The 57,671-nt window shown below is 61.6% G+C and carries 49 protein-coding genes and 4 pseudogenes; 19 read left to right on the forward strand and 34 right to left on the reverse strand.

The features are described 5' to 3' along the window. Positions 1–202 (forward strand): hypothetical protein (locus P9236_RS28390; protein ID WP_206520515.1); only part of this gene is annotated, 202 nt, incomplete at its 5' end. A 29-nt stretch (positions 203–231) separates the two neighbouring features. Here the strand turns inward: P9236_RS28390 and P9236_RS28395 are convergent. The 17 genes and pseudogenes from P9236_RS28395 to P9236_RS28475 all read right to left on the reverse strand — a co-directional run. Continuing rightward, positions 232–474 carry a DUF2274 domain-containing protein gene (locus tag P9236_RS28395; RefSeq protein ID WP_024502859.1) on the reverse strand — a complete coding sequence of 81 codons (243 nt, stop codon included), beginning with the start codon at positions 472–474 and terminating at the stop codon, positions 232–234. Positions 475–486: 12 nt separating this feature from the next. Continuing rightward, entirely contained in the window at positions 487–1,701 is a 1,215-nt protein-coding gene (locus P9236_RS28400) for a TrbI/VirB10 family protein (RefSeq protein WP_063169228.1), read from the reverse strand. Next, positions 1,698–2,723: a P-type conjugative transfer protein TrbG gene (gene trbG, locus P9236_RS28405; RefSeq protein WP_164548809.1), complete on the reverse strand. Its 1,026-nt coding sequence runs from the start codon at positions 2,721–2,723 to the stop codon at positions 1,698–1,700. Before trbG ends, P9236_RS28400 begins: the two co-directional genes overlap by 4 nt. A gap of 1 nt (position 2,724) precedes the next feature. Beyond that, a complete protein-coding gene (gene trbF / locus P9236_RS28410; RefSeq protein ID WP_063169230.1) occupies positions 2,725–3,456 on the reverse strand; it encodes a conjugal transfer protein TrbF in 732 nt (243 codons plus the stop codon). Continuing rightward, positions 3,457–4,779, reverse strand: coding sequence for a P-type conjugative transfer protein TrbL (trbL, locus tag P9236_RS28415; protein WP_063169231.1), 1,323 nt, complete (start codon positions 4,777–4,779; stop codon positions 3,457–3,459). It abuts the gene before it with no gap. Between the two features lie 33 nt (positions 4,780–4,812). After that, positions 4,813–5,538 (reverse strand): P-type conjugative transfer protein TrbJ, encoded by a 726-nt coding sequence (trbJ, locus tag P9236_RS28420; RefSeq protein ID WP_024502854.1) that lies wholly within the window; start codon positions 5,536–5,538, stop codon positions 4,813–4,815. Beyond that, positions 5,535–7,985, reverse strand: coding sequence for a conjugal transfer protein TrbE (gene trbE, locus P9236_RS28425; RefSeq protein WP_063169232.1), 2,451 nt, complete (start codon positions 7,983–7,985; stop codon positions 5,535–5,537). Before trbE ends, trbJ begins: the two co-directional genes overlap by 4 nt. Continuing rightward, positions 7,979–8,251, reverse strand: a complete 273-nt coding sequence (locus tag P9236_RS28430; protein WP_024502852.1) for a VirB3 family type IV secretion system protein — start codon at positions 8,249–8,251, stop codon at positions 7,979–7,981. Before P9236_RS28430 ends, trbE begins: the two co-directional genes overlap by 7 nt. Further along, the gene (locus tag P9236_RS28435) at positions 8,251–8,559 is read right to left on the reverse strand and encodes a TrbC/VirB2 family protein (protein WP_024502851.1); all 309 of its coding nucleotides are present in this window, start codon (positions 8,557–8,559) and stop codon (positions 8,251–8,253) included. Before P9236_RS28435 ends, P9236_RS28430 begins: the two co-directional genes overlap by 1 nt. A gap of 12 nt (positions 8,560–8,571) precedes the next feature. After that, a complete protein-coding gene (trbB, locus tag P9236_RS28440; RefSeq protein WP_024502850.1) occupies positions 8,572–9,540 on the reverse strand; it encodes a P-type conjugative transfer ATPase TrbB in 969 nt (322 codons plus the stop codon). After that, positions 9,537–9,950, reverse strand: a complete 414-nt coding sequence (locus P9236_RS28445) for a CopG family transcriptional regulator (protein WP_063170364.1) — start codon at positions 9,948–9,950, stop codon at positions 9,537–9,539. The genes trbB and P9236_RS28445 overlap by 4 nt, the downstream gene beginning before the upstream one ends. A gap of 116 nt (positions 9,951–10,066) precedes the next feature. Then, positions 10,067–12,091, reverse strand: a complete 2,025-nt coding sequence (locus tag P9236_RS28450) for a conjugal transfer protein TraG (protein WP_063169233.1) — start codon at positions 12,089–12,091, stop codon at positions 10,067–10,069. A gap of 219 nt (positions 12,092–12,310) precedes the next feature. After that, positions 12,311–15,775 (reverse strand): Ulp1 family isopeptidase, encoded by a 3,465-nt coding sequence (locus P9236_RS28455; protein ID WP_063169234.1) that lies wholly within the window; start codon positions 15,773–15,775, stop codon positions 12,311–12,313. Positions 15,776–16,608: 833 nt separating this feature from the next. After that, positions 16,609–18,915, reverse strand: coding sequence for a S9 family peptidase (locus tag P9236_RS28460; protein WP_063169235.1), 2,307 nt, complete (start codon positions 18,913–18,915; stop codon positions 16,609–16,611). Positions 18,916–19,582: 667 nt separating this feature from the next. Further along, positions 19,583–19,814: pseudogene (locus P9236_RS28465) on the reverse strand (IS5/IS1182 family transposase); the annotation flags it as partial. An 86-nt stretch (positions 19,815–19,900) separates the two neighbouring features. After that, positions 19,901–20,945 (reverse strand): annotated as a pseudogene (fni, locus tag P9236_RS28470) (type 2 isopentenyl-diphosphate Delta-isomerase). 88 nt (positions 20,946–21,033) lie between these two features. Then, positions 21,034–21,927 (reverse strand): annotated as a pseudogene (locus tag P9236_RS28475) (hypothetical protein); the annotation flags it as partial. A gap of 902 nt (positions 21,928–22,829) precedes the next feature. Here P9236_RS28475 and P9236_RS28480 point away from each other — a divergent pair. The 4 genes from P9236_RS28480 to P9236_RS28495 are packed head-to-tail and all read left to right on the forward strand — an operon-like array spanning position 22,830 to position 25,784. Next, the gene (locus P9236_RS28480) at positions 22,830–23,126 is read left to right on the forward strand and encodes a DUF2604 domain-containing protein (RefSeq protein WP_024505654.1); all 297 of its coding nucleotides are present in this window, start codon (positions 22,830–22,832) and stop codon (positions 23,124–23,126) included. After that, positions 23,119–23,736 (forward strand): putative metal-binding protein, encoded by a 618-nt coding sequence (locus P9236_RS28485; RefSeq protein WP_024505653.1) that lies wholly within the window; start codon positions 23,119–23,121, stop codon positions 23,734–23,736. Before P9236_RS28480 ends, P9236_RS28485 begins: the two co-directional genes overlap by 8 nt. Further along, a complete protein-coding gene (locus P9236_RS28490; protein ID WP_024505652.1) occupies positions 23,733–24,221 on the forward strand; it encodes a Mov34/MPN/PAD-1 family protein in 489 nt (162 codons plus the stop codon). Before P9236_RS28485 ends, P9236_RS28490 begins: the two co-directional genes overlap by 4 nt. A 3-nt stretch (positions 24,222–24,224) precedes the next feature. Continuing rightward, positions 24,225–25,784, forward strand: a complete 1,560-nt coding sequence (locus tag P9236_RS28495) for an E2 ligase fold family C protein (protein ID WP_024505651.1) — start codon at positions 24,225–24,227, stop codon at positions 25,782–25,784. A gap of 206 nt (positions 25,785–25,990) precedes the next feature. On the opposite strand, the gene P9236_RS28500 is transcribed toward P9236_RS28495, so the two are convergent. The 7 genes from P9236_RS28500 to P9236_RS28530 all read right to left on the reverse strand — a co-directional run bounded on the left by P9236_RS28500 (position 25,991) and on the right by P9236_RS28530 (position 33,958). After that, positions 25,991–28,459: a S8 family peptidase gene (locus P9236_RS28500; RefSeq protein ID WP_063169237.1), complete on the reverse strand. Its 2,469-nt coding sequence runs from the start codon at positions 28,457–28,459 to the stop codon at positions 25,991–25,993. Between the two features lie 17 nt (positions 28,460–28,476). Continuing rightward, positions 28,477–29,463, reverse strand: a complete 987-nt coding sequence (locus P9236_RS28505) for an ATP-binding protein (protein ID WP_024505649.1) — start codon at positions 29,461–29,463, stop codon at positions 28,477–28,479. Positions 29,464–29,818: 355 nt separating this feature from the next. Then, positions 29,819–31,789, reverse strand: a complete 1,971-nt coding sequence (rlxS, locus tag P9236_RS28510) for a relaxase/mobilization nuclease RlxS (protein WP_063169238.1) — start codon at positions 31,787–31,789, stop codon at positions 29,819–29,821. A gap of 178 nt (positions 31,790–31,967) precedes the next feature. Further along, positions 31,968–32,651, reverse strand: a complete 684-nt coding sequence (locus P9236_RS28515; protein ID WP_024505647.1) for a lytic transglycosylase domain-containing protein — start codon at positions 32,649–32,651, stop codon at positions 31,968–31,970. Next, complete coding sequence (locus P9236_RS28520) at positions 32,639–33,187, reverse strand: S26 family signal peptidase (protein WP_024505646.1); 549 nt, start codon at positions 33,185–33,187, stop codon at positions 32,639–32,641. The genes P9236_RS28515 and P9236_RS28520 overlap by 13 nt, the downstream gene beginning before the upstream one ends. After that, positions 33,184–33,453, reverse strand: coding sequence for a helix-turn-helix domain-containing protein (locus P9236_RS28525; protein ID WP_024505645.1), 270 nt, complete (start codon positions 33,451–33,453; stop codon positions 33,184–33,186). Before P9236_RS28525 ends, P9236_RS28520 begins: the two co-directional genes overlap by 4 nt. Before the next feature lie 181 nt (positions 33,454–33,634). Then, on the reverse strand, positions 33,635–33,958 hold the full coding sequence (locus tag P9236_RS28530) for a DUF736 domain-containing protein (protein WP_024505644.1): 324 nt from the start codon (positions 33,956–33,958) through the stop codon (positions 33,635–33,637). A gap of 1,010 nt (positions 33,959–34,968) precedes the next feature. Here P9236_RS28530 and P9236_RS28535 point away from each other — a divergent pair. The 3 genes and pseudogenes from P9236_RS28535 to groL all read left to right on the forward strand — a co-directional run bounded on the left by P9236_RS28535 (position 34,969) and on the right by groL (position 37,393). Next, positions 34,969–35,316: a hypothetical protein gene (locus tag P9236_RS28535; protein ID WP_063169239.1), complete on the forward strand. Its 348-nt coding sequence runs from the start codon at positions 34,969–34,971 to the stop codon at positions 35,314–35,316. Between the two features lie 62 nt (positions 35,317–35,378). After that, positions 35,379–35,672, forward strand: a pseudogene (groES, locus tag P9236_RS28540) (co-chaperone GroES); the annotation flags it as partial. A gap of 65 nt (positions 35,673–35,737) precedes the next feature. After that, entirely contained in the window at positions 35,738–37,393 is a 1,656-nt protein-coding gene (gene groL / locus P9236_RS28545) for a chaperonin GroEL (protein ID WP_063169240.1), read from the forward strand. Between the two features lie 157 nt (positions 37,394–37,550). Here groL and P9236_RS28550 read toward each other — a convergent pair whose 3' ends face one another. From P9236_RS28550 to P9236_RS28560, 3 genes are all read right to left on the reverse strand, one after another. Continuing rightward, on the reverse strand, positions 37,551–38,552 hold the full coding sequence (locus P9236_RS28550; RefSeq protein ID WP_063169241.1) for a zincin-like metallopeptidase domain-containing protein: 1,002 nt from the start codon (positions 38,550–38,552) through the stop codon (positions 37,551–37,553). Positions 38,553–39,284: 732 nt separating this feature from the next. Continuing rightward, positions 39,285–39,590, reverse strand: a complete 306-nt coding sequence (locus P9236_RS28555) for a thioredoxin domain-containing protein (protein ID WP_126057771.1) — start codon at positions 39,588–39,590, stop codon at positions 39,285–39,287. Between the two features lie 150 nt (positions 39,591–39,740). Next, positions 39,741–40,955 (reverse strand): cation:dicarboxylase symporter family transporter, encoded by a 1,215-nt coding sequence (locus P9236_RS28560; RefSeq protein ID WP_210326676.1) that lies wholly within the window; start codon positions 40,953–40,955, stop codon positions 39,741–39,743. Positions 40,956–41,661: 706 nt separating this feature from the next. Here P9236_RS28560 and P9236_RS28565 point away from each other — a divergent pair. Then, on the forward strand, positions 41,662–42,051 hold the full coding sequence (locus tag P9236_RS28565) for a hypothetical protein (protein ID WP_024505560.1): 390 nt from the start codon (positions 41,662–41,664) through the stop codon (positions 42,049–42,051). A 189-nt stretch (positions 42,052–42,240) separates the two neighbouring features. Here the strand turns inward: P9236_RS28565 and P9236_RS28570 are convergent, their stop codons facing one another. The 3 genes from P9236_RS28570 to P9236_RS28580 form a co-directional block, all read right to left on the reverse strand. Further along, positions 42,241–42,486: a hypothetical protein gene (locus P9236_RS28570; protein ID WP_063169243.1), complete on the reverse strand. Its 246-nt coding sequence runs from the start codon at positions 42,484–42,486 to the stop codon at positions 42,241–42,243. 174 nt (positions 42,487–42,660) lie between these two features. Next, on the reverse strand, positions 42,661–42,795 hold the full coding sequence (locus P9236_RS28575; RefSeq protein WP_256754986.1) for a hypothetical protein: 135 nt from the start codon (positions 42,793–42,795) through the stop codon (positions 42,661–42,663). Beyond that, the gene (locus tag P9236_RS28580; protein ID WP_224570941.1) at positions 42,788–43,258 is read right to left on the reverse strand and encodes a hypothetical protein; all 471 of its coding nucleotides are present in this window, start codon (positions 43,256–43,258) and stop codon (positions 42,788–42,790) included. Before P9236_RS28580 ends, P9236_RS28575 begins: the two co-directional genes overlap by 8 nt. A gap of 599 nt (positions 43,259–43,857) precedes the next feature. Here P9236_RS28580 and P9236_RS28585 point away from each other — a divergent pair. Beyond that, complete coding sequence (locus P9236_RS28585) at positions 43,858–44,106, forward strand: DUF6074 family protein (protein WP_063169245.1); 249 nt, start codon at positions 43,858–43,860, stop codon at positions 44,104–44,106. A gap of 365 nt (positions 44,107–44,471) precedes the next feature. Here the strand turns inward: P9236_RS28585 and P9236_RS28590 are convergent, their stop codons facing one another. From P9236_RS28590 to panB, 4 genes are all read right to left on the reverse strand, one after another. Further along, on the reverse strand, positions 44,472–45,104 hold the full coding sequence (locus P9236_RS28590; RefSeq protein ID WP_063169246.1) for an acyl-homoserine-lactone synthase: 633 nt from the start codon (positions 45,102–45,104) through the stop codon (positions 44,472–44,474). A gap of 92 nt (positions 45,105–45,196) precedes the next feature. Further along, entirely contained in the window at positions 45,197–45,916 is a 720-nt protein-coding gene (locus tag P9236_RS28595) for a LuxR family transcriptional regulator (protein WP_063169247.1), read from the reverse strand. Between the two features lie 98 nt (positions 45,917–46,014). Beyond that, a complete protein-coding gene (gene panC / locus P9236_RS28600; protein WP_063169248.1) occupies positions 46,015–46,923 on the reverse strand; it encodes a pantoate--beta-alanine ligase in 909 nt (302 codons plus the stop codon). Further along, complete coding sequence (gene panB / locus P9236_RS28605; protein WP_063169249.1) at positions 46,920–47,756, reverse strand: 3-methyl-2-oxobutanoate hydroxymethyltransferase; 837 nt, start codon at positions 47,754–47,756, stop codon at positions 46,920–46,922. Before panB ends, panC begins: the two co-directional genes overlap by 4 nt. Positions 47,757–47,927: 171 nt before the next feature. On the opposite strand from panB, the gene P9236_RS28610 reads away from it, so the two are divergent. From P9236_RS28610 to P9236_RS28650, 9 genes are all read left to right on the forward strand, one after another. After that, positions 47,928–48,890 carry a membrane protein gene (locus P9236_RS28610; RefSeq protein ID WP_024505567.1) on the forward strand — a complete coding sequence of 321 codons (963 nt, stop codon included), beginning with the start codon at positions 47,928–47,930 and terminating at the stop codon, positions 48,888–48,890. A gap of 62 nt (positions 48,891–48,952) precedes the next feature. After that, complete coding sequence (gene nadA, locus P9236_RS28615) at positions 48,953–49,927, forward strand: quinolinate synthase NadA (RefSeq protein WP_063169250.1); 975 nt, start codon at positions 48,953–48,955, stop codon at positions 49,925–49,927. Continuing rightward, positions 49,924–51,465 carry an L-aspartate oxidase gene (locus P9236_RS28620; protein WP_063169251.1) on the forward strand — a complete coding sequence of 514 codons (1,542 nt, stop codon included), beginning with the start codon at positions 49,924–49,926 and terminating at the stop codon, positions 51,463–51,465. Before nadA ends, P9236_RS28620 begins: the two co-directional genes overlap by 4 nt. A 1-nt stretch (position 51,466) precedes the next feature. Further along, positions 51,467–52,348 carry a carboxylating nicotinate-nucleotide diphosphorylase gene (gene nadC, locus P9236_RS28625; RefSeq protein WP_063169252.1) on the forward strand — a complete coding sequence of 294 codons (882 nt, stop codon included), beginning with the start codon at positions 51,467–51,469 and terminating at the stop codon, positions 52,346–52,348. 174 nt (positions 52,349–52,522) lie between these two features. After that, entirely contained in the window at positions 52,523–53,491 is a 969-nt protein-coding gene (gene bioB, locus P9236_RS28630) for a biotin synthase BioB (protein ID WP_224570943.1), read from the forward strand. After that, on the forward strand, positions 53,488–54,627 hold the full coding sequence (locus tag P9236_RS28635; RefSeq protein ID WP_024505572.1) for an 8-amino-7-oxononanoate synthase: 1,140 nt from the start codon (positions 53,488–53,490) through the stop codon (positions 54,625–54,627). The genes bioB and P9236_RS28635 overlap by 4 nt, the downstream gene beginning before the upstream one ends. Next, positions 54,624–55,259 (forward strand): dethiobiotin synthase, encoded by a 636-nt coding sequence (gene bioD, locus P9236_RS28640; RefSeq protein ID WP_063169254.1) that lies wholly within the window; start codon positions 54,624–54,626, stop codon positions 55,257–55,259. Before P9236_RS28635 ends, bioD begins: the two co-directional genes overlap by 4 nt. Further along, positions 55,259–56,524 carry an adenosylmethionine--8-amino-7-oxononanoate transaminase gene (locus tag P9236_RS28645; protein WP_063169255.1) on the forward strand — a complete coding sequence of 422 codons (1,266 nt, stop codon included), beginning with the start codon at positions 55,259–55,261 and terminating at the stop codon, positions 56,522–56,524. The genes bioD and P9236_RS28645 overlap by 1 nt, the downstream gene beginning before the upstream one ends. After that, positions 56,521–57,504 (forward strand): beta-ketoacyl-ACP synthase III, encoded by a 984-nt coding sequence (locus P9236_RS28650; RefSeq protein WP_063169256.1) that lies wholly within the window; start codon positions 56,521–56,523, stop codon positions 57,502–57,504. Before P9236_RS28645 ends, P9236_RS28650 begins: the two co-directional genes overlap by 4 nt. The last annotated feature ends 167 nt before the right edge of the window (positions 57,505–57,671 follow it).

Below are 57,671 nucleotides of genomic sequence, written 5' to 3' on the forward strand. Positions count from 1 at the left end.
AATCCTGCAATTCCAAAGCCGCTATCCGCCTCAATCAACAGGCCAGATCAATGGCTTGCGGATAGTTCACGGCCGACCAAATCGAAAATGCAAACTTAGGCTGTTGCGCGGTATCTCCTTCCACATCATCTCTTGCGCATACCTGCATTCCAAGGTGTTTGATCCTATGCTTCGCGAGGAGCAGGTAGGTCGCGACAGCTAGGCAATGTTCCAGCTGCCCTAGCGGAGGAGTCACGATTTTCCGGCAAGCTCCGTCGGCAGACGTTCCTTTCTGGCCTTGGCAAAGGCTCGGTCGCCTTCCAGAAACGCCGCCAGCATGAAAGGGATGAGTTCTGCCACGGTTTCAGACTGACCATAGGTCTGACGGTAAAGTGCAGCATACTCCTTGAGTGTTTGGCTCAGCTCCGCGCTGACGGTAATGGTGATCTTCGAAGCTGTTCGGTCCGGAAGTTTTCCAAGTTTCAGGTCAGCCATGATAACTCCTGCTCAACTGGCGTATGGCCGCAGCACGATGTCCTTGTGCACGATGACGCGCAGTGGCCAACCTGGGCGGACGACGATGGTGGGCTGGATATTGAGGTTTTTTTCGGTGATGCGCTGGCCGGCTCGACTGGCGTTCTGCTGGGCTGATTCCCGGATCGCCTTGACCAGATCGCTCTCGTTTTCGCCGAGGCTGAATTCTGTGCCGACACCGAGCAATGTGGCAAGCGCCACTCCCTTGATCATCTGCCAAGTGTGGAAATCGACTTCGTCTTCCAGCCCTGCGTAGCCGGCGGTGTCGCTCGCGGGCAGATTGTCGATTTCGGCCGACGAGCCGTCGGGCAGCAGAATGCGCTGCCAGACCAGCAGCGCTCGCTTTTGCCCGAACGCGACGACGCTGTCGTAGACGCCGATAAGACGTGAGCCCTGCGGAATCAGCAATATGTTGCCCGTGACCGTGTCGTGCACATTTTCGGTGACTTGCGCGACGACAAGGCCCGGCAAATCGGAATTGATGCCGGTGATCAGGCTGGCGGCAATCACGCTGCCAGCCATCAGTTGATATGGCGAGATCGGCGTCTGCAGCGCATGCGGATTGTAGATCCCGCCAGTGCTCCGCTGGCTGAGAAAATCAAGCTTTCGCTGCTGATTGTTCTGGTCGCCTTCCGCCGCCGCCACCGAGGCTGACGCGCGTCCTGCTTCGGATTGGGGAAGCGCCTCAAATGGATGCTGAGCAGTTTGCACGCTCTCTCCGACATCTGTCTTTTGAGCTCGATTTTCGACGCGGAAAAGCACCCGCGATTCACGCGCTTCGATCGCCTGCTGCGCTAGACGCTGCTCCTCGGCCGAGATGTCTTGGCCCGGCACGATGCCGAGCTGGCGCTGCCGCTCGAGGATGGGGCGGCCGAGGTCGCCCGGCAAAGGTAGCCCAAGGACGGGAGGCTTCGGCTTCATGCCGGAATAGTCATGGGGAAGCGTATCGAGCCCCTCGGCGGTTGGTTTGCGCTCAGTGTTGTAGAGATCTTCCGCCTGATCCCTGATGCGAAGGGCCGGCCCCTGGAGGGCGATCATGGTAACGCCGAAGACAGCGCCGGATCCGAGCGCTGCGATCGCGATGATCACACCGCGCCTGAACCGCACCACGCGGCGGGGAGAGGCCCGAAGCTGCAGTTCCTCGGGATCCAGTTTCGGCGGGATGCCAGAGCGGGAATTTTCGATCATGAGTCCTCACCTCGCCGGCTGCCGCGAAAGAGCGAGATCCGCCGTTGCGGTTGCCTGCCGTCAATCCTGCTGATGCGGATCACCTGCTGCCGCTTGGTGCCGAGGCGAAGTTCGGCCGCGGCGAAGAGCCGATCGACGATGTAATAGTTGCCGCGCACGCGATAGTTGACGAGCTCGCTGCTCCCATCTGCGCCGACGATGAAGAGTGGTGGCGCCTCGCCCTGATCTATGCGACGAGGGAACTCAATATAGACCTTGCTGCCGTCGTCGAAGGCTCGCGTCGGTCTCCAGGGCGGTGTGTCGCCACTGATTGAGTAGCGAAAGCGAAGGTTTTCGAGCGCGATATTCGACGCGACCGGTGTAACTGCCTCGGCTTGAGCATTGCGCTGGCGAAGCGCGATGATCTGGTCTTGGCTGTAGGTCCAGGAGATTGCCGCCATTGCGGTCTTCTCGGTGCTTTGAAGCTGCAAATGATAGGTCCGCCGGTCCGTCGTAATGACGACATTGGTGGCAAGACCCGGCGCGAAGGGTTTTACCAGAACATGGGTGCGCTGATTGTCACCGGTGCCGCTTGCGGTATCGCCAATGACCCAGCGCACGGTGTCGCCAGCCGACACGGCGGTTAGTTTCTCGCCCGGCTGCAGAGCGATGTCGGTCACGCGCTCCGGCGCGGCATAGAGTTGATAAAGCGCGCCATCGGTGAAGGGGTAGACTTGCACGGCATTAACATACCCGTACTTGGTGGGTTGCTGGGTCGCGGCTTTGTTGGCATCAGCGACGCGTTCTTCAGGGGGGCGCTTGTCCTCGGCCTTGCCGGGCTCGGGCTGCATTTGGCCAGGCAGCGGCAGTGGTTTTGGCACCTCGACAATTCTAATCGGCCTCTCCGGCGCCTTTTCGATCGCGGCCGGTTTGAAGTCGGCAGCGTCATAGGAAATCTCAGGCGGCGGCACCTTCTTCGATGCACAAGCGGAAACGACCGCTGCCGACACCGATAGGATCAGCACGGCACGAATCGGTGACATTTTACCTTTCATTGGTGGACTCCGTCGGAGAAAGGGGGGTTGGGACGGCGCTGTCGAGCTCGCGTGACCAGTCAATGGCATTGATGAAGACGCCGAGCGGATTCTTGCGCAGCTGATCCGTATTGCTTGGCGAGCGAATCACGATCGTGAGGATCGCAGTCCAGCGCATCGTGCTGGCAAGGCTTCCGCGCTCAAACACCTGCTCGGTCCATTTGACCTGGAATGAACTTTCGGAGGCTCTGACCACGCTGGTGACCTGTACCGAAACACTGCGCGTTCCGATCTGACCGAAGGGGTCGTTCGCCTTGGCGTATTCGTTGAGGAAGAGCGCTGCGCGATCGCTAGCAAAGTCGTACGCTGCCAACCAGTTCTGCCGTACCAAAACCGGATCGGTGGAAACGGAACGGACATTCTGGATGAAGCGGCCGAGATGCCAGGCGATCTGAGCATCCGAGGGCTCATAATTCCGGATCGCCGGCGCGACGGCGCGCGTCTCGCCGAAGCCATCGACCTCGACGACATAAGGCACGACACGGCTTTGCATCGACTGCCATACGAGTCCGCCGGAAAGCCCGGTCGCCAAGGCCAGGCAGCCAAGGGCCATGATCCGCCAGTTCCTGGCCTGCAGTCGAGATGAGCCGATGCGCTCGTCCCACAGCTGGGCGGCTTTTTGATACGGCGTGACCGGTTCGGGTGTTTTGCCGTAACGGTGCACGGGTCGCTTGAAGAGCATCTAGTCATCCTTGTCGTTGAGAGAGGGGGTGGCGCTGCCTCCCGGCCGGTCTCCGTCTCGGACAGCTTGCATGGCAGCGTGGCGATTTGCACGGGCGGTCTGTTCAGAACGTAGGCGCCTTGCCCACGTCGGCGCCGAAACAGTGGCCGAACCGGCAGAGCGTTCGGTCATTGGCGCTGTCGGCGTGCCGCCGGTCGCGGTCCACGCGGCATCGCGCCCGGCATCGGCGTTGCGCCCAACACTTGCAGTGGCGGATCGCGCTATGCGTATAGCGGCGCCGCCAGCTGCACTGGTTACACCATGCATTCCAGCAGCCACACCGGAGAGGCCAGCGTCGGGCGAGGTTGCGCGCCCGATCTGCCATGACGTGGAAGCAGCCGATCCCATTGTTGTGCCGGCTCGGATGGCGGCGACACCGCCGCTGGTTGCCATACGCGCGCCAGCAAATGCTGTGCCTCCAGCAACGAGTGATACACCCGCTGCCGCCGCGGTCGTGCCGAGGGCGGCGCCCGCCCCAAGCTGCGGTGCGCCTGAGACAAGACCCGACGCGATCCCCGGCCCAAAAATGCCAAGGCCAAGCAATGCCAGTGCGCCCAGTACCTGGGACATGGCACCGGCAAGATCCGGCTCCTTGCCTTGCAATGCGGAAGCGAACTCCCCGAAGAGCGTGGAGCCGATACCGACAATGACGGCGAGCACCATCACCTTGATGCCTGACGAGATAACATGGCCGAGCACGCGTTCGGCCAGGAACGCTGAACGGTTCCAAAGTGCGAATGGAACCAAAACAAAACCTGCCAGCGTGGTGAGCTTGAACTCAAGGATGGTGATGAAAAGCTGGATGGAAAGGATGAAGAAGGCGATGATGACCAGGAACCAGGCCATCAGCAGCACGAAGATGGTCAGTGCGTTGCCGAAGATTTCCGGGAAGCCCAGGAGCTGACTGGCTTGGTCAAGCATTGGCCAAGCACCTTCGAAACCGGTCGCGGCAATGCGGCCCGGGCGCAAGAGATTGTCTGCCGACAGATTGCCGGCCGACGCCTTAATCCCGAGACCGGCAAAAGAACGATAAACGATATCGGCGAGGTTCTTGAAATTGTTCAGAATGAAGGCGAAGACGCCAACATAGAGCACCTTGCGGACAAGCCGGCCGAGAACGCTGGTTTCGTCGCCGAGCGCCCACGCCAGGCCGGCAAGTGTGATGTCAATGCCGATCAGAATGGTAGTGAGGAAGGCGAGGTCGCCCGATAGCAGACCGAACCCGCTGTCGATGTAGCGGATGAAGGTCTCCATGAAGCGATCGATGACGCCAAGGTCGTTCATGCCGCTGCCTTTCTCGTCGTGATGAACTCGTGATTAATTGCCGGGATAAGCCGAGCCGGTACCCAAGAATCGCTTCGTCATCTCGCGGGCGGCTTCGTCTGACTGGGCCTTGCGGGCGGCATCCTCGGCCTCAGCTCGAAACTGCGTTGCGAGCAGCGTCTGGATCTGCATCTGCTGTTTTGTCGAAAGCGCCATCAGCTGGTTGGTGGCCTGGCTTGCCTGAAGCGCACCGGCCGCCCCTTGGCTGCGGTTGACGAGATCGGCGAGCAGATCGCCGTCGGCGCGGACGTTCTCGACGATTTGCGACTGGACACCCATGGTCTGGCGGAACGCCTGCATGGCGGTTTGCCAACGCTCCCGCGCAGCACTCGCCACATCGCTGACTTTGATCGTGGCGTCGTAGCTTTCCGGATATTGGCTGCGCCACTGGTCTTGAAGCTTGCCCAGATCAAAGCTGAGGCCACTCGCCTGGTCCATCAAGCCGTCGATGCGATGGAGCGAACCGGTGAGTTGGCCAACGGAAGAGAAATCCAGACGCTGAAGATTGCGCGCCATGTTCTGCAGCATGGTCGCCTGATTCTGCAGCGACTGGATCTGGTTGTTGATCTGCTCCAATGCGCGCGCGGCCGTCAGCACGTTCTGCGCATAATTGGACGGATCGAACACGATAAGGGCGTAGGCGGGCTGCACATAGTCGGCCATAGGCTTGGCGATCAGGGAAACGGTGATCAGGCCGGAGAGAAGGCGTCGCCGCATCATGAGAATTGCTCCTTGTCTGGTTGAGGGAATTGCTTGAGAAGTTCGCCGGCCCAATCGAGGCCGCGCGCGATCAGGAACTGCGAGGCAAAGCTGCCTTGCCCGTCTTCGGACATGATCCTGTCGATCAGAGTCTGCGTGGCCGGATCGGAAGCACCGCAAAGCGCAAGAGCGATGGGGCCAAGCTCGAGCTCGAACAGACGGTTGCCGCGGCGCGATTGCAGATAATACTGACGCTTCGGCGTGGCGCGGGCGATCAATTCGATCTGCCGCTCGCTTAAACCGAAGCGCTCGTAGGCTGTGCGCGCCTGGGGTTCCACGGCACGATCATTGGGAAGGAAAATGCGCTGCGGGCAGCTTTCGATGATTGCCGGCGCTATGCCAGAGCCCGCGATATCAGCCAGCGACTGCGTAGCGAAGACAACCGACACGTTCTTCTTTCGCAGCACCTTCAGCCATTCGCGGATGCGGGCGGCGAACAGCGGATTGTCGAGATAGACCCACGCCTCGTCGAGCATGATCAGCGTGGGCCGTCCGTCGAACCGTTCCTCAAGTCGCTGGAACAGATAGGTAAGCACCGGCAGCAAAGCGCTTTGGCTGTGCATTAACTCCTCGGTCTCGAAACACTGCACATCCGACAAGGCCAGCCCATCATGATCGGCATCGAGCAGGCGGCCGAAGGGACCGTCGAGCGTGTAGGGCATCAATGCGGTCTTCAGCGCATTGGATTGAAGCAGGACCGAAAGACCGGTCAGTGTGCGTTCCTGCGCCGGCGCGGTGGCAAGGCTGGCCAGCGCTGACCAAATAGCCTCCTTCACCTCCGGCGTGACGGTGACGTTCTCGTGGGCAACAAGGCTGGCGATCCATTCGGCCGCCCAGCTTCGGCTAGCCTGGTCGTTGATGCTGCGCAGTGGCTGAAAGGCAAGGGAACCGTCCGCTCCTAGCGCGTGGTGTTCTCCACCCATGGCAAGTGTTGCAGCACGGGCCGAATTGCCTTTGTCGAAGACATAAACCTGGGCGCCGGCGTAGCGCCTGAACTGCAGAGCAATCAGAGCAAGCAGAACCGACTTGCCGGCGCCGGTCGGACCAACAACCAGCATGTGGCCGACATCTTCGACGTGGGTGGAAAGCCGAAACGGTGTCGACCCACTGGTCTCGGCAACGAAAAGCGGTGGCGCTTCGGTTTGGGTGACTTTCGCGAGATGCTCGTTTGTCGCAGGACCGGCCCAAACCGACGACAGCGGCATGAGATGGGCAAGGTTCAATGTATGAACGAGCGGTTGGCGAACGTTAGCGTAGACATGGCCAGGCAATGAGCCGAGCCAAGCCTCGACCGCATTGACGCCTTCTCGGATCGTGGTGAAGCCGAGCCCATTGATGATGCGCTCGACCGCGCGAAGCTTCTCTGCAGCGGCTTGGCGATCCTCGCCCCACACCGTCACGGTGGTGGTGAGATAGCCGAAACTCACATGATCACCGCCCAATGCCTGAAGGGCTTCGTCGGCATCGAGCGCCTTGTTGTCGGCATCGCTATCGACAAGCGGGACCGGCTCGTTGGTAATGACCTCGCGTAGGATTGCCACGATCGATTTGCGCTTGGCAAACCACTGCCGGCGCAATCGCGTCAGCGTCTTCGTGGCTTCCGTTTTCTCGAGCGGAATGAAGCGCGTCATCCAGCGATAGGCGAAATCCTGATGATTGAGGGTATCGAGGATTCCGGGCCGGGTGAGGTTCGGAAAGCCGAGGATGGTCAGTGTGCGAAGATGCTGCTCACCCAGCATCGGCTCCAGGCCACCGGTAAGCGGCGCATCGACCAGGATTGCATCCAGATATATCGGCGTTTCCGGGGCCATGATAGGATGGCGACGAGGCGAAATCGTGCCGTGGAGGTAGGTCAACGTCTGAGCATCATCGAGGACGCGTACTTCGGACATGAAACCCGAGAAGAGATCGAGCACGCGGTTGGTCTCGTCACGGAACCTCGCCAGATCCTGGCGCCAGTCTCTTTCTCCTCGGGAATAATGAGAGTCGACGAGCGTGCTTTCTGCGCGCGCCTGGGCGTCCGGCGGTGGCATAAACACCAAGGTCAGATGATAGCGGCTCTCGTAGTGCGCTACCTTCCCCTCGAAAGCAGCGCGGCGTTCTTCGTCGACCAGCCACGACGCGGCGTCAGGAAAATGCGAGTTCGGATAGCCCAGCGCTTCTGTGCGCTCGGCCTCAAAGAACAATGCCCAGCCAGAGCCAAGGCGTCTGAGAGCATTGTTCGCCCGGGCGCAAATGCCGACGAGTTCAGCCTCCGTCGCACTTTCGAGATCCGGGCCGCGGAACCGCAACGTCCGCTGAAAGCTGCCGTCCTTGTTGAGCACGATGCCGGGCGCCACCAAGGCAGCCCAGGGTAGATGGTCGGCAAGCCGGTCGGCTTTGCTTCGATATTCCGAAAGGTTCAGCATGCAAGCCACCCCTTCAGACGTAGGTGGCGCACAAGCACGCTGGCGAAGTCCGGATCGCGTCTTGCGGCAAACACCGCTAACGAGTGGCCTGCGATCCAAAGCACCAGACCAGCAATCCATTGCTGCAAGCCGAAGCCAATGGCCGCGGCCACTGTACCGTTGAGGATCGCCACCGCGCGCGGAGCCCCGCCGAGCAGGATCGGCTCGGTCAGCGCCCGGTGGACCGGTACTGCGAAGCCCTCGATATGCTGCTCCCCGGCGGCCATCAGACGAGCGCCCCACCACCGAAGGAGAAGAAGGAGAGGAAGAAGCTCGATGCCGCGAAGGCGATCGACAGACCGAAGACGATCTGAATCAGGCGCCGAAAACCACCGGCGGTGTCGCCGAAGGCAAGCGTCAGGCCGGTGGTGATAATGATGATCACCGCAACGATCTTGGCGACCGGTCCCTGCACGGACTCCAGGATCTGCTGCAGCGGCTGCTCCCACGGCATGCCGGAGCCGGCGGCATAAACCGGGGCCGTGATAAGAAACGCGAGCGCTGTGGACGAAAGAAAGCGAAGCTTCTTGCGCATGAGGAAGGCCTTTCAAAGCTGCTGGAGTTGCGAAAGCGTGAGCGGGGCAACGGCGTAATCGCCGCTGCCGTCGAGACCGGTGACCTCGGCGATTGCGTCGATGTGGCGCGACGAGCCGCGTCCCGCTATGAAGACGATCAGATCTATCGCCTCAGCGATGAGCCGGCGGGGAACGGTGACCACCGCTTCCTGGGCGAGTTGCTCAATGCGATAGAGAGCCGAGCGCGCGGAATTGGCGTGTACGGTAGCGATGCCGCCTGGGTGCCCGGTGTTCCATGCCTTCAGCATGTCGAGCGCTTCCGCGCCCCTCACCTCGCCCACGATGATGCGGTCCGGCCTGAGCCTCAGCGTCGAGCGCACGAGATCGGCAAGGGTGACCGAGCCCCGCCTTGTTCTCAGGGCAACGCAGTCCCTGGCCGCGCACTGCAGTTCGCGTGTGTCCTCGATCAGGATCACCCGATCGTCGCATTCGGCGACTTCAGCCAGCAGAGCGTTGGCGAGTGTTGTCTTCCCCGAGGAAGTGCCGCCGGCGATCAGCATGTTGCGCCGCTCGCGGACGGCCTTTTTCAGCGCATCGGCCTGCAGCGGCAGCATGATGCGTTCGGCAACATAGTCGGCCAGGGTGTAGACTTTCGCGGCGGGCTTGCGGATGGCAAAACATGGCGCCAACACCACAGGTGGCAGCAGGCCTTCGAAGCGTTCGCCAGACGGCAATTCGGCACTGACGATCGGGTTGTCGGCGTGCGCCTCGGCGCGCACGTGCGAAGCAACCAGGCGGATGATACGTTCTGCCTCGGACGGGTGCATGTGAACGTCGGTATCGACCCGACCTTCGCCTAACCGGTCGAGTCGCAGCGCGCCGTCGGGATTGACCATCACCTCGATGACGGACGGATCGGCCAGGGCTTCGGTGATTGCCGGACCCATGGCGGTGCGCAGCATGACACGCCGCCGGTGGTCGGCCTCGGGATGAGAGCTCATCCTTCCCCTCCCCCACCATTGTCTTTGCTAAGCGACTTTTTGCCGGAAGCGATCTGGCGGCCGACCTTCTCAACGAATTTCTCGAAACGCTCTTGGGCAATAGCCTGCGTTGCCCGATCCGGGACCGGCGTGTGGGCGTGAAGGGTGATCGAAAAGCGGATGAAGAGCGCCAGGCTCTCCAGGATCACCTCGGAATCGCGCCTGACGTGGGCAAGATCGCGGGAGAGCCGGTCAAGCCTTACGCCGTAGCGCCGATCGAACTCGCTCTCGCCACGCCGCTCGATGAACGCCTCGATCGCCTTCCCCACGATCGCTGATTTGGTCGTTGACGGATCGCGACTGAGGTTGTCCAGTTTCTCGCTGAGCTCCGGCTCAAGCAGAAACTGATGGCGAATGCGGTGCGGCTTCATGCGGATCGTTCCGACGGCCCGGCGTTGCGCCGGCGACGGGAGAAGCATCGGCCAGACGCTCAAAATTGCTTATGGCCGTTATCTACGCTGAGGTGCGCTCTGCAACTCAGCGGACTTCAGAAGCCGGGAATGACATCGTCGCCCCTGCCCTCGTTGATACCGTAGACGCGGGCCGCAGTGGAAATCCGATCCATGACACGCTTGTCCGCGAGCGCTTCGCTGTCATCGTCTGCGGGCTTGTACAGATCGGCCTGATCGGGCTCTTGAGAGACAACAACGTCTTCTTCGGGCAGGCTTGGATGGCGTTGCTGCTGAACGCCTCCCTCGTCTTCAACTGGCGCGTCGGCGCTTTCCTCGTCCGCAGCAAGTCGGCTATCGACGCTGCACACTTGTCCAGTCCAGCCGTCCGGGCGTGATGCAGGGCAGTCCGCATAGGGTCCGTCGTGCAGCACCGGCGCAGGCAGCACCCGATCTGTGAAATTCTGATCCTGATAATAGCGCAGCTTCTTGGCGCGGATCGGCGGCAACCCAGAAACCAGGACCAATTCGTCTGACGGCGGCAATTGCATCACCTCGCCTGGCGTCAGGAGCGGGCGCGCGGTTTCCTGGCGGCTCACCATGACATGTGAAAGCCAGGGCGCAAGCCGATGGCCCGCATAGTTGCGCATCGACCTAAGTTCGGTTGCGGTGCCGAGGGCATCCGAGATGCGCTTGGCCGTGCGTTCGTCATTGGAGGAAAAGGCAATTCGCACGTGGCAATTGTCGAGAATAGCATTGTTCTCGCCATAGGCCTTTGAAACCTGGTTCAAAGATTGTGCGATCAGATAGGAGCGAATGCCATAACCTGCCATGAAGGCGAGCGCCGTTTCGAAGAAGTCGAGGCGACCGAGCGCCGGAAACTCGTCCAGCATCATGAGCAGCTGATGCTTACGGCTCTTCTTCGGGTCCCCCTCCAGACGCTCCGTCAACCGCCTGCCGATCTGGTTCAAGATCAGTCGCACAAAAGGCTTGGTGCGCGAGATATCCGAAGGCGGCACGACCAGATAGAGCGACAGCGGTCGCTCTCCATCCACTAGGTCAGCGATGCGCCAGTCGCAGGACGAAGTGGCCGCCGCGACCGTTGGATCACGATAAAGCCCGAGAAAGGACATGGCGGTCGAGAGGACGCCTGAGCGCTCGTTTTCCGACTTGTTCAGGAGTTCGCGAGCCGCCGAGGCCACTACGGGATGGACCTGAGGGTTATGCCCCGTCCCGAGATGGTTTGTCGTCATCATCCGCCGTAGCGTTGCGGCAAACGAGCGTTGCGGGTCCGACAGGAAGGTGGCGACGCGGGCCAGCGTCTTGTCCTCTTCAGCGTAGAGCACGTGCAAAATGGCGCCAACTAGGAGTGAATGGCTGGTCTTCTCCCAGTGGTTCCGTCGCTCCAGCGCGCCCTCGGGATCGACGAGGATGTCGGCGATGTTTTGAACGTCCCGGATCTCATCTGGGCCTTTGCGCACCTCCAGCAGCGGGTTGTAGCGTGCCGATCTCGGGTCGGTCGGATTGAACAGAAGGCAGTACGAGAATTTCGACCGCCAGCCGGAGGTCAACTGCCAATTTTCGCCTTTTATATCATGAATGATGGCAGACCCGGTCCAGGAAAGTAGCGTTGGAACAACCAGCCCCACGCCCTTGCCCGAACGCGTCGGCGCAAATGCCATGACGTGCTCCGGGCCGTCATGGCGCAGATAGCGATCGTTCAGCCTACCGAGGAAAACGCCCGCCGGCCGTAACAACCCTGCCGTCTCGACCTCATGAGTCGTGGCCCACCGTGAAGACCCATAGGTCGTAACCGACCCGCGCTGTCGCGCGCGCAAAAGCGAGCCAGCGATTGCGGCGGCACAACCCAGGAATCCGCTGGCGCCTGCAAGCGTACCGGCTTTGTCGAAGACCTCCGGCGCATAAGCATCGAAGTGGAACCACCATTCAAACAGCTTCCACGGCTTGTAGATTGGCCAGCCGGCGAAGAGAAACCATGGTGCGCCGAGAGGCGTCTGGTAGGTCAGCATTTGAGCGCACCATTGGGTTGCCGTCCATACGCCGATAATGACAATTGCGCACACAACGGCGATCTGCCCGATCAGTAGCTTCGTAGGTGTCATCGGCTTGGCCCGCTGAACAACGCGACCTAGCATCGCGCGGCGCAGCCGGGACAGGAATGTTCCTCACATACGATTTGGGAGCAATGAACGACTTCCTACGTATGCAGGTCGGTCAGCACGCGTGTTGCGCCTTCACGCGACACCATCCGCCACTCCATCCTTTCCATTCACCCTGAGGCCCGGCGCCGCCGACAGTTGCGTGACCGCTCCTCCGCAAAGTTATCTTCTGCGTTCAGGGAGCCACGGCGCCTGGGCTGGCTGATGAACACCGTCCGCTCGCGCATGTGGGGTCGAATTGATTTGTGCCCAAGTGGAGGCAGGCTCGTCTTCCAACAGTTGCCGCAGTTCCCCTGGCTCGAACGCCATCATCGGTGGGGAAGCGGGTTCATCCTCCAACAGTTGCCGCAGTTCCCCTGGCTCGAACGCCATCATCGGTGGGGAAGCGGGTTCATCCTCCAACAGCTGCCGCAGTTCCCCTGGCTCGAACGCCATCATTGGTGGGGAGGCAGGCTCGTCCTCCAACAGTTGCCGCAGTTCCCCTGGCTCGAACGCCATCATTGGTGGGGAGGCAGGTTCGTCCTCCAACAGTTGCCGCAGTTCCCCTGGCTCGAACGCCATCATTGGTGGGGAGGCAGGCTCGTCTTCCAACAGTTGCCGCAGTTCCCCTGGCTCGAATGCCATCATCGGTGGGGAGGCGGGTTCATCCTCCAGCAGCTGCCGCGGCTCTTCCTCGTGCGGCAAGCGCCTCCTTAGCCGGTCTTGCAGCGCCTGCCGATCGGCAACGAGGTTGTCGAGGGGCAGCGGCTCGTGGTCTGGCCGCTGCCCTTTCACCAATCGTTCAACCAGCGCCCACGTGCCCTCCAGGACAAATACGCCGCAATCATAATGGTTCGTCTGTCTGGCCATGGGGGCTGGCGCCAAGGTGGCATTCAGCAGTCCTGCGAGCTGTTTTGCAGGCACGTCGTTATATCCCTCTCGCTGGAGGGAGTCGTAGTGATAGGCGAACCGCCTTTCCGGGTCGCGGCGATCAACGAGCAGCAGCGACCAATGGGTGCCGGGGCTAGTAGCCGTGCCATTATTCACTGGCAAGAACAGGAAGTCGGCTGTGGCGTTGTTTTGATTATAGATGGACTGCAATATGCCTCGAGCGTCTTGCGGCGACGTGTGTCGCAGTAGATGGGATACGGAAGGATCCACCAGCCGAGTCCGGGCAGCGAGCGCCGGATTGATCCCCTGCAGTTGCCCCTCCAGCAAATTGTAATCTCTCTGGATATGGGCGTCGCTCAGCCATTCGGCGGCGCCGAGCACCCGCCCCGTTGCAACGTTGGACGGGGCTGTCGGATCGAGCGCCCCGATCTGAGCCCCAGAGGAACTGGTAGTCAGTGTGGTCACATCAACCAGTGGAAGGCCGCGGTAGGTGCCTGGCAGCCTAGCGGTTGCTGGCGAGGCGGGTTGGGGAGCTCTTGCCGGTGCCGCTGGCCCAGCTTCAGCAGCGGCCCCAACGCGCCTGGTGACTGCGTCTGCCGGATGAGCAGAAAGGACAGTTTCGCGCCCGAGCACAATGCGCGGCAGGATATCCCGGAGGTGAGCCAATGCAGAACTGATACTTAGCCTATTACCATAGGAGACAGCCTTGAAGCTCTCAACATCTTTATCCAGCGATTTGTCGTGAATCCGAGCCGCAATCCCAAGCTTGTTATTTTGACGCAGGTACTGACTAAAATGTCTAAGAAAATTTGTATAGCCGCCCACGGTATCTGGATTCCGTCCGGTCGCAGGCGCTGCCAGGTACTCCTTGGTCGAAGCGGCTCTGTAATTTCTAATGAGCTCGGCATCGTCAGGATAGGGGATCACGACAGGGCGAGCCATAATCGGGGCTCCGCCTGTCGACTTCTTGAGGTAACGCAGTGCGCCAGCCACGGTGGAGGAACCACCCGTACTCTCGTACTCCTTGAGATCCTGATCCAGCGACGAATGGTAAAGCCGAGCAGCAAACCCTGGCTTGTTGTTTTGAAGGAGCCACCGACTAAAGCCGAAAAGAGAATTTACATTGTAAGTGACCGTGTTCGCTTTGGCCTTACCCGCGTGGAATGCTGCCCTCAGCCCTTCGATAGCGGTCGCATCGTTGGAATAGACAGGACGCTTGTCGGCACCGTCGGGGACTACAATTGGACGATCCGGCTGCACTGTCGAGGGCATCGACCCACCACCTCCGGGATGCGGTGCTGGGGTGGATTCGTGCTCATCCCTCTGCCTGACGAGCTGCGCCTCACATTCCGGTGTAGCCACCTCATGAGGATCCTGCATCGGTTCGATCCCCTCCATCTCCTGCTGCAACCAAGCCAAAGCTTGGCGAGCGGCCTGCGCGGCTTCATCAACCGCGGAGGATGTCTCCACACCTCTGGCGGACGCCGGCAGAGCCTGCTCCGCCCGCCGTCGAAAGAGCTCTGGCGAGGCGGATTTCTCCGCCCACAATCTGGGCTGCGTAGCGAGTCCCCGTCCAGATTTATGTGGCACCGCCTCGCTTGGCAGCGGGCTGCTCCTGTCCCGTGCAGCTACCAGCTCCTCCGGGGCGCCCTGGTCGCCGTGGCGCCAGTTCAAGTGAGGGACGGCCTCTCCAAAGTCGGGCGCTTGGTGTTGGTGCGCGGTTGGGGCGAGAGACAATGGTAGATCGGTGCCCTCCTTATAACCTACCGGCAGGAGCTCCTCTGGCCAATCGAATCCCTGCTGTGGTGCGGTATGCTGAGCAGCGTCGCCACGGGGACGAGCCTCCATGCTGACCGCGTTTTCCAGATGATTCCCGAGTATAACGCGCGGCGGGTTCTTGCGGAGATAAACCAGCGCAGATTCGATCGGAGCTCCACCATTAGAGGAGGCGGCCTTGTAGCTCTCAACATCTTTATCCAGCGATTTATCGTAAATGCGACCCGCAATTCCGAGCTTGTCATTTTGACGTAGGTAATGACTGAAATGGTTAAGAGCAGTTGCGTAGCCGCTCGCGGATCTGAAATGTCTGGTGAGCGCGGCGTCGTCAGGATGGGGGTTCAGGACAGCGCGACCCACAATCGGGCCGGCTCCGCCCATCGACTTCATCAATTGACGCAGTGCGCCAGCCACGGTGGAGGAACCACCCCTACTCTCGTACTCCTCGAGATCCTGGCTCAGCGACGGATGGTAAAGCCGAGCAGCAAGCCCTGGCTTGTTGTTTTGAAAGAGCCAACGACTAAAGCCGAAAAGAGAATTTGTGCTGCGAGTGACCGTGTCCGGCCTGGCTTTACCCGCAAGGAGTGCTGACTTCAGCCCTTCGATGGCGGTGGCATCGTTGGAATAAACAGGACGCTTGTCGGCACCGTCGGGGACCACAATTGGACGATCCGGCTGCACTGTCGAGGGCATCGACCCGTCGAGATGCGGTGCTGGGGTGTATTCGTGCTCGTCCCCCTGCATCACAAGTTGCGCCTCCCGTTCCGATGTACCCACCTGATCGGTGGGGAGTTGCATCATCACGCGAGCGCCTGAGTTGCCAACCTCACCTGGTTGCCGCTCAGTGACAGCATGCTGCAGATTGCTTTGGATCCTCTGCCTCTTCGTTGGTCTCAACTCACCTTTACCATGCGAGCCATTGACGAGGACCTCCTCGCCTAGCGCACCCATCAACTCGTCCGCCGCCTGCAGTTCGCCCAAGTGCTGCTCAAAACCGGCTTGGCCGGCCTGTCCGCTTGCTCGTGCGGTACGGCGTGCTGCACCTGCAGCCAAGCTGCCACGATGAATGTCTAGTTTGTACGGGTGCACGCTATCCTCACTTCCACAGATCACATGAGCAACCTACTCAGGCAAGCTTTCGAGAGGCTGACGAGGTCCGCCGCCGCGGAAGGCGAAGGCTGGTTTTCTGCTCAGCGGTTGACGGCCTCGCGTGTTGCGGCCGCGCCGGGTATCACGCCAATCAATCTGAATAGTCGATGCGTCAAACGAACCAGGATGGGATTTTCGTAGCGGGGCTGCTCTACTCACTCTTGTCCTGAGGGCAGAATTCAACCATATCGCCGAGCAACTGGATGCCGATTGGATACCCGATCCGGAAAGCTTCAGCTCATATGTGACGCGAGGATGAGAATCGTGGCAGCTCCAGACCGACGGGCTGCCACCCACAGCGGCGATGACCGACGAGGGTCTTCTATTGCCAAGGCAATCGTCCGTTCGGGGACCTATGTGTTCCAATGCTCGTCGAGCGGATCGGTGGGCCGCACCGCCGTAGCGTTACGGCGAGCGGAAGCGGCGTTGGGTGCGGCTTTTCCCCTGAACGCTTCACACCAGGCTGATAGGGGATCTTGCAATCGCACACACGCGGTCTGCAGGCGTGCCTATCAAGCAGTTTGCTCAGACCAACGTCGCGGCGAGCCGATCCTCAATACGCAGCGCAAGTCCTAGACTCCACGATCGTCCTTCGGTGCAGATTTGCTCGCGCCTCGCCCTGATTACAGCTGATAAGGCGAGCTAACAATTGCAAGAGCCACAAGCTATTCCAGCTCGATCGGTTTGGTGTTCCAGTCGGGCGGGGTCTGACCGAGAATGTTGCGAACGAAGAAGTCTAGGAGTTTGCGCTCGGTGTAGGTGCCTAGAGTATGGTGATTGGCACCAGGAACGTAGACCATGTCAAAATCTTTTCCTGCCTTGATGAGTCGATCGGCAAGCTGGAACGAGCAAAACGGATCGACATTATCATCCATTTCGCCGACCGCGATCATCAGCTTGCCCTGCAGCCTGTGAGCATTGTCAACGGCGGAGGATTGCGAATATTCAATGCCGACCGGCCACCCCATCCAAAGTTCGTTCCACCAGGTCTTGTCTATCCTGTTGTCGAAGCAGCCGTTTTTGGCGACGGCGACCTTGTAGAAATCGGGGTGAAAGAGCAGCGCGCTGACTGCACTCTGGCCGCCGGCGGATGCGCCAAAAATGCCGACGTTGGATATGTCGTACCATGGATATTGCGCGGCCGCCGCCTTGTGCCACAGAATGCGATCGGGAAATCCTGCGTCCTTCAGATTCTTCCAAGCAACATCATGGAAGGCGCGGGAGCGGTTGTTGGTGCCCATGCCGTCGATCTGAGCAACGACGAAGCCCAGCTGCGTGAGCGGCTCTGTCCACCGCGAGAAGGATTTTGGGACGAAGGAGCCGTGGGGTCCAGCATAGATATTCTCCACAACCGGGTATTTCTTCGTCGGGTCGAAGTTGGCTGGCAGGTGGAGCACGCCCCAGATGTCAGTTTTGCCGTCGCGCCCCTTGGAATGGAAACTGAGCGGCGGCTGCCAGCCTGCGGCGACGAGCTCAGAAATGTCGGCCGTCTCGATCTGCTGGAGCTTGGCATTGTCGCTGGCGCGGTAGAGTGCCATGCGCGGGGGCAGATCGATGCGTGACCAGAGATCGACATAATAGCGCCTGTCAGGCGAGAACTCGATATGGTGGTTGGCCGGTTCGGGCGTCAGTGCAGTCAGTCCCTTGCCGTCAAAGCCGATGCGGTAAGCATGGACCCAATAGGGGTCCTCCTGCGAGTTCATCCCGCTCGCCTCGAACCAGATCTGACGCTTGACCGGATCGACATGGTTGACCCTCCGGACGACCCACTCACCTCGCGTGATCTGGTTTTCGAGCGCGCCTGTCCGGCCGTTGAAAAGATACAAATGCTCATACCCGTCGCGCTCTGATGCCCAGATGATCTCCTTCCCGTCATCGACATCGTAACGGAAGATTTTTCCGGCATCCTCCTGGCCATGCCCCAGCGGCAAATAATCAACGAATGTCTCGCTGGTCTCATCGATCAGGGAGCGCCCGCGGCCCGAGGCGGCGTCTACCTCGACCAGGCGATAAAGCTGATGCCCGCGCTGGTTATATTCGAAAGTGAAGCCGCGGCTGTCCGCCCACCACCGGAGAGGGGAAAGTTCGAAGACGTTCGAGAAGAGGGCACCGTCAATCACGATCTGGCGCCGGCCGGCAATGTCGAACAGGACTGGCTGGGGCAGCGGAAGGACATCGCCCGGCCTGGGATAGAATTTTGTTGAATATTCCCGCTCCAACTGGTCCGTCGAAGAATTGAGGTAGCGGACCTCTCGCCTATAGCCGGGGCGAACAAGGTAAGCGGCGAGGTGGCGCGAGTCCGGCGACCAGCTCAGCGTCGAAAAGACGTAGCAATTGCCTTCGGCTCCGTCCCGGCTCAGAGGAACATCCTGCAATCCGTCCTCGCTGCGCAGGAAAACGTTGCAGTTCTTGATATAGGCGATCCATTTGCCGTCGGGCGACGCGTTGCTCTTGTCGGGGTTGTTCTCCGCTGGCGGCGTGTAGCGGTGGCTGAGCTCCCTACGGTCCCCTTTCCTTGCATCGAATGTGGTGCTGGTACAGTCATAGCTTGCAAGGTCGCAGCTCCACCGGGTGTCTTCAATCTGGAAGTCGAGCCTGCGACCATCCTCACTCAGTTCGAAACGGTCGAACGGAAGATTGCCGGCTTGATAGCTCTCATGGCTCACCTTGTTTAGCGCTGCCGCCAGACGCGCCTGATCGAAAGCGGGCCGCTTGAAACCCGTGGCAGCATCGACCTGCATGAACTGCTGCTCGCCGTGGCTAGTCCGGCGGTAGACGAAGGCTTCACCCCCGGTCAGCCAGAAAGGCATTTTGGGGACATTGACAGTGAGCCCGCCATATCGATCGTTGATCGTAAGTGCGCGCTTGAAATCGGCCGGCGCTAGCGTCGGGTGTAAACTTTTCGAACCCTTGGCCAGCGTCTGAGTTGCCGATCGCCATGCGGCGCGCGTCAAAGCGCCGATCCTGGACATACCTGTTCACTTCTTTCGGTTTTCGGAATGCTAATTTTGAAGTTGGGTTCTCGTCGCCGGTCTGCAGCAGCGCCGAAGCGTCGCCTTGGAGGAGAGCCAGCACGCGGGTGCAGCCAGGCACGCGCAACAGGGGCGCTCCTTGGACATCCAGGCACTGGTTCGGGTGCCGATTGAAGAGTTGGCGTCCGCCGCCGAAACAACCAGGAAAGAGCGTCCATGCAGCCCTGACGCGACTATTTCCCCGCGAGTATGGCCGCTTGCTTTTCTGCATCATCTGAAAGGTCCTGCTCTAGTCGGGCCGGATGTCACCCCGGCAGAAATCATTGTGCTATTTCGACAATCTCCGAGCGATTGCCGCCGGCCCATGACGAGGTTTACCGATAGGGCGCAATATGCGTGCCAAAGGAAAAGCGGTTTAAATACACGGCAATCCGCCTATGTCGCATCCCCAACATCGTCGCACACCGGACAATGCCGGACGAAATTGTCCCGGGGCGTCAAATTGGTTTGATGGTGACCCAAGGAGTTCTGGCTTTATCTGAGGCGTTCGGCCTTTTTCGAAAGCCGGACTCTTCGCGCGTTTCCGACGGCCCGAAGCGCCTGATCAAAGCTGACGGCATTCCCGGGTCTTGGCCTTGCCACAGCAGCACCTGCTGCATCAATTCCGACGGACGCTGTAGAACACCTGCAACACACGGCCCGCAGCAATTTCTCCGGCGCAACGCTGGGGCGACCGCCTTTGGCACTGCAGGCGTACATGCCGGAAAGGATGCCGTCTAGCCGCACCAGCGCTCCATTGATCATCAGCCGGTGCGGGCACCAGGATGACCGGCTGGAACGAAATCTTCCAACCGCTTCATCGTGAACAGCTGCTCCATGAACACATCGCTCCCGTCAATCGAGCCGTCTCGCCAGGGGGATCAATAGTCTGTCTTTGGCGTAGGTATTTCAGCAGCCTGCTGTTAGCGTGCGGACGACGCCGACATCAACCGGCGGACAAATGCGACGAGGGCAACAAGCGCGCCTGACGCAACGCCGCCAGATCAGCCGAGCCCGTGCAGAAGCAGGCGACGGCCAACTGGCGGATGACGATCTCGAAATGCGCGACAACGGCCCCGGTGGACACTGTCGCCGCGCCCAGCACGCTGGCCGCCTGCCCGGCGATGTCCGCGCCCAGGCGGATGGCCTTGGCCACGTCGACGCCATCGCGGATCCCGCCCGACGCGATCAGCTTCACCGTTGGCAGCGCCCGACGCACCGCCTGCACGCTGGTCAGGGTGGAATCCCCCAATCGGCGAATGACATCGCCACTGCACGGTCGGCGGCATTGCGGGCGCGCTCGCCCTCCACTGCGGCCCAACTGGTGCCGCCGGCGCCGGCGACATCGATTACCGCCACGCCCGCCTCGACGAGCGCACAGGCACCGAGGCGGACAGGCCCGCCCCCACTTCCTTGGCCACCATCGGCACGCCCACGATGCGCGCGGCGCCAGCGATCAGCGCCAGGACGCCGCGCCAGTTCGCGGTCGCCCTCCGGCTGTACCGCTTCCTGCAGCGGATTGAGATGGACGATGAGCCCATCGGCCTCCAGCGCGTCCACCGCGCGACGCGCCAGGTCCAGGCCGTCGGCCTCCCGCAGTTGCGCGGCGCCGATATTGGCCAGCAAGGGAATGTCTGGCGCCAGGCGGCGCAGCGCGCGCGTTAGCCCCTGGGAGTTGCGGGATTGCAGGCTCACACGCTGCGAACCGCACATGGCGATCCCCAAGGCTTGCGCTGCCTCGCTCAAATGCCGGTTGATGGCCTCGGCCCGTGGCATGCCGCCGGCCATAGAGCTGATCAGCAGCGGCGCGCGCATAGCCTTGCCCAGCAGCGAGGCGCGCAGGTCGATCTGCGTCAGGTCCAACTCGGGCAGTGCGCAGTGTTCGAGATGGATGTACTCCCAGCCAGCGGCCACCGTGGCCGGCGCCGTTCGCCGATCCAGCACGATGTCCAGATGTTCGTCCTTCCCCGGCTCAGGGCGGTGTCGCTCATGCTCGCTCCATCCGTAGCAGCGGGCGACGGCGTTGCGTCGGATCGAACCGACGGCAGCGCGCCCAAGCCGCCGCCTCCGGCGCGTCCAGGCCGACGCACGCTGGCCTCCCCCTGCAGCGTCGCTGCGATAGCGGCTGGTCGAAGTCTGGTAGTACTGCGCGCGGATCGCCGCCATCGCCTCGATCAACGGTCCCCACGGCGCGGGAAAGCATTCTTCCGCCATCACCCGGTGCAGCATGCGCGTATGGCCGGCCAACTCGTCGTTGAGGAACTCAACCACAGGCATAGCCGGATAGCGCTGCAGAAGCAGGATCGCCGCGTTATCGCCGGCCGACCTGTCCTTGTCGCGTCCATGCAGATCGTTCTGCAGGCGCCCTATCACTGAGATGAGCCGCAGGACCTGGCGAAACGCTGGACGCGCGCGCAAGGTCGCCATGTCCAGCCCCCACAGCAGCGACAGGCAACAGAACACGGTCCCGTAAGCGATCGAATCGATGCCGTTGTGCAGGTACTCGGCGTAAGACCAGCGTCGCGCCCCTGCCGCCTGCGCGTGTCCGGCGCGCAGCGCCGCGCAGTAGCACCGGGTATAGTCGAGAAGCCGAGCATAGTCGTGACGATCGTAAGCGAGCGCAGCCAGCGAAGCGCGCAGCTGAGCGCAGCCCTCGAATCCGGAGAGCACGCACGGTACGCCGTGCCCCAGCGCCTGCTCCAGGGCGGCGAGCTGCTCCGGCGCGATCAGGCCAACGTCGTTGCAATCGTCTAGCCAGAACAGCAGCGCCAGTTCGCGATAGAACGCCACGATCAGCGTTTCGTCCTGCGGATCGCGGCCGGTGCGGGCGCTGGTGTCGCGCAGGCTCGGGTGAATGCGTTGCAGGATATACTGGCCGCCCCTTACCGCTTCCTCAGCATGCTCATCCGCGAAACCGGTCAGGGCACGCCCCCACTCAAGCACCTGCTGCAGCGCGCGTTCGGTCTGGATCATGGCGCCGCCCCTGCTCCCTCGGCTACGACGCGCCGCCCACAACGAAGCGCCAGCCACAACCCGGCGAGACCGCATCTCCGCGCCATAACGGCGATCGCGAAGTTATCGATCCGATTGCCAGTTGCTGATGCAAGCTCTTGTGAACGGCCGTTAGGACCGGCCCGCAGCCTCGCCGGCAGTATCGAGCAATCCGCTTGCGCCGGCTCGCCATAGCAGGCGAGGACGGCAAGGTCGCCGGCGGCAAACGCACGCGAGCACATTGCAAGCGACATCCGCGAACGCGGCGCCGACTGGTCAGCCTCCGCCTCGGTGCCCGCATATGTCCGCGAGTCGAGCAGCGCCTTCGCCACGAAATGAGCAGAACGCCTTACGAGCATCGACCGCCGGCTGCTGCGCATGCGCGATGATGAGGCATGGTCTCGCAGCGGACCCGTTCCGACAGATGCTGCACCAGGGACGAGGCGACCTTATCCAACAAGGCACCACTTGCGCTGTTTGTGGAGACGAGCGTCGGCTGCATCCATGCGGCTGCTTGAGTGGTGAAGACTCTGAACGACGGTTCCTACGGCGCTGCCGGCGCAATCGGCTGCTTGGGGGACGCGTGACGCAGTCAAAGCTCCCCTTGCCAAGCACGGAGCAGGCGAGTGAGAGAGCAGATGAATAGGCGTGTCGCCAATATTTTTGCATTGCTCTAATCGATTATAGTTGTGAGGAGCAATTTGAGACCATTTACTTGCGGCTCAAGTCACCCATAAAAGAAGGCAAGCACCGATTCGGTAGCTTATCCCCTGTCTTTCGCGTACTCGCGGCCGTGGCGCCGGGTGAACGATTGAAGACCGCCGGTCTCACTCGCAGGTGGGCGCCAGGGCGTGGGGCGGTTGGCAAGCCACAGGAGTAGGACAATGTCGAAGGATTCGGGTAAGGGCGATAATCACGGCGGCGGACCGGGCAAGATCGAGATCACGGTGGTGGTGAACGGCCAGCCCACGCAGGTCGAAGCCAATCCCAACCAGCCGCTTCACGTCATTCGTACCAAAGCCCTTGAGAACACGCAGAATGTCGCCCAACCAGCCGAGAATTGGGAATTCAAGGATGAGGCCGGCAACTTGCTCGATGTCGACAAGAAGCTTGGCGACTTCGGTTTCCCGAATACTGTGACCCTGTTCCTCAGCCTGAAGGCGGGCGTCGCAGGTGCCTAAACACCAAAGTGTGGATCCGGAGGTCTCCCGAGCGAAGTTTGATCGGGAGATCGGCCGGTTCCGGCCATATGCTGATGTCTATCGGGCTCAGGGCTGCTTCTTGATCGAGGCGACCTTTCCGCGCGCTTTCTTCATTTTCGCCAGCCCCAAGTTAAAGCCACGGGTGGTCAGCGCAGCGAGCGAGGTCGACTTCACCGACTACGACTTAAGACCACCGTCCGTGGTCTTCGTCGATCCGTTTACGCGTCATCCGATTGCCCGGAAAGATCTATACCTGAAAATGCTTAGACGTCCGCCGCTGCCCGGAACGCCGCCGGAGATGATAGGAGCTCTCATCCAGCAGAACGCCGTGCCGCTGACGGACTTCATCCAGGCCAACAGTCCCGAGGACGAACCATTCCTGTGCATGGCGGGCGTCCGGGAATACCACGACAATCCAGCCCATTCAGGTGATCCATGGCTGCTTCATCGGGGTTCTGGCGAAGGCTGTTTGGCCTTCATCCTGGACAAGATCATCAAGTACGGAATCGTTCCTATAGAGCAGTTGCAGATTCAACTCCAACCGACAATCGTAGGAATGGTGGTATCCCCTCAGGCGATACAAGAATGACTGGTTTGAGAGATGTAACGATCGTGACTCTCCCGCGCGGCTGCATCTCGACCACGCATGGGCATCTGCGCTCAGTTGGTCGCGAGGGCAATGAGGGGATGGCGCTCTGGGTCGGCGTTCAGCAAGAGCGGCACTTTGCCGTAACAGAGACGGTTATCCCGGCGCAGCGTCACATTCGGACAAACGATGGCGTTTGCGTGATCGTTGCGGCCGAAGAACTGCACCGGCTCAATGTCTGGCTCTACAAAAGCGGCCTGAAACTCTTGGCCCAGATTCACAGCCATCCGGGCCGCGCCTACCATTCGACGACGGACGACGCTTATGCGGTTGCTACCACGGTTGGGTGTCTGTCGCTGGTAGTGCCGAATTTCGCCCGCGAGCCTTTCGATTTTGCTCGGGTCGCCGCCTATCGGCTTGACGAAAAGGCCAAATGGAATGCGCTCCCTCCCGCGGCACTGTCGCGAATGATCATGATATCGAGTTGAACAATGGCATTCGCTAACTTCATCGATCGCGCCGCCACGGCGGCATCTCAGGTCCTGGCCGATTTTCATCTGGGAGACTTCAAAGCAGCTCTTGAAAAGCAGGTCGTGGCAGTCGCCTTCGACCATCAGGCCGCTTCCTGCGCCGAAGGCCAGGCGACACTAGATCTTGCGGTGAGATTGCTCGCTAGGCTCTACCCGGTTCTGGCGATACTCCCGCTGGACAGCGCGGCGAGCTCTCAAGCCCAAGCGCTGGAGCGCTTGGCAAAGTCGATCAATCCAAAAGTCGGCATCCGGCGTTCCGGCAAGTCTGCCACCGTCTGCGTCGTTGCAGGGGTAACGCGCCCATCACTCCGGTGCCCGATCTTTTTCGTGGGATCGGACGGTTGGGCGGCAAAGCTGTCGCGTACGGACCCGGTGGGCTCTGGCCCAAGTCTGCTGCCTTATGGAGCTGGCGCCGCCAGTTGCTTCGGCGCCGCCAACGTCTTTCGAACTATCTTCGCTGCCCAGTTGACCGGCGCCGAGTTGGACGAAACCATCGACCTCTCGCTATGCAGCTACGACAAGACCAAAGCCGGAGAGCCTGGCCCGATCGACTTCCCAGTCGACCTTGGCGAAACCCACCTCGTTGGGCTCGGTGCGATAGGCCATGGCTCGCTTTGGGCGCTAGCGAGACAACCCGATCTCAAAGGTCGTCTGCATGTAATCGATCACGAAGCGATCGAACTCTCAAACCTGCAGCGCTACGCATTGGCTGGCCAGGCGGAGATTGGTATGTCCAAAGCGGTTCTTGCAGCCACCGCCCTTAGATCGACTGCCCTTGAGGTCGAGGCGCACCCTCTGACGTGGGCAGAATATGTTGCGCGCCGGGGCAATTGGGTCTTCGACCAAGTGGGTGTGGCGCTTGACACCGCCGCCGACCGTCTGGCTGTCCAAGGTGCACTGCCGCGATGGATCGCAAACGCTTGGACGCAGGAGCACGATCTCGGTATCTCCCGGCATGGTTTCGATGACGGCCAGGCTTGCCTTTGTTGCATGTACCTGCCATCCGGAAAATCCAAGGACGAGCACCAGCTGATTGCCGAGGAACTCGGAATACCGGAAGCACACGAGCAGGTGAAAACGCTCCTGCAGACCAATGCCGGAGTTCCCAACGACTTTGTAGTTCGCGTGGCTACAGCGATGGCTGTGCCGTTTGAACCGCTAGCCCCGTTTGTCGGCCAGCCCCTGCGCTCCTTTTATCAGCAGGCTATCTGCGGCGGTCTGGTGTTCCAGCTTAGCGAAGGAAGTCGCCGCGTTCGAACTGTGGTTCCGATGGCCTTTCAGTCGGTGCTTGCCGGGATTATGCTTGCCGCGGATTTGGTCAAACATAGTGCGGGGTTTCCCATGAGCCCGACGACGAGCACTCGGGTGAATCTTCTGCGCCCCCTTGGCTCTCACTTGCACGATCCGAAGGCCAAGGACTCCAGCGGCCGCTGCATCTGTAGCGACGACGATTTCATTGCCGCTTACAGGCGCAAATACGGCGAGCGCGTTGATCAGGTAAGCGATGTCTCGGCCGCCTAAACAGACGCGCACCTCTCCGTAGACGCAGGGGGCGCGGCTTGTGGGCGTGACCATGGGCGCCATTATCACACGCTTGGCCCGCTCCTTTGCCGGCCTATCGTCCTCCGCGCATGATCCCTGTTGCCGACGTGATGATCCAGCACCAGCCGCCATGGCACCAGAGGCTGGTCAAACCTCCGTTGTTGGCCGATTTGGACAGTGCTGCATCAGGTCTCGACCGACGTCTCGACAGTCAGGGCTGCTTCGACGGGTGTGAAGATGTCAACATCGACCCCAGGCGCCCGCATCGTCACAATCAGGGCGTACCGAGCCAGAGCGTCGACGCGTTCCAGGTAAGGCTTCTCCTTCCACCAGCCCCCGACCGGGAACACGCCGATCGCATCACGCTCGGCGAGATCGGCGGCGCTGCCCGACCAGAAATCGGCGTGCAACGAGCCGCGATCGCGGAAGGTGCCGAGCAGCCACTCTTCTCCGCCTCCAGCAGGCGCCCCTTCCTCCTCGTCCCGAGCGGCCTGATTGATGCGGGCTCGGAATTCGTCGACTGTCTCGGTCGCTGACTTTACTCTGAACCGAAGACCATGGGACGCGTAACGATGCCGGCGGGTCCATCCGCGTTCACCGGGGTTGGGTTCGATGAAATAGGACAGCGTGACGCGGAGCTCGACCTGGGCAGCGCCGAGCGCCGCGAGCTGCTCCTTCGGCCAAGGCAGGCGATGCAGCTTCATGTCACGCGTTTTGGCAGCCGCGCCGCCCTCGCGCTGGAAAGGCTGAAGCTCATCTTCAACGATAAGCGTGAGGTCGTTCACCGTTGACAGAAGCGCGCGCCCAAGATCTGGCACGCCGTAACCATAGCGCCGCACGAGCGCCTGGATCTCGCCCTTCGCTCCGTTGCACGCATCGATGCGTGCGCGCATCGCCGGAGTCCATTCGGCCGAGTGGACGATCAGGGCGCGAACCGTTTCAGGCCACAGCTCGGGGCGCGCTGATAGAATTAGTCCCGCCATCCGTGCGGCATGGGCCGTTGCCGCGCTCGTATCTCCGAGGGTGGTGAAGTGGCGCAGTTCGGGTCGATAGAAAGTGGTCAATATCTGCAGATCGTCGATCGGCTCGCCAGGCAACACACCGTCATGGGCGAGATTGCCGCCTTCGAAGACGACCTCGGGCTTCACCGGCCACTGCCTGTCCCAAACGACCGAAGTGCGACTGCGCGGCGAGAGCTCGCCGACCGGCGCGATCGGAGCGTAGCCCGCAAAGTCGGTGTCAATGATATCGACCTTTTCTGTGAAAGCGCCGACCGTCAGCGCATTCCAGGCCTGAGAAGGATCATCGACTGCTTCCAGATCGTTGCGCGTCAAATGCTCGGCCGGCATGAGGTCATCGCCGATGTTGCCGGCAGAGAGAACGATCAAGCGTCGCTGCTCCTCTTCGAAACAGAGTTGGTCGATAGCGGCAGACCACGATGTGGGCCTTCCACGCGCCGGACTGGCGCTTGTCACAGCCATTGCGATCGCGCGGCGGCGCTCCGGCGCCTGCACCTCGGCGCGGGCGATCGCTTCCGCGGTGATCGAGCCATAGAGTTCTGGATCGTTTGCCTCGTCTTCTGGCGGAAGGATACGGACACTCTCCAGCCGAAAGGGCAATGGAACTGGATCGCCTCCGACCAGGAGCGGGACCAGATCACCGTACAGGCCGACACCTGCCATTCGCGTCCCGTGGCCGCTCCACGCAGGTGTGTCGTCGCTGCCCCATGCCGGTTTGACGGTGTGCCAGTCTTCAACGGCAAGTGCGGGTTCGATCAACGGGTGGGTGCGACGTACGCCGCTGTCGAGAATGCAGACCGCAATATCGGATTGAGGCGGTCTGACGCGCCCGAGAAGCTCGTCGCTCCAGTCCCTTTGCTCCGCGCCGCCAAGGCCCATGAAGAAGGACGGCGTATCCTTCGCGCGCCGCAGCTCGGCGACGACATCGCTGTGCGCAATCATGCGGTCGAGCATTGCCGTGCTGGCGAGTGCCAGCATGACCACCCGCTCCGGAAACCTGACCGCATGCGTGCGCAAAGTGATGTTCAGGGCTTCGGCAATGTGCTCGAAGTTCTCGCGGCGACCGTCGCGCAGCCAGACTTCCCACCACACCTGCTCGTCAGCGGCCTGGGGGAAGAGGTCGTCGTGGTCGGTAAACAACGATCGTGCAGTCGCCAGCCTGACTGTCTCCATGCGGGAGACGAGCGGCTCGTTGCGCGGTCTGCCGCGGTCAGTGTCAACGTCTCGATACGCCTCGACTTTCCGCAAATAATAGGCTTGCGCGCTTTGCGGCAGGAACACCGACGCTGTGATGGGAGCACCGGGTTGAGTTGGCTCATGGACGGCGACCAGCTCCATGTGCTGGCGACGATCGGCCAACTGGTCGAGGGCCGCCCGTCCGGACATGGGCAGATCGATCTCGAGGTAAAAGCCAGGCGTGCCGACCGACAGCTGGGGGTCACGCGCCGCAATCTGCTGGCGTGCACTTTCGACCGCTTGTTCGATGGATTGCGTCAAGGCCGCAGCATGCGACGCCCGATCACGCGCCGGCAGCGGCGGTGCATGTATAAGTTGGTTGGGCCGCCGATAGGCTTCCCGAATGCCGTTGTTGCGAAGGTGGATATGGGCGCGGTCGCGCGGAAAATCGTCTGCCATTATGATCTGTGCTGTCGCTACTCAGACAGCGAAGCCTGCCGGCGTTCCTTCAGAGCGTCGATGAGCGCTTCCGAGGTGATCCGCTTCCCCCCCCGCAATATGATGGTTTTTGCAGCGTCGTCGGCCGCGCGGGTGATCTCGGCCTGCGACAGTCTCTCTGCCTGAGAGATCGCCTCGTTCCAGGCAAGCCCTCTGGTGTCGAAGCGGTCGAGTCGAGCCCGAAGCAGCGCCTCGATAATCGGCCGATCGGGCACGGCGTATTCGATGACATCGTCGAAACGGCGGAACAAAGCTCTGTCGAGCAGCTCGGGATGATTTGTTGCCGCAATAATCAGGCTGTGGCTGTCGTCTTGCTCGAGAAACTGCAGAAACGAATTCAGCACGCGCCGAATCTCGCCAACATCCTGGCGTTCGCCTCGACGCGCGCCGATGGCATCGAATTCGTCAAAGAAGTAGACGCCCCGCGTCGCCTGCATTGCATCAAAAACAAGCCGCAGCTTTCCGGCAGTCTCTCCCATGAACTTGGTGATCAAACCATCGAGGACGATCATGAAAAGGGGCAGATGAAGCTCCCCGGCCAATGCCGATGCGGTCATCGTCTTGCCTGATCCTGGCGGGCCGACCAGAAGCAGTTTGCGACGGGGAACAAGCCCGTGCTCGCGCAAGCTTGCTTGTTGGCGCTGCTCTCCCAGCACGCGGTGCAGGCGCGAGCGCAGACTGTCCGGCAAAATCATGTCCGTCAGTCGCAGGTCCGGATAGCGCACATGCAGGAGGCCTGCGAGTTCGCCCTTTGGCTGAAAAAGGGGAACCGGCCGACTGCTCTTGGCAATCCGGGCGTCCCTGCTCTTGGCTGCGTCGACCAGATCCTTGAGCTCCTGAGCAAGCTTGCCATGGCCTTGACGTGCCTCATGCGCAGCAAGCTGCATCGCGATAGAGAGGAAACGATCCTCGTCGCCGGCAATGTGGCTTTTAAGCAGCGTCACGATATGGCGGGCCGTGGTCATGGCTCTCTTCTGGGGTATCCGTTTACTTGGCGAAGCGCATGCAACCTAAACGCTTTCAACGGCGATTTGTAACGCGCAATGGTGTTTTTTCTCTTGTCGATGTTCGCCCGTGGCAACTTCAGCGGTGAACTGTTGCGCCGCGGTCATAGGCCAGCCGGAATAACGCCGGCCAGCAGACAACAGTCCGCATCTTCGAGCGCTCGAAGTCTGGCCACTCACGCAGCGTGTCGGGTCCGAACGCTCCAAAGCCGCCCCGCCTGGCAGGTCCATGCGACCGATTGCGGGCGTGCGGCCATAAGGTCTACGCGGGCTCGCATGGCTGCCCGCGCCGCTGGCTAAAAAGCTGTACACCATCTCACGAAACACCAGGTCCGCTCCTTTGCCGGCCGACGGTCCATGAAATCCCCTCCCCACTCACGACACCGGAGACCTCCTTGCCCACATGGCGCTCAAGCACCGGCCGCCATGGCACCAGCGTGAACTCGCGCGACTTTTCAACGACGGCATATTTTCCGCTGGCAAGCTCGACGGAGCGGCGGAGCGTACCCTCTACTCGTCCTCCGAATCGCGCTTCGGCATAGGGCAGGCCAAGTTCCTCCGACAGTTGGCCAGCAACACGGTTCAGTTCTCGCTGGCGCAGGATCGAAAGCATGTTGGCTCGATAGACGATCCCATCCTGTTCTTTATGCGCGAGGCCTTGCGCGATCAGCCACTGCCGCCGGCGAGCTTGCGCCTCTCTCACGTCGCGGCCGAAGCCGGATCCGTGCAAAGGCTCGGGTCTATCGGCAACCAGCTCCCGGTCGAGCCAGGTGGCGCCGTTGAAGCTGACCTGTCGCTCCAGCGCCATTGAGGAGAGCTTGTCGGCAACGACAGGCTCGGCCCTGGCCCGCTGGCCCTCATAATTCGCGACGCGATCGAGATGGTCCGGCGCGATGAGCCAGGTGCCGTTCGGCTCTCGCTCAACGCCGCCGGTCGCGCGGCGGATCGCCTCCAGCCGCCGCACATGCGTTCGCGCAAAGCTCTCGGTGGCGGATGGGTCATGCTTCAGGTGCATATCGACGTCGTAACGGCCGCCATGCGCGGCGGCGATTTCGGCGATGGTACGATCGACCTGCCTCGGCTCGGTGTTCCTTGGCGCGACACGCACGATGCAGCCATTAGGCATCGTTTCCATCGCCTCGCCTCTACCGATGTTGATCCAATGGCTCTTACCGTCGACGGCGTCGACGATCATGTAATGGCGGTCATTGATCTCGTCGGCCAGTCCACGCGCGACAACGCGACCGACGAGAGACTGGACGGGCTCGCCGGATCGATCGTGGATCACCCAGTCGGCGGCCCTGCGGGCAAGCCCCTTGCCGGTCAGTTCGCGGTGCATGGTCTTGATGATGTCGCCGCGTTCGCCGGTGCGGCGCAGCGTGGCTTCGAGCTCATCGTCGAGGCGCCAGGAGCCAGCGCCGACCTCCGCGGCCAGACCCATCCGCTCGAGCTTGCGCAGCCGTCCCTGGTGCAGCGTCTGGCGAATGGCGTCGGGACCGCCCGGCGAGACCAGGCCGTCATCATCACGCATGCTGAGCAGCCGACGGTCGATGCTGGTGAAGCGTTCCTGCTCCATTTCCCGGCGCAGGCGAAGCTCAATCTCGCGGTCGGTTCGCGGACCGAGATCGAGGCTGACCAGCTCGGCCGCCCGCTCGCGGATGCCAGATGAGATATATTCGCGCGCGATGACCAGGTTCTCGCCACGGTCGTCCCTGCCACGGACGATGATGTGGCTGTGCGGGTGGCCGGTGTTGAAATGATCGACCGCGACCCAGTCGAGCTTCGTGCCGAGGTCTTCCTGCATCTGCGCCATGAGCCGCCGCGTCAGCGCCTTGAGGTCGTCGTACTCGATGCCGTCTTCGGCAGCGACGATGAAGCGGAACTGATGGCGGTCGCCGTCCGCGCGATCGATGAACGCCTTGCCGTCGACGCGGCCGCTGTCGGCGCCGTAGAGCTCGCCAGGTTCACCTTCGCGGGTGACCCCGTCGCGCTGAAGATAGCGTAGATGGGCACGCGCCCCGTCCGCGCCCTTGCCGGCGAGCTTGACGACCCGCGCCTTGACGATCACCCGGCGCTGGCGGAAGGCGGCATACCGGTCGCGCGATTTCAGCAGTGCGGCGGCCGCCCCGCCGCGCCCTGTCCGGCTTCCTGTGAAGCGACCACCGCGTTGCGGCCGGCCGCCAGCCCGGTTGATCGCCGCACGAACCTGGCCGGCATAGCGTTTGCCGGCCTTCGAGCCGCGCGACCCGATTTTGCCGAGCTTCGGCCTGAACTCGTCATCCTTAATGCGAGCCTCCCAGACATATCAAGCAAAATCAGACACTTACACGTCAAACCCTCTTGGCACCGGCGGCAGCCTCCCGGAAAAACGATGTGCAGACAAAGATTTAACCGCCTCCTGGAGGCGGTACCTTTATCTTGCCTTCCGCGCCCAGCCCCGCCAGACGCGCCCCCGTCCGCCATGGCTAACGCACCGGCTCCTTCGGCTGCGCGCCGTCCTTGCCGAGCGGCACGAAGAGATCGCCGTTTCGCACGCCTGAGTGAACACCGTCATGAATGAAGAACAGCGACCGTCCGAGAGGAGCGATTTGCGCCTTTGGAGCGACAGATTGGCTTTCGAACGCCTCGATGTCGGCCGCCGAAACTCCGGCCGCCTTGAGTTGGTCGAGGTACTCGACGGTCTCTTCTGGCAGCGGTTTGCCACGCTTCAAATGCTCGTCGTAGCGCTCGGGACCGGCATTGTAGGCGCCAAACAGGCCAGGAAATCCGAAGCGGTCATACATGGCACTGAGATAGGCCGTGCCGGCCAGGATATTGTCGCGCGGATCGTGGGGGTTAGGCCCAAGGCCGTGTTCGACCCGCATCTCTTCATAGGTGCCGGGCATCACCTGCATGAGGCCCATGGCGCCAGCGGGGGAGGTGATGGGGCGGCCGCCGCGCATTGTCTTGCCGCCGCTTTCGGCAGCCATGACGGCATAGATCCAGGCTTGGGGAATATGGAAGCGCCGGCTTGCTTCCGATACCAACGTCTGCCACTTTCGCAGCTGCGGACTTTGGGAGATGGCGACCGGCTCAGCGCCGGTCGAGGCGGAACAGGCGCATGGCGCAATGGCGATCATGCCCAACAAGAGGAGGGTCACTCGGTCCATAGTGGTACGAGCCTCCCGATGACATTTTGAGTGGGAACAGGCCCGAAATAGCGGCTGTCGAAGGAGCGGTTTTTGTCGCTGCCGAGCAGGAAAACCTCGTTATCCCCGAGCGCTCGGCAGCCGTTCCACCATGGCAAAGGTCGGCCTTCGGCGTCGATTTTGAGCCGGCGCGCGACGATGTCGCCGCCGATGATGATGGCGTCATTGAAGGCGCAGACATTATCGTCCGGCAGCGCTGCAAGACGTTTTGCCAGCGGCACATTGCGAGGCAGATAGCTGCGCTCGGCGGCGAGATACGCCGCGTATTCAGGCGGGCGCACGAGCACGAGATCGCCACGCGCCAGCGCTCCCGCAGCGATGCGGTAAAGGCCGATCGGCGCGCTGGCCGAGGCGTTCCAGACCAGCCAAGGGGCGGGCTTTCCCAGCGCCGTGAAGCCCAAAAGACCGAGACCGGCCGCGGCCAAGGCGACCGTCTTACGGGCTCGAACACGCCTCAGGCGGCTGCCGATCAGATGGATGGAAGGGCGCCGCCTCATGAACGGCCTCCCGTGCCGCCCTGGCCGGAACCGGCCTTGCCATCGCCGGCGATGGAGTGCTGCGGGTGTCCTTTCGACCAATGGTCGAGTTCGTCGATGTGATAGCGGACATAGCGGCCGTGCTTGCGGAATTTCGGGCCGCCGCCCTTGAGCCGCATCTTTTCGAGCGTGCGCTGGGAGAGCCCGATATAGAAGGCGGCTTGGGCTGTGCTGAGAAACGGGCTGCCCTTTTTCGCGCGGGCCGCGCGTTCGTTTTCGTCGTCCATGATGATCCTCGTTTCGCTTCGGACAAGCGAGGGCGAGGATGGGCGAGGGAGATCGTCTCGGGGACGGGCGAAGAGTCGGGGGAGAGTTTTCGCCGCCCTTTAGGGCGGACGGGGTTTGGGTGGAACTCCTGGGAATGAGCCCCGCGCCGGGGCTGCGGCGCGAGGCTCTTATCTCGGCCGGTCAGTCGGCCGGGTTCCAGATGATGGCGTAGGTGTCGTGATCGTCCTGGCCGGCGGCTCGGCCGAGATTGGCGTAGAGCTTGCGCGGTCCGAACTCCGGCGCTGCAATCGACAGGCTCACATAATCCTTGCCGGAAGTCTCGCCGGTGCGGATCCAGCCAGCGCCGACTTCGACCCCTTGCGTAAGCACCCGGAAGTCGGGATGGTTATCGGCGCTCTTGGCCTGGTTGGGGACGATATCGATGTCGGCGCGGACGCTGAGCGTCTTGAACTGGCCCTTGTAGGCGCCGTTTTCCTGCTTGTTGACGTAACCGATCGCGGTCATTTCGAAGTCTCCTTTTGTGGTTTCGCCGGGGACCATCCCCTGCGATGGCGCACCGTAATGGGCGCGTCAGGACCGCCTGAATCCGACAGGGCCGCAGCGACAGTGAAGGACCCGAGCGGGCAGCTTTTTTGTGAGCGAAGCGGCGCGAGGAAGCCGCCGCAGGCGGCGGGGAAAAAAGCTGATGGCGCGAGGGTTTCGGGCGGCCGGACCCGCCCATAGGTCGACAAGCCAGCCGCAGGGATGGTCCTTGGAGAGAGCATGGAGACCGCTCGCCAAGTGCGGTCTGTCAGCCAAGCAGGACGCCGGGATGAAACGGCCTGCAAAGATGCTGCGCCCTTATGCCGGATCGAGATCGTGCCAGCGGGTCGGGCGCCAGAGCAGACATCCGGCATGGTGCGATCTATGAAAGCAGGGCTCGCCAGCGGGAATTTGATACGCGAGGGGGCCAAAGTAAGGCTGGATGAGAAGCCGGTGCTACCTGCAGGTCCAGTGTCATGTGGCGGCGCTCGGGAAACCGCTACGCAATGTAACGCGCTCTTATGAGGCGAACAGACCGGCCCCAAAACCGATCGACCGGTGGTCGGCGCGAAACGCGTCATGCCTGTCCGAAAGCTGACAGTGGCAGAAGACGCATGTCGGGTTCCGCACAATTGACCATGCTGGATTTGTGAGGTTTTCAGGGAGAGCCATGCGTTCACTTCCCAGTGAGCTTTGGCACGGCATTTGCTCTTGATGTGGCAACACGGATCGAAGGTTGACTGCATGCACAAGCGCGAGATGAGCAATGCTCTCCTTTCCTGGAGGCTTGGCAGCAGATTCGATTTGACGTTGCGAGGAGCTTCAGCCGCTCGCGGCGGAAGTGATCTCAAATCTGAAGGCACCGTTGGGGCCGCAGCCATCAAACACATCTTTCTCTTTTTCGCAGCTCGTCTTCAACGCGATGCGGACTTCTTCGCGTCGACGGCGGCCGAAGGTGGAGAAGGGGCTCGACTTGCAAAAAGGAGTTGTCAATGACGTCTTACGTTCGCACCAACAGCCCGGCGCAGGTGCGCTCACTGTCCACCTTTGGCAAGCATCTGCAAAGGAGCGTGCTGACGGCGACGCTGCTTGCCGCGGCTTCGACGGGAAGTGAAGCGCAGCCCTATGTTCGTGCTGACGGCAGCACGACTGACGACTTGGAAGCGGCGCGAGCAAGTTGGCGTCATGACGCCGAATTCAATGGAAATGTGGGGCTCGCAGCCATCAACGCGGATGCCGCGTATGCGTTGGGTTCCACCGGGGAGGGGGCCAGAGCTCCTCGCCTGCCCTCGTCCGTCTTGACGAGTGCCCGCTTACAGCCTACCTCACTATCGCGTTAGCACTCGTCCATCGCGAGTGCTAACAAAAACCCCTCAACAGCGCACCAGGGAAAAATCCGAAAATGGCAAAGTCGAAGTTCCGCCCGCTGCATGACCGCGTGGTCGTTCGCCGGGTCGAATCCGAATCCAAGACCGCTGGCGGGATCATCATCCCCGACACGGCAAAGGAAAAGCCGCAGGAAGGCGAGATCATCGCTGTCGGCTTCGGCGCTCGTGACGAAGCTGGCAAGCTGGTCCCGCTGGACGTCAAGGCCGGCGACCGCATCCTGTTCAGCAAGTGGTCGGGCACGGAAGTCAAGCTCAATGGCGAAGACCTTCTGATCATGAAGGAATCCGACATCATGGGCATCATCGGCTCATATCAGGCCCTTTCGTCAACTGAATTCCCGGGCTCGATTGAAGCCCCTGCCAGGAGCTAAAAATGGCTGCCAAAGACGTAAAATTCTCCCGCGATGCCCGCGAGCGCATGCTGCGCGGTGTCAACATCCTCGCTGACGCGGTGAAGGTCACGCTCGGCCCCAAGGGCCGCAACGTGGTCATCGACAAGTCGTTCGGCGCCCCGCGCATCACCAAGGACGGCGTCACCGTCGCCAAGGAAATCGAGCTTGAGGACAAGTTCGAAAACATGGGCGCGCAGATGGTCCGCGAAGTTGCTTCGAAGACCAACGACATCGCTGGCGACGGCACCACGACCGCGACCGTTCTGGCGCAGTCGATCGTCCAGGAAGGCCACAAGGCCGTTGCCGCCGGCATGAACCCGATGGACCTGAAGCGCGGCATCGACCTCGCGGTAACCGACGTCGTTGCGACCCTGATCAAGAACGCCAAGAAGATCAAGACCTCCGAAGAGGTTGCCCAGGTCGGCACCATCGCCGGCAACGGCGATGCTTCGGTCGGCAAGATGATCGCCGAAGCGATGCAGAAGGTCGGCAACGAAGGCGTCATCACGGTTGAGGAAGCCAAGACCGCCGAGACCGAACTCGAAGTCGTCGAAGGCATGCAGTTCGACCGCGGCTACCTCTCGCCCTACTTCGTCACCAACGCCGACAAGATGGTTGCCGAACTCGAGGACGTCTACATCCTCCTGCACGAGAAGAAGCTGTCCAACCTCCAGGCCATGCTGCCGGTTCTCGAAGCCGTCGTGCAGACCTCGAAGCCGCTGCTCATCATCTCGGAAGACGTCGAAGGCGAGGCTCTGGCCACGCTGGTCGTCAACAAGCTGCGTGGCGGCCTGAAGATCGCCGCCGTCAAGGCGCCGGGCTTCGGTGATCGCCGCAAGGCCATGCTGGAAGACATCGCCATCCTCACCGGTGGCCAGGTCATCTCGGAAGACCTCGGCATCAAGCTCGAGAACGTCGGCCTCAACATGCTCGGCCGCGCCAAGAAGGTGTCGATCTCCAAGGAGAACACCACCATCGTCGACGGCGCCGGCAAGAAGGCCGAGATCCAGGGCCGCGTTGCCCAGATCAAGCAGCAGATCGAAAAGACCACTTCGGACTACGACAAGGAGAAGCTGCAGGAACGTCTGGCGAAGCTCGCCGGCGGCGTTGCGGTGATCCGCGTCGGCGGTGCGACGGAAGTCGAAGTCAAGGAAAAGAAGGACCGCGTCGATGACGCCCTCAACGCGACCCGCGCGGCCGTCGAAGAAGGCATCGTTGCTGGTGGTGGCGTCGCGCTGCTGCGCGCTTCGGCCAACATCAAGGCCACCGGCGTCAATGCCGACCAGGCCGCCGGCATCAACATCGTGCGTCGTGCGCTGCAGGCTCCGGCCCGCCAGATCGCGGCCAACGCCGGTGCGGAAGCATCGATCGTTGCCGGCAAGATCCTTGAGAACAAGGGCGCGACCTTCGGCTACAACGCCCAGACCGGCGAGTATGGCGACATGATCGCCATGGGTATCGTCGATCCGGTCAAGGTTGTCCGTACGGCTCTTCAGGACGCGGCCTCGGTCGCCGGCCTGCTGGTCACCACCGAAGCCATGATCGCGGAGGCTCCGAAGAAGGAGTCGGCTGGCGGCGGCATGCCTGGCGGCATGGGCGGCGGCGGCATGGGCGGCATGGGCGGCATGGATTTCTAATCCAGCTCTGGCAGCTTTCGCAACGAGAGGGCGGCATCAATGCCGCCCTCTTTTTTTGCGAACCTCGGTCCGATGAACGATCGACGCCAACGCCGGCCATCGGCGTTAGGGCAACCTCAAAAGAACTGTCGAGTTGGTTGCGCGCGGCTTTGCGTCATCAGAGGCGCAAGGCGGTCGCGTGTGAGGATTGCGCGCTCCCATAGGCGGTTTCGGCATGTGCCTCGCCTTCGACATCGACATTGCGGCCAAGCAGGAAATCGGCGGCTTTCGAGGCATGGCTTGCGGCGCGGAAGATGGCGCGGTTGTCCTCGCGCAAAACCGTCAGCCATGAGCCGATGTAGTCGGCATGGCGCACGGTCGGCTCGATGCCGAGACTGCTGCAGATGAAGGCTGATGCGATTTCGGCGACCAGTTCCTCGCGCGCATAGGTGTTGGACCCGAAGGAGCCGGACAGGTCGCGCGCGAGTCGCCTCGGGTGGCCGGTCCAGTGGCCAAGCTCGTGAAAGCAGGTCCGGTAATAGTCGATCTGGTGGAAGAAAGCCGGCTGCGGCGGCACCTGTATGGTGTCGCTGCCGGGCATGTAGAAGGCGCGCTCGCCGCCGACGCGAAAATCAGCGCCGGTTGCATGAATGAGCGCCTCGGCCTGCGGGACCATCTCGCGCTCAGGCAGAGGCTCGCCGGCGGCGTAAAGATGTTCGGGCAGATTATCGCACTGCGCGACATTGAAGACGGTGAAGCGCTTCAGGAAGGGCACCGCCTGCGGTTCGTCGCCATCGGTGTCGGCGCGTTGCTTTTCGTTCTTGGGAACAAAGCGGTCAGCGTGAACGATGGTGGTGCCGTGCTCGCCCTTCCTGACATTGCCGCCAAGCGAAAGCGCCTGCCGGAAGGTGAGCCAGTTCTGGCTGGGGAAACCGCGCTCGATGACCGCGCCCCACAGGATCAGGATATTGATGCCGGAATATCGGCGCTGGGTGGCCGCATTCCGCGGCAGGCCGAGGCCTGTCCTTGCCCTGCCCCACGGCTTGACCCATGGCACGGTGCCGCGCTCCAGTTCGGCAATGATGCGGTCGGTGATTTCCTGATAAAGGCTGGCGCCGGTGCGCCCGCCGCTGTCTGCGCCAGCCTGTCGGCTGCCGCAACGTTTGTTGTTTGCACGCATCGTGATGTCCTCCGCTCTACAATCGCGCGCCCTCCCCGGAAGCGGGGTGGGCGGCAAAAGCGACCGGAAAGGCCCGCCGTCGGAGGCGGACTGCATCAGCAGGACCGGAACGGAGTGGAGGACCCGAAAGCGACAAGCGAAGGGTTGCGGGACGCCGCGGCGGGCCTAGAAGGGAGTGCTGCCCACCCTGCGCCAGGGGGAAGGCCACAATAGAAAGACGCCGGCCGACAGGCCGGCGACCGTCAGCAGCCGAAGGCTGCCCCGCGCCAGGGGGCGATGCCGCAGGGCCAAGACCGCCTGAGCTTGCCGAAGAAAAGCGGGCTCGGTTCACGAGCACCCGGCCAGCGACTTCAGGCGCGGGCGCTCAGGATTGTTGTTGGCGCCCACGGCAGCTGGATGACCGCAACAAGATTACGAGGAGCGACAGCAAAGCCAGCTGCCACAAACGGCACGCTCCGGCAACAACAGCGTGGCCGGTCTACAGATGCTGCCCCGCACGAGAGCCAGCACGCTTTGAGCGCGCATCGGCGATGCAAGCGTTGCAAGCTGGCCATGTCCACAAGGTCGGCGACCACTATATCGCCGACCACCAACGCGGGCGTACCGTCTAAGTGCAGACCTTTCGCGAGTGCGCGGACGCGCGCATTTCATCTGCGATGGCCGGATCTTGCATTCCCGCTTGAGCTGCTCAACGTCAAGGCCTACACGCGCTGCGATCTTGAGAGTGACCCTTCAACTGGGGGAAATCATAAGGGCGCGGTGGAATTCGTCGAACTTTCCCTGTTTTCTCGAGGCGAGTGCGGCGAAGGCTGGGAATTGGGAATCCGGTCCCAGGACCGGGAACTGTTTGATCACAAGCTTCAGATTGGGCTCATGCTTGAAGGCTTTTTGGTAGTTGATATCAGCCAGTCTGCAATGCGGACAGTTGTGGTAGTCATTGAATATGACCAGAACGGCATCGCCTTGCGGGTTGCCGGCGATTGGCGAAGGAGATCGTTGTCGAATGCGCCGCTCCACTTTTGCCTGTCGGTCGACCACGCCTGCCGGTGCAGGTTCGCGCTATATTGGCTCGCCAGCAAGGCGAGGAGTAAAAGAAGAGCTGCGACAGTGATGGCAGTCGGCTTAGACATGAGTCTCCAATCCATGGACGGCGTGGCAGCAACGGCCGCCTTTTTGGTGTAAAATGGGTCAGTTTTGATCGTGCCCCGCAGTTGCTACAGGCGCACAGGTGCCGGTGCGATCTGGCGGTTTCTCAAATACGGCTTTGCGCCATCGGGTCCACCCCAATAGCTGAGCGTCGTTCGCACGGGGAATTGTGTTCACCACGCCGGGCGACTTGACCGTCCACCGCCAGAGCGCTGAACGGTCCGCTAGTGAGGCGCTCCCCGAATCGTCGTTTATCCCGCTCGCCCCGGACCGGGTGACAGCCAGCGTTGCCGCTACGCTGCGGAGAAAAACCGTCAGCGCGTGGCATTCGGACATAAGCTGATCGACGCCAAGAATAAGCCCCACGGAGGTGACCGGTGCGGCCGGAACAAGAAAGAGCGTTGCAGCCATTGTGACGAGGCCTGCACCGGTAATGCGGGTTGTTCCGTTCGAAGGGAACAATGCGACAAACAGCATGAGGATCCGGCAGCCGATCGGGAGATCAGTTTTCGTCGCTTGGGCGATGAAAAGGGCGGCGAGCATCATATTCGTGCCGTCCAGATTGAATGGAATGAGACCCACGACCGAATGCGTGGCGCCGGCCTTTTCCATCTTCTCCATGAGCGAGGCCAGCGCGGCCTCTGAGGAGGACATTGCGAGCAGCAGCTCGTCCTTGATGTATCGGACGAGAGAGAAGAGCGAGCGGCCGTTGTAGCGGCAGACCGCGCCGAACAGGATCGAGAGGAACAGGACCGAGAGGAACAAGACTTGCAGGATGTCGCCTTCCGCGAAGGCACTGGCAATCGTTGACGGGATGATGTTCATCAGGAAGCTGGTCACGGACTGCTCGTGAGCCGTGGCCACATAGCCCTTAACGGCTTCGACATCGAGCGAGGCCGGATCGATGTTGAGGCCGGCGCCAGGCTGAACGATATTCGCGACAATCAGCCCGACAAGGAGTGCTAGCGTCGAGAAGGTAAGGAAATAAACCATCGCCTTGGCGGCAACTCGGCCGACCTTCTGCAGATCGCTCATGCCGGCAATGCCGGTCGCCATTGTCAGGAAGATGACAGGTACGGTGATTATCTTGACGACATCGACGAAGGCATCGCAGAGCGGCTTCAGGCTGTGGCCGGTCTCCAAATGGAAATAGCCGATTGCGGCACCCAGGATTATGGCGGCAAGTACCTGCACGTAGGTCCGGGCAAAATGGCGCTTGCGGGGCGCTAAGATCGCGCGGGGAACTCTTGGAACCAACACCGTCTCTCTCCTTGACCGGATCGGGGTGGGGCTCCTCCCTCTCCCATGCAGTGCTCCGGTCGAACGCTGCGCCCACTTCGGCGCAAACGATGTGCCAAATAGCAAGAGGGGAAAACGCGCAGGACCTCACGCAATGCTTGCGATTCGCTCTCCCACACTCGTGCAGTGGTTGCCTGTCGCAACTATGGAAGGGTCGATTCTGGGAACTCCAAAGGCCGCTCTTTGCGTCGACGCAGCTTGGCTGCCTGGAAGGTTCCCTCTTTGCCTTGCGGTCTGCGAGCTGGGTCCAGATGGTCATCATTTGGCTGCGCGCTGCACGGGGCTCGAAAGATTCAATCGAGGACGGGTCCTCTTGGAAAACGGGGGCAGCGTTGGTCAAGCCCTTCCACCCTGCTGTCCCAATGGTGTTCAGAAGCTCAGTTCACGATCAAGCGATGGATCAGCGTCATCTGGCGTTTGCGCCATCGCGGCGGCGTTGCAACGGGTCTGCCAAAGATGAGCAGGCCGCGAGGCAGGGTCCGAGACCTAGACTCCAACCTCATAGCGCGCTCGGCTCGCGTTCGGAAGGTTCGAACCGCAGCACGATCAGGTGGCGACACCGTTGGTCGGAACCGGAACCCGACGAATGATCGTTCGTGACCGACATCTGTGAACAAGCAGTATGTGTCATTGCAATCACCACCCGTTGCGCGGAAATGCCCATATGGCCGTGAATGAACTGGATTTGGTGATTTTCCAGATGGCGGTGGAAAGCGTCCGCTTGCTCTCTTCAAGCTTTGATGAGAAGGCGGCTGAGATAGCCACGAGGAGCCGTGGTAGCCTTCTTTTTGACGTGCGGGTGGACGGTGACCTGGAGGTCCAGCGAGTCGCAGCCATTGGATATCCAGGCGACAAGATCGGTGTGGTGGCATTGGACCGAGAGGGCCTTGTTAGCTGTTGTTGCCTTGTCAATGGCACCTTCTCACCTTTCATTGCACCGTTGGAGAACTGGACCAGCATGCCCCTTTCGATGCAGGCCCAGATCGATGTCACAGGCTATGCGAGGCTCCTTCTGGCCGCCTTGCGAAATGCTGGACATATGCTGGACAGGTAGCATCGCGATGATGTCTGTGATGAGATGGTGCAAACGGCTGGATGAGGCGATCGCTTGCTGGCAGCTTTGGCAACAAAGCGATCGGTGAGTTCGCAATGCTGGAACACGTCCTTTAGACTCTGCAGTTAAGTTAGCGGACTACCATCTGACGAATGCCCTCTGACAGTCTGCATGGCGCGGCATGCCCTCTTAGGAATGCAGCCGTGGTTCTACACCATCGGCTGTTTTTGTGTCGAAGGCGACGGGCACGCCATGAACGAAGGAAGCGGCCGCCAACAGTTCCTCCAACTCGCGGTCGGTGGCCTTGCATGCCGGCATTAGTGTTCGGATGGCGCGGATCGCCTGCGCCATGGAGAGAAAGCGGACCCTTCCCCTGGAAAGGACATAGGCTTCTGCGGCTTTTTCGACGGTGACGGTGTGAAACGAATTGGTCATGACGAATTCCTCCCTGAACCCTGACCAACCCGACTTATGGCACGAATTCGACCGCCTTCAAGCCTATGTCCGATTGCGGACAATCGCTGCGATTCGTTCAAAACCGCTGATGCTTTTGGGCGACCTGGTGAGGGGCAAGGAGACGTCGGCTGAACCCGTTTCAACCGACATGCTTCAGGCAGCGGCCAGGCCGAAATAACGCTGCTCCTCCTTGTCATAAGCGCCATGTGTGAGCTTTATCAATCCGGCACGGTCGATGATCGTGATCTCGCCGCGCTTGGCGTGCACCAGTCCTCGATACTCAAGCATTTGCAGGGCCGTGGTGACCCCGGGCGGTGGGCGCGAGCATGGTCGCCAGAAATTCATGCGTCGGGAGGATCTTATCTCCTTCCGCACGGTCGTGGACCATCAGCTGCCAGCGGGCCAGCCGTTCTTCGACCTTGGAGTGGCCATTGACCAGTGCCGTCCGGCATGATTGGACGAGGAACGCGTGGGCATAGTCCAGCACTGAGGTGCGAAGCGACGGGCTAATCGCAGGGCGAAGGTTTTCAACCGGCAGGCGCCAGGTAGTGCTTTCCTTTCCGAGAATGACGGCAATTCCTTTCATCCCGTCATAGCCGACAATGCCGACTTCACCTTGCCGCCCGCCGGTCATGGTGGCGACCACCGACGCGATGCCCCTCTCGGGAAAATATACGTTCTTGATCGGCTGATGCGCGACCTCCAACTTGTCCTTGATGCCCGGTTCGACGTGATGCAGCGATGGTCGCAAAAGCGCGAAGTCCTGCGGGGTGAGGGCTTCAGCACCTGGTCGCGAAAGAGGGATCGGGCAAGGCTCTCTTCCAACGGGGCAAGAGCGCGTACGTCTTACTGTCGGCTGCACCGAAGTAAATGCCGGCCGATGCCAAAGCATAGGCTTCGAAACGCGCGATTGCAAAGCCCTGTCGGGGCAGTGCAGTCATGCTAGAAGTCGCGCCGCCTACGATAGGCAGCGGATGACATGATTCCCTTCTGCGGCGGCCACCAAGAACGGCTCGGGCACGCTTTAATCGTTCATACACAAGCTCGCAGGAATGTAAGCAGCGGAACAGTCGGGTGATTCGTACCGCCCTGCCCTTTCAGAGATCAAGTCATTGGACGTCAATTCGGCTGGAACGCCTCGTCGAACGGCCCAGGAAAATGCAGCCGGATGAGCAATGGTGGTTCACCTTATGTGCGGTCCCGGATATGCGGTCCGGCGGCTCATCTCCCAATGGCTTGTCGATGGGGAAGTGGAACTCGTCATGTCGCCGCGAACCGTCACCGCGCTAGCGGGGCTCTTTTGAAGACGCCGGTGTTTTTCTTTGTGGAACTGAATCTGTGAGGTGATTGATGCATGAATCAAACATTTGCGTATTTCCGCTGCATCGGCGACGTATATTGGTCGAAAGTATCGCCCAGGCCCTCGAGACCAAGAACGGCGAGGCGGCGAGCGCGTTCTGGCGCTGTGCCGCCAAGAAAATGCTCATTCAATTGTCCGATGTAGGAATTGCGCCAGAGCTCGCTGCGCAGGAGGTTGGAAGCCTTCTTCATGCGGTCTTGGACGACATGGCCAACCGAACGGTAATGCACAAAGCATAGGCTCGGGCGCTGTTGGACCGCGCGTCAGCTCGGGTCCTTATCGGGGGACTGCTCCGACTGGCCGACGGTCCGGCCAAACCGGCATACCGGCAAAGCTTTGAGGTTGCGATCGCTCACGGCGGCCGGTCCAATATTCTAAGACGACCTCAGAAGCCACGTTGGCTTCTTTGGACGAAGCGGAGGGGCGCCATTTTGGCGTGCTCACGCTGGACTGCGGGTTGCGCCTACGGAAATCCAAAGTCCGGCCGCGCGAGCCAATCGACCGGAACAGTCGAAAGCTCGTGGGGCGGGTCCGCTCACCCTCACGGCGGCGGTGGCGGCCGTGAGCAGACTTAACTCAAGTCACGGCTGAGCATCCGCAGGCGCTATGCCGATTGGATGAGAACTGGTTGCCACAACACCGGCCCGTTGAGGCGTCCCCTCCAGCGGATGCGCAAGAGACTGGCGTAGGAAATATCGAGGAAGCCGGCGACTGCCTCGGTGTTGCCGACCTGCTTGGGCTGTCCGATACGTGACAACGGCCAGGTCGCGAGACGAAGGATCCTTTCGATGCGCGTATCTGTCACCGTTACGATCCCGGAGAGATTGTTGGCCAAGCCGAATTCGATGATCCCCGCGAAGAGCTCGTAGGTTGCTTGGGCCAGGCCGCCAGCTGCCTTCGGCGCTGTCGCAGGGAGATCGAGCGCGAAACGACTACTCTCCCAGATATCGGCACTCGCAGGGACCACCATCTCATCCAGCAGCGTCGGAAACGTATCGCGCAACATTGTCGGTCCGGTGGTCGGCAAAAGGCGGACGCAGCCGCAAGTTCGCCAATCGGACCCCTTGAGAAGCAGGTAGACGGGGTTCAGGCTGTCAAACGAGTCCGTTTCCATTTCGCCTTCGGTCTGCACTTCCCAATCGAGCCGCTTCTTGAAAACCCGATACCTAAGTCCGTGCATTTCCTTGAGTTCGCTCGCAAACTCGGCGTAGCAGTCGGGTGTTATCAGCTGCATCATTGTCGTCTCCGTGCGGGATGTGTCCACGCAATCGAAGGGCAAAGCCGTCATGAATGCAGCCTGTAGACCTTTACAGCTAGACTTGGAGAGGATCAGGATCTCGCCCGAGCAGCCATCCGCACTACGGCCTGGTTGATGGTTCGCACGCCAAGCTTCGCCTTGGCGTTTTCCTGATGGAAGGTCACGGTGCGTTTCGAGACACCGAGAATCTGGCTGATATCCCAGGCCGACTTGCCGCACGCCGCCCATTTCAGGCACTCGAACTCCCGCCGGGTGAGCATTATGCCATCTACCACGCAATCTTCGGCGAGCCTGCGCCGGGCATGGATATGAACGTTGATCGCAACCAGTTGCATTGCTTTTTCGTAGCGCGTCAGCGACCTCAGAAATGGCGGATGCGCCTCGTTGGAGGCGAAGGTCAGTGCGGCGAACCGGCCGCGATGATCATGCATCGACATGGTCAGTCCGCCGCGAATGCCGAACTCAGCTGCTTTTTCCAGGACTTCCTGCTGAGAGGTCGGCAAATAACGGTGATCGCGGTCCACACCCCAGTCGAAGGTATCCCAGCCCCGCAGTCCCCGCAGGATCACGGGATCCACGCTGTGGTAGCGCTGTTGCAGGTAATGTGATGTCCATGATGATGGATAATTCGAGATCAATCGCGGCCTGTCGCCGGAAGCGGATGGGTAGGTGAAATAAGCGAAGAGCGGAAAGTCGAACCCGGCTGCGGCGGACGCCATTGCCTCATGGAGATCGACGGCATCGACGCTTGCAGAGAGTTGCTCGACCAAGGTTTCAAATACGCGATGCATCTGCGCTTAGCGTACCTCGCGGAGGTTGCTGGAAGCCGACGGAGACGTGGTTCTAAATGATGGCCTGTCCCTGCAGGGCATACGACGCGCCGCCGTCATCACCGCAATTGCTGTGCTGCTTCCGATTGGAGAGAGCTCCGCCCACCTGACCAACTACCGATGGGTGATATTGCGACGTTATCGATGAGCCGCGTGTCGCCAAGCCAAGCCGCAGCAAGCAAGCGTGCCGGTCGGTCAAGGCTTGCTAACGATTGCAGGTCTGTTTCTCCGCGAAGCTCCAGGTATTCGAGCTCGCGATAGCCGGCAGCCAGAATTGCTGCACGCGCTTCATCAAGCGTAGGCAGGATGGGGGAGCCGCGTGCAAGCCGCTCGGCCGTATCGAGCAGGACCGATGCTAGTTTTGGGGCAATGGCGCGTTGGGCTGGGGAGAGCCGCACGTTACGCGACGATAGCGCAAGACCATCGGCTTCGCGGACTGTCGGACAGGGCACAATAGTGATCGGAATGTCGAGATCCCGGACCAAGCGCCTGACAAGCTGAAGTTGCTGAAAATCCTTTTCGCCAAAAAAGGCGAAGTCAGCGCCGGCCTGCAGGAAGAGCTTGGCCACGACCGTCGCCACGCCATTGAAATGGCCGAGCCGGAATGCGCCGCAAAGGCATTCGCTGATGCCGGACACTGAAACGGCCGTGGCGAAGCCCACCTGGTACATTTCCTCTGTGTCCGGCACATAGAGCAGATGCGTGCCCAGCAGAGCGAGCTTGGCAGCATCGTCGCTTTCCGTCCGAGGGTAGGCAATCAGGTCGGCGGGGCTGTTGAACTGCTTGGGGTTTACGAACAGCGTCACGATCACCCGCTCGGCCCTTTCGAGCGCCTTCCGCACGAGGCTCAGATGCCCGTCGTGCAAGGCTCCCATGGTCGGCACAATACCGATCGTGGCACCCGAGCGACGCCATTGCGCAACGACGCCGCGCAGCTCGCTCACGGTTCGAGCGATCGGCACGCTCATGTGAAGTCACCGGCCTTCAAGGCGTTGACATAGAGATGTTCGACCGCCGGAAAGTGCCGGTTCCGCATATCGGTGGCGTAAGCGGCGATTGCCGCCTCAGCCTGCTCACCGAGCTCGGCATAGCGTTTGACGAACTTCGGCCGAAATGAGGTGAAGAGCCCGAGCATATCGTGGCTCACCAGAATCTGGCCGTCGCAAGCTGGCGAGGCACCGATGCCGATGGTGGGTATGTCGATATCGGCGGTTATCTGCCGTGCAAGCTGCTCCGGTATCTTTTCCAGCACCAAGGAGAAGGCGCCAGCTTCAGTTACCGCCCTGGCGTCGCGCCTGATCCGCTCTGCATCGGCTCCCCGGCCCTGCACACGATAGCCTCCAAACGTGTTTACCGCCTGCGGCGTCAGGCCCACATGGGCCATGACAGGTACGCCGCGCGCGGTAAGGAAGCGGATGGTTTCCGCGATGGTCTCGCCGCCCTCGATCTTTACCGCTGAACAACCGGTCTCACCCATCACGCGCGCAGCGTTGCCGAAAGCGTGCTCTGGGCTTTCCTCGTAGGAACCGAAGGGCAGGTCGACGACCATCAGCGCGTGTTCAAGGCCGCGGCGAACGGCCTGTCCGTGCATGATCATCATGTCGAGCGTGACCCCCAGCGTCGACGACAGGCCGTGCAGCACCATGCCGACGCTGTCGCCGACAAGAACGATGTCGCAGTGGCGATCGAGCAGCCTCGCGACCGGCGTGGTGTAGGCCGTCAAGCATACAAGTGGCGTCTGGCCTTTTCGCGATCGAATATCTGGAGGAGTCATCCCTTTTATCTCACCAGCCGCGCTCAACCGAGGCCCCTTCCCTTACGTTACCAACAGCGGGTGTCGCGTTTGGCATATTTTTGTGCGACTGCGAAGAGCTAAAAACAGCGCTTGAGTACTCCGGTGTTGACGTGCTGGCTTCCAAGGTTACATTCAATCGATTAAGGCGCTCCGTTGGGCCAACCCGCTTTCGCAAACATGGATCCTCAGACAAGAAGAACCAAGAAAGGCAAAGCCGCCGTCAAAGCTGACGAAGCCAAAGTGGACCTGACTGCCGTCGTGGTCGCCGTAAACGACAGTGAGCCCTGTGTCCTCACAGTCGGTCATGCGGACACCCTCCCTTCTGGACCTTTTGCCCTTGAGCATCGATCACTGCAGTCGGGTTTGAGGGGGTGGGTGGAGCAGCAGACCGGCCATGCACTTGGATACATCGAGCAACTCTACACCTTCGCCGATCGCGATCGCATCGGCACTGAGCGCCACCAGCGCGTCATCTCAATCAGCTATCTCGCATTGACCAGGAAGGAACAGGCAACGAACTCGGCCGCGTGCGGCTGGCAAAGTTGGTACGAATATTTTCCCTGGGAGGACCACCGCTTCGGCACGCCGCCTGTGCTGCTCGATAGATTGCGGCCCCGCCTGATTGAGTGGGCCGGCGGCGCCAGCGAGCCGACCACTCAACGCGAGCGCCGGCAGCGCGCTGCGATAGCCTTCGGCTTCGACGACCGCCATTGGAACGAGGAACTCACGCTCCAACGCTACGAGTTGCTCTATGAAGCTGCTCTGATTGAGGAGGCCGGTGGCGGCAGGGACGCGATTGCGGCCGCGGCTGGCAAACCAATGGTCGCTGACCACCGTCGTATTCTGGCAACCGGGATCGCGCGGCTGCGTTCGAAGATCAAATACCGGCCGGTCGTGTTCGAGCTTATGCGGCCTTCCTTCACGCTGCTGCAACTGCAGCGAACCGTGGAAGCTTTGGCTGGCAGGCTGATCAACAAGCCGAACTTCCGGAGATTGGTCGAGCAGCAGGAACTTGTTGAGGAGACCGGGGAGACCTCCCTCGACACGGGCGGCCGACCGGCGAAGCTTTATCGCTTCCGGCATGCCGTCCTCGACGACAGGGCTATCGCCGGGACAAAATTACCGCTGGCGCGGGCTTGACATACTTATAGTCAAGGTAGATATATTCCCTTATTGTCAAACCGAATATAATCGAGGCGCCAATGACTGGGGCGTTACCTATGGCTGCGTCCTTGTATGAGCGTGTCCGGCGGGTGATCCCACCCGTTGAATGGCCCGCGTTCGCCGGCGATATTGAAGCCATCTTAGCGCTGAAGCGTGAGCGCAATGCGGTGGTGCTGGCGCACAATTACCAGACGCCCGAAATTTTTCATTGCGTGGCAGACATCGTCGGCGACAGCCTGGCGTTGGCCCACAAGGCGGTGACGGTCGACGCCGACATCATCGTGGTTGCCGGCGTTCATTTCATGGCCGAGACGGCAAAACTGCTCAATCCGAACAAGACCGTGCTCATCCCGGATCTCCGCGCCGGCTGCTCGCTGGCCGAATCGATCACGGCAAACGACGTGCGGCTAATGCGGCTGCGGTATCCGGGGGTCCCCGTTGTTACTTACGTCAACACTTCCGCCGCCGTAAAAGCGGAGTCCGACATCTGCTGCACGTCCGGCAACGCCAAGGCGGTGGTGGAATCGCTTGGCGTGGCGCGTGTGCTGATGCTCCCGGACGAATATCTGGCGAGGAACGTGGCAGCCGATACAGACGTCGAGATCATCGCCTGGAAAGGCCATTGCGAGGTGCATGAGCGCTTCACCGCAGCAGACATCCGGGAACTGCGCGATGCCCATCCAGGCGTCATCGTGCTGGCCCATCCAGAATGCCCACCAGACGTTGTCGCGGAGGCGGAGTTCTCCGGCTCGACCGCGGCGATGTCGGATTATGTCGAGCGTGAGAAACCGAAGCGTGTCGTCCTTCTGACCGAATGTTCGATGAGCGACAACGTCGCGGTCGCGCATCCCGACGTCGAGTTCGTTCGCCCATGCAATCTGTGCCCGCACATGAAGCGCATCAACCTGGCCAACATTCGCGCCGCACTCGAGCAGAACCGGCATGAGGTCCGGATTGATCCCGAAATTGCCGGCCCCGCCCGCCGCGCGGTCGAGCGCATGCTTTCCCTATGAGTCTGGAGGTTCGCGAAATCGCGGGGGCGCCGGTCGTCATCGGCGGCGGCATTGCCGGCCTGATGACGGCGCTTCATCTGGCGCCGGAACCGGTCGTGCTTTTGACCAACGCGCCGCTTGGAACCGGAGCCTGCAGTGAACTTGCCCAGGGCGGTCTTGCGGCAAGTCTCGGGGGCGACGACGGCCCAGATTTTCACCTTTGCGACACGATAGCTGCCGGCGACGGACTCTGCGATGAGGCCACGGTGCGGCGAGTGGTACGAGCTGCACCCGAAGCGATTAGGACGATCCAAAGGTTCGGCGTCGACTTCGACCAGCACCCTGACCGCGCGTTGCGACTTGGGCTCGAGGCGGCACACTCGCGACGGCGGATTGTGCATGCAGCCGGCGACGCCACCGGTCGCGAGTTGGTGCGCGCGCTCGTCGCCGCGGTTCGGCGTACAGCCTCGATCACCATTATCGAAAATGTGGAGGTCCGCCGGCTGGTCGTGCAGGACGGGTCGGTCATCGCCGTGGTCGCAGCAGGACGAGCCGGCGCGCTCGCTCTGCCCACGCGTCGCGCGGTGCTGGCGACCGGCGGCGTCGGCGGGCTGTTTTGCGACACGACAAACCCCGCTGGCTCATGGGGTCACGGGCTGGCGCTCGCCGCATGGGCGGGGGCGGAACTCGCCGACTTGGAATTCATACAGTTCCATCCAACTGCGCTCGACGGTCCGCGCCGGCCGATGCCGCTGGTGAGCGAAGCCGTGCGTGGCGAAGGCGCGGTGCTCATCGATGAGCGAGGAGAGCGCTTCCTCGCCGACACACCTGGCGGTGAACTTGCGCCTCGCGACGTCGTAGCGCGCGCCATTTGGCACCAGCTTGCCGTTGGACGCCGCGTATTCCTGGACGCACGGCAAAGTCTCGGCCCGAGATTTGGCAAGCGTTTTCCAGGCATCGCCGAATTGTGCCGGAGCGCAGGAATCGACCCAGCGACCGACCTGATCCCGGTGCGCCCGGCGGCACATTATCACATGGGCGGCGTCGCCGTAGACAGCGCCGGCCGCAGCTCCATCGAGGGATTGTGGGCCTGCGGTGAGGTGGCCTGTACCGGCCTGCACGGCGCCAACCGCCTGGCCAGCAACTCGCTCACCGAAGCGGCGGTCACCGCGAGCTGGGTTGCCGAAAGCGTTGCCGGCACGTCGTATACCCGGCGACCGCGCAGATGCTCCACATTCGTCCCTCCACGACCAGACGCTTCCGTGGTCCGCCCGATTGTCTCCGCCGCCCTGGGTATCATCCGCGACGGCGAGGCAATGCGCGAAGCGGTGGCGACCCTGCTGCCGATCGCAGCCAATAGTGTCGCTGCCTCTGGTCCGGCTTTGGTCTCACTGATGATCGCCGCGGCGGCCCTGAGGCGGGAAGAGAGTCGAGGCGCGCACTGTCGGTCCGATTTCCCGCTCCACGATGCCAACGTGCGCCCATCACGGCTGACACTGCACAGCGCAATGCGGGCCGCGGCCGCACTCGATTGCCGGGCTACCATACGGAGCACTTGATATGACTTCATTCTCCCCCCTCCCCGCGACCCTGATCGAACCGATTGTGCGCGTTGCGCTCCTCGAAGACCTGGGCAGATCCGGCGACCTGACCACCGATGCGGTTATCCCGTATGATTGCACTGCCACGTTGGTGCTCAAAGCGAGGCAGGCGGGCGTCGTTGCCGGGCTCGATCTGGTCTCGTATGCCTTCCTTCTCGTGGAACCGGCGATCAACATCCAGATCTGGCGCCCTGATGGCAGCGAGGTTGGGGCCGGGGAAACCATTGCAAGATTGTCCGGACCCGCACGAGGCCTGCTCACGGCCGAACGCACGGCCCTCAATTTCTTATGCCGGCTGAGCGGCATTGCCACTGCCACAGCGGCCATGGTTGAGGCCGTGCGCGGTCACAAGGCGAGGATTGTATCGACGCGAAAGACGACGCCCGGGCTGCGGGCATTGGAGAAATACGCCGTGCGCGTCGGCGGCGGTGCCAATCACCGGTTCGGCCTCGATGACGGCGTGCTCATAAAGGACAACCACATCGCGATCGCCGGCGATATGCGCACAGCAATAGAGCGGGCGCGCGCCGCAGCAGGGCATATGGTGAAGGTCGAGGTCGAGGTCGACACGCTGAAGCAGCTCGATGCAGCGCTCGCGATTGGTGTTGACGCGGTGCTGCTCGACAATATGTCGGTCGAGGATCTTGCCCGCGCGGTTTCTATAGTGGATGGCCGTACGATCACCGAGGCGTCCGGTCGGGTGATGCCGAAAACGGCGGCGGCGATTGCGGCGACCGGTGTCGATCTCATCTCCATGGGTTGGCTGACGCACAGCGCCCCGATCCTCGACATCGGCCTGGACATGCCGGACCACCAGAACATCTGCAAGCACTTGAACTGAGGATTACGGCGTGAGGAGCAACATCAGCTCGGCAGGCGTAGGAGGTGCTGGAAAGACGTGCCGCAGCTCGCCTTTAGCGAGTGCGCCCCAAAGCCAAGAAGGCGTACCGGACTAGCAAACAAAGGTTTGACGATGACGATTGGAATGAACTCGGAGTTCGACGTGAACCAGACCATGCAATCGGTCGACGGAACGCCTCCGCGATGGAACCGCAAAGAGGCCGAGGCCATCTACGGCATGCCATTCAACGATCTGCTGTTCCTGGCTCAGACGATCCACCGCCAGAACTTCGATCGAAACCGAGTGCAGCTGTCGCGGCTCCTTAGCATCAAGACCGGCGGGTGCCCCGAAGATTGCGGCTATTGCAGCCAGTCTGCGCATTACGAAACCGGTGTGAAGGCGTCGAAGCTGGTGGACGTCAAGCATGTCATCGACGAAGCGGCCAAGGCGCGTGATGGCGGCGCAACGCGCTATTGCATGGGCGCGGCGTGGCGAAGTCCCAAGGAGCGCGACATGGACGTTGTGGTCGCCATGATTGAGGGCGTCAAGGCCCTCGGCATGGAGACCTGCATGACGCTCGGCATGCTCGATCTTGAGCAAGCTGCTCGCCTGAAGCAGGCCGGTCTCGACTACTATAACCACAACATCGATACCTCTGAGCGCTACTATGGCGAGGTTATTTCAACCAGGACTTTTGCCGACCGGCTGAAAACGCTTGGGCACGTGCGCGCGGTTGGGATGAAAGTCTGCTGCGGCGGCATTGTCGGGATGGGAGAAGAAAAGACCGATCGCATCGACATGCTGGTCACGCTCGCGAACCTGCCCGAGCCGCCGGAAAGCGTGCCGATCAACATGCTTATTCCCATCGAAGGCACGCCGCTTGCCGCGGCCGACGCCATCGATCCGATCGATTTCGTCCGCATCGTTGCGCTCGCGCGGGTGATGATGCCGAAATCCTATGTAAGGCTGTCCGCCGGCAGGACGGCGATGAGCGACGAAACGCAGGCGCTGTGCTTCTTTGCCGGCGCCAATTCGATCTTTGTCGGCGACACGCTGCTGACGGCGGGAAATCCCGGCGAGGACAAGGATACCCTTCTGTTCCGGCGCCTCGGCATTGAGCCTATGGAACTCGCCACGCAATGAAGGAGGCAATTCTTGCCCGCTATGACGCAACCTTGCGGGGACTGGGGCGCAAGGACCGGTTGCGGACGCTCGCACCGCGCGCCGGGCTCGACTTCTCGTCGAACGACTATATCGGACTTGCCGCCTCCAAAAGACTGGGCGATGCGGTTTCGACGGCGATTGCGCGGGGCACGCCAGTGGGCGCCACCGGATCGCGGCTGTTGCGCGGCAATGCACCGGAACATGAGCAACTGGAGGCGGACGCAGCGGCATTTTTCGGAGCCGAGCGTGCACTGTTCTTCGGCAGCGGCTATATCGCCAACTTCGCTCTGCTGACGGCCCTGCCGCAGAAAGGCGACCTGCTGGTCCTCGACGAGCTCGCTCATGCCAGCATGCATGAGGGTGCCCAGGCCGGGCGCGCTGAGTTCAAGCTGGCCGCGCACAACGACGTCGACGCTGTCGAGGACGCAATCACCCGCTGGCGCGCCGAAGGCGGCATGGGGCGGGTGTGGATCGCCTTCGAAAGCCTTTACAGCATGGATGGCGACCGTGCGCCGATGGAGAGCCTGGTCGCGCTGGCTGATCGGTACCAGGCATTCATCGTCGTCGATGAAGCGCATGCCACCGGCGTCTGGGGACCGGACGGCCGGGGACTGGCCGCCGCGTATGAAGGCCGCGACAACATCGTCACGCTCCACACATGCGGCAAGGCGCTTGGCGCATCCGGCGCGCTCGTTACCGGACCGCGAACACTGTGCGACTATCTTATCAACCGGTGCCGGCCATTCATCTATGCGACCGCACCATCGCCGCTGATGGCAGTCGCGGCACGTGAGGCGCTGACTATTCTGTCTGACGAGCCTATGCGTCGTGCTCAGTTGCACGAGCGTGTCGCTTTCGCGAGCCGGCAATTGGCCGAACGCTGCGGCGTGATGCCCAGCGGCTCGCAGATCCAGCCGCTTGTGATCGGCGATAACAGCCGCACCATGGCGGTGGCGGCAGGACTGCAGGCACGCGGCTTCGACATACGCGGCATTCGCCCGCCGACAGTGCCTGAGGGTACGTCGCGCCTGCGCATTTCGCTGACTCTCAACGTCGACGAAGCCGACATTTCCGCCATGGTCGAGGCTCTCGTCGGAGTGTTGGCCACAGCATGACCAAACGCATCGTCGTCACCGGAACAGACACTGGAATTGGCAAGACAGTGTTTTCGGCCGGACTTGCCGGGCTGCTCGACGGCTTCTACTGGAAGCCGGTGCAATCGGGCCTCAACGAGGAGACCGACAGCGAGGTCGTCGCCCGGCTTTCCGGCTTGCCCGACGGACGCGTGCTGCCCGAAGTCTATCGACTGACGATGCCGCTGTCGCCGCATCGATCAGCCGAAATCGACGGCGTCGCGATCGAGGCCGACGATCTTTCATTTCCGGTCCTGCCGACACCGCTCGTCATCGAAGGCGCCGGCGGGCTGATGGTGCCGCTCAATCGACAGACAAGGTTCATTGACATATTCGAACAATGGCGGCTGCCGGTCATACTGTGCGCCCGCACCGCGCTTGGCACCATCAATCATACGCTGTTGTCGATCGAGGCCCTGAGAGCCCGCTCCATCCCGCTCATCGGCATTGCCTTCATTGGCGAAGAGGTGGCCGATACACAAAGGACAATCGTGGAATTCGGCGGCGTGCCGCAGCTGGGCAGGCTGCCGCACCTCGGTCCGCTGACGGGTGAAACGTTGAGAGATGCAATGATTTCCGGCTTCGACCTGGCCATGATTGCCGGAGGCGACTGATGGCGGAGTCTCGAGTCTGGCATCCGTTCACGCAGCACGCGCTAGAGCCCTCGCTCCCTGAAATCGTGCTGACTGAAGGCGCCTATCTCCACAAGGCCGACGGCTTCCGCATCCTCGATGCGATTTCTTCCTGGTGGGTCGTCACCCATGGCCATCGCCACCCCCGCATCATGAAGGCCATCGAGACGACCGCCTCGAGCCTCGACCAGATCATCTTCGCGGGCTTCACCCACGAGCCGGCCGAACGGCTGGCCGAGGCGCTTGTAGGCATCGCACCCGCCGGCCTCCACCGGGTGTTCTATTCCGACAGTGGCTCGACCTCAGTCGAAGTCGCGCTGAAGATGGCGCTCGGCTATTTCCGTAACATCGGCGCGTCGCGTTCGCGCATCGCCGTCATGGAGCACAGCTATCATGGCGACACCATCGGCACGATGAGCGTCGGCGCCCGTGGCGTCTTCAACGCCGCCTATGAGCCTTTGCTGTTCGAGGTCGACACCATCCCCTTCCCGGCCGCCGGGCGCGAGCAGGAAACGCTGGATCGGTTCGAGGCCGTTAGCCGCGACCGGCGCGCAGCCGCGCTGATCGTCGAGCCGCTGGTGCTTGGCGCCGGCGGCATGCTGATGTATCCGGCCTGGGTTCTTGCCGAATTGAAGAGGATCGCCGAAGCCTCCGGCACGCTCGTGATCGCCGATGAAGTGATGACCGGCTGGGGGCGCACCGGAACCATGTTTGCCTGCGAACAGGCGTCCGTCTCGCCCGACATCTTGTGCACCTCGAAAGGTCTGACCGGTGGTACCATCCCGCTGGCCGCCACGATCGCCACCGATGCCATCTTCCACGCTCACTTTTCGGAGGATCGCAAGAAGACGTTTTTCCATTCGAGCTCCTACACCGCCAATCCGATCGCCTGCGCGGCAGCACTTGCCAATGTCGAGATCTGGCGTGACGAGCCGGTGGCCGAGCGGATCGCGGTCTTGAGCGCGAGGCAGGCCGCGGGGCTGCAACGCTTCCGGGACAATCCATATTTCACCGACTGCCGGACAACCGGCACCATCGCGGCACTCGACCTACGCACCGGCTCAGCCGGTTATCTGGCCGAGATCGGGCCAAAACTGCGCGCTTTTTTCCTTGAGCGCGGCCTGTTGGTGCGCCCGCTCGGCAATGTCCTCTATCTTCTGCCGCCCTATTGCATCACCAGCGACGAATTGGACGGGCTCTATGACGCGATAGAGGAGGCCGGCGAACGCTTCGGCTCGCGGCCATGAACCTATCGTCGCGCGTTCTCGGCTTCGGCCATCATGCGCCGACGCGCAAGGTCGAGAACCCGGAAATCGAAGACCGGCTCGGGCTTGAGCCCGGCTGGATCGAGCGGCGCACCGGAATTCGCTCGCGCTTCTGGGCAACAGACGAAGACACGCTGTCGGGCCTTGCCGCCTCTGCCGGCGACATGGCGCTGACCAATGCCGGTATCGACCGCGGCGACGTCGGTCTACTCTTGCTCGCCACGTCGACGCCCGATCACCTTCTGCCGCCAAGCGCGCCGCTGGTCGCACATCGGCTGGGGCTAGGCCGCGCCGGAGCGATCGACCTGACCGGCGCCTGCGCCGGCTTCATCTATGCGCTGATGTTCGCCGACGGGTTCACCCGCCTGCACGGCAAAGCGAGCCTTGTCATCGCCGCCAACATCCTCAGCCACCGCATCAATTTGGCCGAGCGCGCCAGCGCCGTGCTGTTTGCCGATGCCGCCGGCGCCATGGTGATCAGTCCTTGCGATGACCCGGATCGAGGCATTCTCGGCGCTTCGGTGGATTCCGACGGCTCGCGCTACGGGCTAATCCAGATTCCCGCCGGGGGAAGCAACACTCCGTTCCATGCCGACCTCGACCTCGCGCAGACACGGATGACGATCACTGACGGCCGTGAAGTATTCAGCAAGGCCGTGGAGATGATGACCGCCTGCTCGAGAGATGCGCTCACTGCTGCCCGACTGAGGCCGCAAGACCTCGATCGTTTCGTGCCGCATCAGGCCAATGCGCGCATTTTCGACGCGGTCGGCAGGAACCTCGGCATCGCTGATCACTCGATCGTCAAGACGATCGCCGAATATGGCAACTCTTCCGCCGCGACGATCCCGCTCTCATTGTCGCTGGCCCATCGGGCGCAGCCGTTTCGGCCTGGCGAGAAAGTCCTCTTGGCGGCAGCGGGTGCGGGTCTCAGCGGCGGCGCGCTTGTGGTGGGAATTTAGCAAAGCAATGCTTGCGCACAGGACTGCTCATGAATGAGACTATGAGAATGGCTCAATACGCAAATAGTCGCCGGCAAGCTCCATAGAGCTGGGGTCCGTGCGGTGCTCCGCGATGTCTAAGTATCGACCCGCTTGCTCAAATCGCAGCGCTCATCGAAGGCCAGCAA

The sequence above is a fragment of the Mesorhizobium sp. WSM4884 genome (genome assembly GCF_029625675.1).
Taxonomy (GTDB): Bacteria; Pseudomonadota; Alphaproteobacteria; order Rhizobiales; family Rhizobiaceae; genus Mesorhizobium.

Excerpts from the sequence above, each read along its gene's own strand:
- P9236_RS28450 (WP_063169233.1), bottom strand. The coding sequence starts at position 12,091 with ATGACACCTACGAAGCTACTGATCGGGCAGATCGCCGTTGTGTGCGCA.
- trbB (WP_024502850.1), bottom strand. The coding sequence starts at position 9,540 with ATGAGCTCTCATCCCGAGGCCGACCACCGGCGGCGTGTCATGCTGCGC.
- P9236_RS28635 (WP_024505572.1), top strand. The coding sequence starts at position 53,488 with ATGAAGGAGGCAATTCTTGCCCGCTATGACGCAACCTTGCGGGGACTG.
- P9236_RS28595 (WP_063169247.1), bottom strand. The coding sequence starts at position 45,916 with ATGCATCGCGTATTTGAAACCTTGGTCGAGCAACTCTCTGCAAGCGTC.
- groL (WP_063169240.1), top strand. The coding sequence starts at position 35,738 with ATGGCTGCCAAAGACGTAAAATTCTCCCGCGATGCCCGCGAGCGCATG.
- P9236_RS28400 (WP_063169228.1), bottom strand. The coding sequence starts at position 1,701 with ATGATCGAAAATTCCCGCTCTGGCATCCCGCCGAAACTGGATCCCGAG.
- P9236_RS28520 (WP_024505646.1), bottom strand. The coding sequence starts at position 33,187 with ATGAGGCGGCGCCCTTCCATCCATCTGATCGGCAGCCGCCTGAGGCGT.
- P9236_RS28460 (WP_063169235.1), bottom strand. The coding sequence starts at position 18,915 with ATGTCCAGGATCGGCGCTTTGACGCGCGCCGCATGGCGATCGGCAACT.
- P9236_RS28500 (WP_063169237.1), bottom strand. The coding sequence starts at position 28,459 with ATGGCAGACGATTTTCCGCGCGACCGCGCCCATATCCACCTTCGCAAC.
- P9236_RS28490 (WP_024505652.1), top strand. The coding sequence starts at position 23,733 with ATGACTGGTTTGAGAGATGTAACGATCGTGACTCTCCCGCGCGGCTGC.
- trbF (WP_063169230.1), bottom strand. The coding sequence starts at position 3,456 with ATGCTCTTCAAGCGACCCGTGCACCGTTACGGCAAAACACCCGAACCG.
- P9236_RS28445 (WP_063170364.1), bottom strand. The coding sequence starts at position 9,950 with ATGAAGCCGCACCGCATTCGCCATCAGTTTCTGCTTGAGCCGGAGCTC.
- nadA (WP_063169250.1), top strand. The coding sequence starts at position 48,953 with ATGACTGGGGCGTTACCTATGGCTGCGTCCTTGTATGAGCGTGTCCGG.
- trbJ (WP_024502854.1), bottom strand. The coding sequence starts at position 5,538 with ATGATGCGGCGACGCCTTCTCTCCGGCCTGATCACCGTTTCCCTGATC.
- P9236_RS28585 (WP_063169245.1), top strand. The coding sequence starts at position 43,858 with ATGCATGAATCAAACATTTGCGTATTTCCGCTGCATCGGCGACGTATA.
- P9236_RS28565 (WP_024505560.1), top strand. The coding sequence starts at position 41,662 with ATGGCCGTGAATGAACTGGATTTGGTGATTTTCCAGATGGCGGTGGAA.
- panC (WP_063169248.1), bottom strand. The coding sequence starts at position 46,923 with ATGAGCGTGCCGATCGCTCGAACCGTGAGCGAGCTGCGCGGCGTCGTT.
- P9236_RS28610 (WP_024505567.1), top strand. The coding sequence starts at position 47,928 with ATGGATCCTCAGACAAGAAGAACCAAGAAAGGCAAAGCCGCCGTCAAA.
- P9236_RS28620 (WP_063169251.1), top strand. The coding sequence starts at position 49,924 with ATGAGTCTGGAGGTTCGCGAAATCGCGGGGGCGCCGGTCGTCATCGGC.
- bioD (WP_063169254.1), top strand. The coding sequence starts at position 54,624 with ATGACCAAACGCATCGTCGTCACCGGAACAGACACTGGAATTGGCAAG.
- P9236_RS28515 (WP_024505647.1), bottom strand. The coding sequence starts at position 32,651 with ATGGACCGAGTGACCCTCCTCTTGTTGGGCATGATCGCCATTGCGCCA.
- P9236_RS28495 (WP_024505651.1), top strand. The coding sequence starts at position 24,225 with ATGGCATTCGCTAACTTCATCGATCGCGCCGCCACGGCGGCATCTCAG.
- nadC (WP_063169252.1), top strand. The coding sequence starts at position 51,467 with ATGACTTCATTCTCCCCCCTCCCCGCGACCCTGATCGAACCGATTGTG.
- trbG (WP_164548809.1), bottom strand. The coding sequence starts at position 2,723 with ATGTCACCGATTCGTGCCGTGCTGATCCTATCGGTGTCGGCAGCGGTC.
- P9236_RS28435 (WP_024502851.1), bottom strand. The coding sequence starts at position 8,559 with ATGCGCAAGAAGCTTCGCTTTCTTTCGTCCACAGCGCTCGCGTTTCTT.
- P9236_RS28650 (WP_063169256.1), top strand. The coding sequence starts at position 56,521 with ATGAACCTATCGTCGCGCGTTCTCGGCTTCGGCCATCATGCGCCGACG.
- P9236_RS28535 (WP_063169239.1), top strand. The coding sequence starts at position 34,969 with ATGACGTCTTACGTTCGCACCAACAGCCCGGCGCAGGTGCGCTCACTG.
- bioB (WP_224570943.1), top strand. The coding sequence starts at position 52,523 with ATGCAATCGGTCGACGGAACGCCTCCGCGATGGAACCGCAAAGAGGCC.
- P9236_RS28430 (WP_024502852.1), bottom strand. The coding sequence starts at position 8,251 with ATGGCCGCCGGGGAGCAGCATATCGAGGGCTTCGCAGTACCGGTCCAC.
- P9236_RS28550 (WP_063169241.1), bottom strand. The coding sequence starts at position 38,552 with ATGCGTGCAAACAACAAACGTTGCGGCAGCCGACAGGCTGGCGCAGAC.
- P9236_RS28575 (WP_256754986.1), bottom strand. The coding sequence starts at position 42,795 with ATGCTTGAGTATCGAGGACTGGTGCACGCCAAGCGCGGCGAGATCACG.
- P9236_RS28505 (WP_024505649.1), bottom strand. The coding sequence starts at position 29,463 with ATGACCACGGCCCGCCATATCGTGACGCTGCTTAAAAGCCACATTGCC.
- trbE (WP_063169232.1), bottom strand. The coding sequence starts at position 7,985 with ATGCTGAACCTTTCGGAATATCGAAGCAAAGCCGACCGGCTTGCCGAC.
- P9236_RS28480 (WP_024505654.1), top strand. The coding sequence starts at position 22,830 with ATGTCGAAGGATTCGGGTAAGGGCGATAATCACGGCGGCGGACCGGGC.
- P9236_RS28530 (WP_024505644.1), bottom strand. The coding sequence starts at position 33,958 with ATGACCGCGATCGGTTACGTCAACAAGCAGGAAAACGGCGCCTACAAG.
- P9236_RS28590 (WP_063169246.1), bottom strand. The coding sequence starts at position 45,104 with ATGATGCAGCTGATAACACCCGACTGCTACGCCGAGTTTGCGAGCGAA.
- P9236_RS28395 (WP_024502859.1), bottom strand. The coding sequence starts at position 474 with ATGGCTGACCTGAAACTTGGAAAACTTCCGGACCGAACAGCTTCGAAG.
- P9236_RS28525 (WP_024505645.1), bottom strand. The coding sequence starts at position 33,453 with ATGGACGACGAAAACGAACGCGCGGCCCGCGCGAAAAAGGGCAGCCCG.
- P9236_RS28645 (WP_063169255.1), top strand. The coding sequence starts at position 55,259 with ATGGCGGAGTCTCGAGTCTGGCATCCGTTCACGCAGCACGCGCTAGAG.
- trbL (WP_063169231.1), bottom strand. The coding sequence starts at position 4,779 with ATGAACGACCTTGGCGTCATCGATCGCTTCATGGAGACCTTCATCCGC.
- P9236_RS28570 (WP_063169243.1), bottom strand. The coding sequence starts at position 42,486 with ATGACCAATTCGTTTCACACCGTCACCGTCGAAAAAGCCGCAGAAGCC.